This is a genomic window from Oceanithermus profundus DSM 14977, from assembly GCF_000183745.1.
Taxonomy (GTDB): Bacteria; Deinococcota; Deinococci; order Deinococcales; family Marinithermaceae; genus Oceanithermus; species Oceanithermus profundus.
The window spans coordinates 2,165,143-2,219,252 of sequence record NC_014761.1 but is presented as its reverse complement, the minus strand read 5'-3'; the positions used below and the strand labels follow the sequence as shown (position 1 = coordinate 2,219,252).

Below are 54,110 nucleotides of genomic sequence, written 5' to 3'. Positions count from 1 at the left end.
CTGCTCGAGACCCTGTTCACCGTCGGCACCCCGCTGCACGACGGCGGCGCGATCATGCGGGGCCGGCGGCTCGTCGCCGCGGGCTGCGTCTTCCCGCTCTCGGAACGCGACGACCTCAAGTACCTGGGCACCCGCCACCGCGCCGCGGTGGGGCTTTCCGAGGTCTCCGACGCCTTCGTGATCGTGGTCAGCGAGGAGCGGGGGACGATCCGCATCGCCGAGCGCGGCGAGCTCTCCCCCAACCTCACCCCCTCCGAGCTGAAGGACCGCCTGCGGGAGGTGCTCGATGAGGCCCTCTGAGCTGTTGCGCCGCACCCTCCACAACTGGCCCATCAAGCTGGCGGCGGTGCTGACGGCGCTGGTGCTGTGGTACCAGCTGCGCGAGGTGGAGCCGGTGGTCGAGCGCAGCCTGGAGCGGCCGCTCGAGGTGGTGGGCCTGGGCGAGGACCGTGCGGTGGTGGGCCTGCCCAAGACCGTGATCGTCCGTTTCCGAGGCACCGCGCGCATCGTCGAGAACCTCAACCCCGGCGCGGTGATCGTCTTCATCGACCTTTCCGGGGTCAACGAGGGGCCCTTCGCCGCGAACGTGCAGGTGCGCGCCCCCAGCGGGGTGCAGATCGCCGAGGTGGTGCCGGCCAAGGTGGAGGCCCGGGTCGAGCGCCTGGGCGCGGGGGTGCTGCCGGTCGAGGTCTACGCCCCCGGCAGCGTCGTGACCTTCGAGCCCGACAGCGTGGAGATGCGCGGCCCGGCCGGCCTGGTGGAGCGGGCGCGGGCGGCCGTGGGGGTGGACCTGACCGCCGAGGGCACGGTGCGCCTCGTCGCCTTCGACGAGGCCGGGACCCCGCTGCCCGAGCTCACCCTCGACCCCGACACCGCCCGCATCACCTTCCGCTCCCCCACCCTGGCGCGCAAGGAGGTGGACCTGGTGCTGCTGCCGGCCCCGCGCGACCTGCACCCCGTGCGGGTCGAGGCTCCGGCGAAGGTTACGCTGGTGGGCCCGCCGGGGGTGCTGGGGCAGATCACCGCGGTCCAGGCCGAGGCCGAGTGGCGCGTGGGCGAGTACACCGCCCCGCTCGAGCTGCTGCTGCCGCCCGACGTGGACGCCATCGGCGTGGTTCTGGCCAAGCTGAAGGTGGAACCCGCCAAGCCACTGGAGTAGCCCGCCCCTTCGCAAAACCGCCCGCAGGTGGCAGAATGTAAGGGATGGCGGAAGTGCTGCCCATTCGGCTCTACGGCGACCCGGTGCTGCGCAAGAAGGCGCGGCCGGTGCAGGATTTCTCGGACCTCGAGGAGCTGGCCGAGAACATGGTGGAGACGATGTTCGAGTACGGCGGGGTGGGCCTCGCCGCGCCCCAGGTGGGGCTTTCGCGCCGCCTCTTCGTGGCCGCCGAGTACGCGCTCGAAGAGGAGGAGGCCGAGGCCGACGAAGAGGAACGGCCGAAGAGCGCCCTGCGGAACCTCTACGTGATGGTCAACCCCCGCATCACCCACCGCGAGGGCACCCAGGTGGGCACCGAGGGCTGCCTCTCCATCCCCGGCGTCTACTCCGACGACGTGCCCCGCGACCTGCAGATCCGCGTCGAGTACCAGGACGTGACCGGAGCGCCGCGCACCCTCGAGGCCGAGGGCTACCTGGCGCGGGTGATCCAGCACGAGCTGGACCACCTCGAGGGGGTGCTCTTCCTCGACCGCATCCCCGCCGAGCTGCGCCGGGCCTTCCTGGAGGAGCACCGCGCCGAGCTGGCCGAGATGCAGCGCAAGGCCAAGGCCTTCCTGCGCGAGCTCCAGACCGAGCAGGGGTGAGCACGGTGCGCCGCCGCCTCGCCTTCTTCGGCTCGCCCGCCTGGGCCGTCCCGGTGCTCGAGGCGCTGGCGCGCGCGCACGACGTGGTGCTGGTGGTCACCCAGCCCGACAAACCCAAGGGCCGGGGCCTGAAGACCCAGCCCAGCCCGGTGGCGCAGGCCGCCGAGCGGCTGGGCCTGGAAGTGGTCAAGCCGCGCCGGCTGCGCAGGGACCCGGAGATCGCCGAGCGGCTGCGGGCGCTGGACCTCGACGCCGCGGTGGTGGCCGCCTACGGCCAGATCATCCCCGAGGCGCTGCTGCAGATCCCCAGGTACGGCTTCCTCAACATCCACCCCTCGCTCCTGCCCAAGTACCGCGGCGCGGCGCCGGTGAACTGGGCGCTGATCCACGGCGAACCCGAGACCGGCGTCAGCATCATGCGCCTCGACGCCGGGATGGACACGGGCCCGGTCTTCGTCCAGGAGCGCACCCCCATCGGGCCCGGCGAGACCGCCGTGGAGCTTTCGGAGCGGCTGCGCGACCGCGGCGTCGCGCTGCTGCTGGACGTGCTCGAGCGCCTGGAGACCGCCCGTCCCGAACCGCAGACGGGCGAGCCCAGCTACGCCCCGCTGCTAGGGAAAGAGGACGGGCGCATCCGCTGGAACGAGCCGGCCCGCAAGGTCTACGACCGCCACCGCGGGGTGCAGCCCTGGCCCGGGAGCTGGTTCGAGCACGGGGGCAAACGGGTCAAGGTTTTGGAAATGCGCCCCGTGGACGGTCGAGGCCGGCCCGGAGAGGTGCTGGAAGTCGGGCCCGAAGGCGTGCGCGTGGCCACCGGCGAGGGCGCGGTCGAACTGATCACCGTCCAGCCCGAAGGCAAGCGGCCCATGCCCGCCGCGGACTGGGCCCGGGGCCACGGGGTGGCCCCGGGCGTCCGCCTGGGCGGGGGTTAACGCGACCCCGAGCCGGCCGGGGGCGCCGGTTCGGGCGGGGGGCTCTTCGGCTTGGCGGGGGTGAGCCCGCAGGGGAGCGGCACCTTGTCGGGGTCGATCCCCTTGGCGTGGTACTGCAGGTACTTGGTGATCCAGGCGATCTGGGTCTTGTCGAGCGGCGTGCGCGAGGTCATCGACTTCAGCACCTGGGGCCACTGGTTGGCCGTGAACTGGGCGGGGTCGTGCAGCGCGTGGCAGGCCGAGCAGTTCTTCTTGTAGAGGGCCTCTGCGGTCGCCCAGGGCTTGCGCAGGTCCCGGGACAGCGCCTTTTCGGGGACCCAGAAGCCGGCGAGGCGGACCTTGTTCCACACCTGCCCGGTGTCCTCGTCGGTGACCGTCTTGAGCACCTGCAGCTTCGCCTGGGCGCAGGCGTCCAGGATCGCTTCGCGGATGCGCACCCCTTCGAGGGCATAGAGGACGGTGGGGGAGCCCTGCAGCTGCCAGCCCTCCAGCTGGACCCGGGCCCAGCCGTCGCTCGTTTCGAGCACCCGTAGGGGCACGGCCAGCTCCAGCCGACCGCAGCTCGAGGCCGTGGCCTGGGGCGCGGTGTAGAGGGGGTTGGTCTGCACGGTGCAGTAGCGGTCGGGGGCCGGCTGGGGGGCCGAGGCCAGCAGGGCCAGCGCCGCCAGCGCCAGCGCGGCGCCGGCCAGGACCCCCCCGAGTCGTTGCGTCGTGATCAATCGCTTCACCGCCTTTCCTTGGGGCGGCCCCGGGCGGATCCCGCCCGGGGCCGGGGGTTCAGCCCTGGGCCGGGGGTTCGAAGGCCGTGACCCGGGGGACGGGGCCGGCGTACTTCTCGATCTCCACCAGGACGGTGTTGGCCACGTTCCCCTGGGCCAGCTTCGAGGTTCCCTTGTCCATCGTCACGGTGTTGACGTTTCCGTGCTTGCACAGCGCTCCGGGCTTGCCCGGTTCGTCGGGGTCGTACCAGGCCCCCTCGTGCACCGCGATCACGCCCCGGCGGACGCGGTCGGTCACGTAGGCGCCGGCCAGGAGCGCGCCGCGGTCGTTGAAGATGCGCACCACGTCGCCGTGCGCGATCCCGCGGGCGCGGGCGTCGTCGGGGTGGATCCAGACGGGTTCGCGCTCGTGGACCTCGTACCAGTCGCGGATCCAGGTGTTGTCGAGCTGGGAGTGCAGCCGGTACTTGGGGTGCGGCGAGACGAGGTGCAGCGGGTAACGCTTCGCCGCCGCGCTGCCCAGCCACTCGGCGGGCTCGAGCCAGGTCGGGTGCGGCGGGCAGTCGTCGTAGCCGAACTTCTCGATCGTGCGCGAGTAGATCTCGATCTTGCCCGAGGGGGTGCCGAGCGGGTTGAGGTCGGGGTCCTTGCGGAAGTCGCCGTAGCGCACGTACTGCTTGGCGCTCTCGGGCACGGGGAAGGCCACGTAGCCCGTCTCCCAGAAGGTGTCGAAGTCGGGCATCGTGAGCTTCATCGCCTTGGCCTGCTTGCGCGTCTCCTCGTAGAACGAGCGGATCCAGCCCATCTCGTCCTTGCCCTCGGTGAACTTCTCGCCGAAGCCGAGGCGATCTGCGAGCTCGGCGAAGATCTCGAAGTCGCTGCGCGCCTCGAAGAGCGGGTCCACCGCCTTGTGCATGGCGAGGATGTACTGGTTGGTGTACTCGCTCATGTTGTCGATGTCGTTGCGCTCGAGCGTCGTGGTCACGGGCAGCACGATGTCGGCGAACTTGGCGCTCGAGGTCCAGAAGATGTCGTGGACGATCGTCACCTCGGGCCGCTGCCAGGCACGGATCAGGCGGTTCTTGTCCATCTGGTGGCTGAAGGGGTTGCCGCCCGCCCAGTAGACCAGCTTGATGTCGGGGTAGGTTACCTTCTCGCCGTTGTAGTCCACCGTCTTGCCGGGGTTGAGCAGCAGGTCGCTGACGCCGTGGGCGAAGGGGATCGCGGTCTTGACGGGGTTCTCGCCGGCGGAGATGCCGCTGAGCACCGGGGCGTTGGCCGCGGGCGCGCCGCCGCTGGCGTAGTGGTAGCTGAAGCCGAAGCCGCCGCCCGGCAGCCCGATCTGCCCCAGCATCGCCGCCAGGGTGACGAGCATCCAGGGCGCCTGCTCGCCGTGGTCCTGCCGCTGGATCGCCCAGCCGCCCATGAGCATGGTGCGGCCGCGGGCCATGCGGCGGGCGAGGTCGCGGATCGTGGCCGCGGGCACCTCGGTGATCTTCGCCGCCCACTCGGGCGTCTTGGGCTGGCCGTCGCGCTTGCCCAGCAGGTAGTCGAGGAACTTGTCGAAGCCGACGGTGTAGCGCTTCAGGAAGGCCTCGTCGTGCAGCTTCTCGGTGTAGAGGGTGTGGGCGATGGCGAGCATCAGGGCCACGTCGGTGTTGGGCCGGAGCGCCACCCAGTCGGCGTCGAGGTAGCGGGCCGTGTCGGTGAGGCGCGGGTCGATCGAGACCACCTCGATCCCCCGCTCCTTCACCGCCGCCAGCGCCGGGTAGGCGTAGTGGTCGGGCGGCGTCCAGCCGATCTGGTTGTTCTTCATCAGGTCGGCGCCGAAGAGCACGATCAGGTCGGTGTTCTCGATGATCGTCGGCCAGGCCGTCTGCTGGTCGTAGACCTCGATGTTGCCGGTCACGTGGGGGAGGATCGTCATCGCCGCCTGAACGCTGAAGTCGCCGGTGTTGTCGGTGTAACCCCCGAAGAGGCCCAGCATCCGCCGCAGCAGCGTGGGGGCGTTGTGCAGCTTGCCGACGCTGTGCCAGTCGAGGCTGCCGGCGAAGATGCTGGCGTTGCCGTAGCTCGCCTTGACGCGCTCCAGCTCACCGGCGACGAGGTCGAGGGCGTCGTCCCAGCTCACCCGCACGAACCGCTCCGCGCCGCGCATGCCGCGGTCGCTCCGGGCCCCCTTCTTGAGGAAGCCCTCGCGCACCATGGGGTACTGGATGCGCGAGCGGGCGTAGACGCGCCCCGGCAGCGCCTGGAGCATCGGCACCGGGGCGCGGTCGCCGCCGAACGGCTTGACGCCCACGAGCTTGCCGTCCTCGACCTGGGCCAGGAAGGCGCCCCAGTGCGAGGCGGTGAGTCGGGTGCTGGGGGTGAGCGGCCCCGCCCAGTCGAGGGCGCGGGCGTAGCGGGCCGCGGCGTTCGCGGCGGGGGCCGCCTGCGCCGACGCCCGCGAACCCAGCAGCGACGGGGCCACCAGACCCGCGGCCCCGGCTCCCAGCACGCTCTTGAGGAAGGTCCTGCGTTCCATACCCTTGCGATGCTTGCTTCCCATGGCCAACCTCCTAAATCTGGAACGCGACGCAGTGCAAAACGAAGCGCTTACGCCTTTATTGTGCTCCGGGTTCGCTACGCAGGAGACCTAAGAAATACGCTTTTCTTTACTTGGCCATAGCTACTGTTCCAGGCCCCTGCTACCTGCGTTTCGACAAAGGGCCAAAATGTGTTCCAGGGCACCCTCGCTTCCCCCGCGGCGGGCGGCGAAAGTAAAGCGCCCCGGTCGCGGTCGGGTAACCTGAGGCATGGCGGATCCCGAACGTTTGCTCGACGAGCTGCTCGACCTGCCGCAGCTGTTCGGCGCCCGGCTCGAGCCCTCCGGGCGGGCGCTCGCCTGGACCTGGTTCGGGCGCGACCCGGTGCCCCACGTCTGGGCGCGCACCCCGGACGGCGCGGTGCGGCGCCTGAGCGAGGGCGACGAGAAGAGCTACCTCGCGGGCTTTTTGCCGGGCGGCGCGGGCGTGCTCTACGAGACCGACCCCGGCGACGAGCGCACCGCCCTCTGGGCGCGCCCCTGGGACGGCGCCCCCCGCAGGCTCACCGAGGCGCACCCGCCCTACTTCCTGCGCGGCGGCGAACTGCACCCCGAGCGCCCCTGGCTCGTCTTCGGGGCCAACTACGACTTCGAGCGGGGCGCGCCGCTCGAGCCCACCTGGATCTGGCGCCGCGACCTGGAGACCGGCGAGCTGCGCGCGCTGGCGCGCCCCGAGCGGCCGGGCACCTGGGCGCCGCAGCTCTCCCCCGACGGCCGCTGGGTGCTCTACGACCGGGCCACCCGCCACCCCGCGGGCCAGGAGCTCTGGGTCGTGGGCTCGGACGGCTTGGGCGAGCGGGCGCTCGTGAGCGCGGGCGAGGAGCGCAAGGTCCACGGCCTCTGGGCGGGGGCGCGGGTGAACTACGTGGCCGAGGCCGACGGGACGCGGGTCTGGGCCTGGTGCGACCTGGAGGGCGGCGGGGGCGTGCTCCTCGAGGACGCCCACCTGGAGCACCCGCTGCGCCTGCCCGGCGCCCCCTTCCTGGCCGCCCAGGCCGTGCGCGCCGCCCGCGGGTACACCTTGCTGGCGGACCCCCAAAGCGGCGAGGTGCGCGAAGTGCGCCCCGCCCGCGGCGACCTGACGCTGCTGGGGCGGGACGCCGGGGGTTGGGTGGGGGCCTACGCCTCGAGCACCCGCCCCGCCGACCTGGTGCGGCTGGACCCCGCGGACCCCGACCCCGCGAGCTTCGAGAGCCTGACCGGCCTGGAGGCGCTTCTGCCTGCGGGCCTGCTCGCGGGCCTGGTGCCCGCGGAGGAGTTCGCGTGGACCTCCACGGACGGCCTGCCGGTCCACGGCTTCGTCTACCGCACCCCGCACCGGCCCAAGGGCACGGTCGTCCTGATCCACGGCGGCCCCACGGCCCACGCCGGCGAGCGCGTCAGCCCCGAGGTGCAGTACTACCTGGCGCGCGGCTTCCACGTCTTCCTGCCCAACTACCGCGGTTCGACCGGCTACGGCCTGGCGTTCCAAGAAAAGATCAAGGAGACCGGCTGGGGCGGGCTCGAGCAGGACGACATCCGCACCGGCATCGAGGCCCTGATGGCCGCGGGGCTGGCCGAGCCGGGCAAGGTGGGGGTGACCGGCACCTCCTACGGCGGCTACTCGAGCTGGTGGCAGATCACCCACGCCCCGCCCGAGCTGGTGGCCGCGGCCGCGCCCATCTGCGGCATGACCGACCTGGTGGTCGACTACTACAGCACCCGCCCCGACCTGCGCCCCTACTCGGAGGAGATGCTGGGCGGCAGCCCCGAAGAGGTGCCCGAGCGCTACCGCGAGCGTTCGCCGGTGCACTACGTGAACCGCATCCGCGGCCGGCTCCTGATCGTCCAGGGCGCGCTCGACCCCAACGTCACCCCCGAGAACCTGGCCGCGGTGCGCCGCGCCCTCGACGCCGCCGGGGTGCCCTACGAGGTGCTGGTCTTCGAAGACGAGGGGCACGGGATCGAGAAGAAGGCCAACCGACGGCTGCTCTACCGCCGCCTCGCCGACTTCTTCGAAGCGGCGTTCGCTTAGGGCGGGGCCGCCGGAGGGGCGGTACGTAGTACGTAGTGGACGGTACGTGGTGAGTTGGGCGAGAAACGGCGGTGGACGTCGGGTTCATGCAACGCCCACAACCCCCAGCGCTCTCCCAGGGGAAGGGGGCGTAGTTTTGCGGTGACCGGGCCGTGGATTCATGGCGCGGCATGGGTCCCGGATCAAGCCCGGGACAGATTCGGAATCGAGAAGTACGCTACACAAACCCGTCATTCCGGACGAGCGGGCCATGTGGCCCGCGAGAGCCGGAATCTTGCTGGGTGTGCGTTCGCGGAGCCGCTCGCCTGGAGCACGATTGGCAACGTCAGCGTACAGACTCACTCGTAACCCGCAGCCACAATAAGATCCCCGATCCCGGCGCTTCGCGCCTTGTCAGGGACGACGGGATGAGGGTGCGGGTGTAGGAGGCGGGGACACGTCCCGCTCTTTTTTCCCGACCCACCCCTCCCAACACACTGCCGAATCCCCGGACGAGGCGGCTCCGCCGCCGAGATCCGGGGTCCACGCCGCAAGCGAAGCCGGGGCTCGGTCGCCGAACGCTGGAACGTAGGGGAGGGTTTGAAACCCTCCCCTACGTTTGATCGTGAACTAAAAGCTAGTCCCAGCGTTTCTGCAACCCACAAGCCACATGCCTGCCCACCTCTTGTCACGGTTCGGGCGGACCCGCGGGTCCGCTCTACGGTGGAGGCGTTTGCAGGCCGGTGTTTCGTCATTCCAGCCAAGCGAGCACACGGCGCGCGCGGGCAGGAATCCAGACCGGCGTACTCTCCGGTGGCGCGGCCCTGGAGTCACGGGGGATCGGTGTGCAGGCGCCGCCGACGCAGAGCCCTCGCCACCGCTTTTGAAACGGCCCTGACCCGGCGTTCGCCGGGCTGGCGAGGAAAGATACCCGTAGCGGCGGAGTGGCGTGAACAACGTGGTGAGGCCGCACAGCTAGCGTAGGTGGTCCCGCTCACGACAGGCGGCCACCCCGATTGGGGTGGCCGCCTGTCCAGGTCGCGCCCTAAAGGATCCCCAGCTCCTTCAGCTTCTCCTCGGGCACCACGCCGTCCTTCCAGCCGCGCAGCTGGTAGTACTCGCTCAGCATCTCGTCCAGCTCGGTGACCTGGCCCTTGGAGCCGCCCGAGTCGGAGGGCTCCTTGAGGAAGCGCTCGGGCAGGTAGTCCGAGCCCTCGGCCCAGCCCGCCTGGTTGTTGAAGTAGCGCTCGAGGTTGTAGATGCGCTCGCCGATCTTCATGATGTCGTCGGGCGTGACCTTCATCCCGGTGTAGGCGGTGTACTGGTCGGCGTACTCCTCGGGCCCCTCGGCGAACTGGCTGAACTTGCAGAGGTCCATCGAGTCGGTGAAGGCCGAGAGGTCCTGGAAGGTCTTGGTCAGCTCCGCCTTGCCGCGCCACTCGATGGGGTCGGTCTTGAAGGGGACGCCCAGCAGCTCCGAGGCCGGGGTGTAGGCGCGCAGGTGGCAGGCGCCGCGGTTGGAGGTGGCGTAGGCGATGCCCATGCCCTTGAGGCCGCGGGGGTCGTAGGCGGGGATGGCCTGGCCCTTGACCTCCATGGCCAGCTCAGGGTGGCCGAGGGCCTTCATGAACTTGGCCGTGCCCTCGGCGGCCTTGTCGCCCAGGCCCTGCCGGTGGGCGATCATCTCCAGGAACTGGCACTCGCCCTGGACGTCGCCGAACTTGAGGCCCTCCTGCTCGGAGACGTAGCCCTTCTCGGTGGCCTCCATCAGGGCGGCGATCACGTTGCCCGCCTCGATGGTGTCCATCCCGAAGGCATTGCACAGGTAGATGGCGTAGCTGACCCAGGTGCGGTCGGCCGAACCCGAGTCGGGGCCCAGGCTCCAGGCCGACTCGTACTCGACGGACTCGAAGCGGATCGGCTTGCCGTTGAGGTGGATCTCGACCATCTTCTTGCAGGCCACCGGGCAGGCGTGGCAGGTGTTGTCCTTGACCAGGATGTGCTCGCGGATGGCCTCGCCCGAGACCTCGCCCGCGGGCTCCCAGCTGGTGTGCTGGGCGTTGAAGGTGGGCAGCGCCCCGATCGAGTTGGTGATGTTCATCAGCACGTTGGTGCCGTAGACGCTGAGCCCGCCCTTGCGCGGTGCGGTGACGTTGTTCTCGTCCATGATCGTCGCCAGCGCCCGCTGGTCGGCCTCGTGCCAGGCCTCCTTGTCGGCCGGCTGGAAGACGCTCTTGTCGCCGGGGACGACGACGATCGCCTTGAGCTTCTTGGAGCCGCCCACGGCGCCGGTGCCGCCGCGGCCCGAGGCGCGCTCGTCGTTGTTGAGCCAGGCGGCGAACTTGACCAGGTTCTCGCCCGCGGGGCCGATGGCCATCACGTCGGCGTCCTCGCCGTGGCGCTTGCGCAGAATCTCGTGGGTTTCGTGGGTGGTCTTGCCCCAGAGGTCGGCGGCGTCCTTGATCTCGACCTGGCCGTCCTGCACCAGCAGGTAGACGGGCTTCTCGGCCGCGCCCTTGATGAGCAGGCCGTCAAAGCCGGCCCACTTGAGCTTGGCCGCGGTCCAGCCGCCCATGTGGCTGTCGGTCACCGTGCCCGTGAGCGGGCTCTTGGTCACCACCGCCAGGCGGCCGCTCATCTTGGCCTGGGTGCCGGTGAGCGGACCGGTCATCACCGCGAGCAGGTTGTCGGGGCTGAGCGGGTCCACCCCCGGCCCGTTCTCGAAGACGTACTTGACGCCGAGTCCGCGCCCGCCGATGTACTTCTTCAGGTCCTCTTCCTTCGGGGCCTCGTACGCGACCGTACCCGCGGTCAGGTCGATCTTGGCCAAGCGATGCGCATACCCTTTGAGCATGGCTCCCTCCTTCCGGCAAATGCCGCGTTTGTTGTGTCTAACGTTTATGCTACCGCCGGTGGTTTTTGAAAGCAATCCCGTATTGCAACAGCATGCAACACGCAGGGCTCACCGTTCTCGTCGGCGTTCCGAAGTAATCTGGAGGGGTGAGCGCGAAGATCCCCGACGTCATCGAGCTCGAGCCCCAGTTCAAGCCGCGCGTCTGGGGCGGGCGGCGCCTGGCCGAGTGGTTCGGGCTCGCCACCGACGAGCCCATCGGCGAGGCCTGGATGGTCGCAGGCGAAAACCGCATCGCCTCGGGCCCCTACGCCGGGCGGGTGCTCGCCGAAGTGCTGCCCGAGCTGGGCGAGGCCTTCCTGGGGCGGGCGGTGGTGGAGCGGCACGGCTACCGGCTGCCGCTGATGGTCAAGTTCCTGGACACCGCCCAGTGGCTCAGCGTGCAGGTGCACCCCGACGACGCCTACGCCCGCGCCCACGAGGCGGAAAGCGGCTGGCTGGGCAAGGCCGAGGCCTGGGTGGTGCTCGAGGCCGAGCCGGGCGCCCAGGTGATCTACGGCGTGAAGCGGCCGGTGACCCGCGCGGAGCTGCGCGCCGCGGCGCTGGACGGCTCGATCCTCGAGCTGCTCAACTTCGTGCCGGTCCAGAAGGGCGACGTGATCTACGTGCCCCCGGGCACGATCCATGCCCTGGGCCCGGGCCTTCTGGTCTACGAGGTCTCCCAGCGCTCCGACCTGACCTACCGGCTCTACGACTACGGCCGGGGGCGGGAGCTGCATTTGGAGAAGGCGCTGGACGTAGCCAGGCTGGAACCCATGGAAGCGCCGCATCGCAAACTATCGCCGGGAAAACTACTGGACGAATCAGAGTTCGAACTCGTGGCCGTCTTAGGGACCTTCCGCGGGCCCAAGAGCGCGTGCTTTCTCGAACAGGTGCTAGAGCTGCCTGCCCGTGGTCGGGTATTGGCTGCGGGAAAGGCGAGTGGAGCAGTCCAGAGCCTGCGTTTGTGTGCTTTTCCGAAATGTACGAATCACGTTCCTGTGTCATGATACGAAGGCAAGAGGGCGCCTGAGCGGCACCGAGATGGAGGAATCAGCGTGAACCACTTGGACGGGAAGACGGTACTGGTCACCGGAGGAACGGGCTCGTTCGGAAAGAAGTTTATCCAAACGATTCTTAGCGAAACCAAGGTCAAGAAGGTCATCGTCTTCAGCCGCGATGAGTTCAAGCAGTACCAGTTCCAGCAGCAGTACCCCAACGAGCCTCGTCTGCGTTTCTTCATTGGCGATGTGCGCGACCTGGCGCGGCTGCACCGCGCCCTCGACGGCGTGGACGTCGTCGTTCACGCGGCTGCGCTCAAGCAGGTGCCCGCTGCCGAATACAACCCTTTCGAAGCGGTCAAGACCAACATCATGGGCGCCCAGAACATTATCGAGGCGGCCATCGATCGGGGGGTCGAGCGCGTAGTGGCGCTGAGCACGGACAAGGCCTCGAGCCCCATCAACCTGTATGGCGCCACTAAGCTCGTGAGCGATAAGCTCTTCGTGGCGGGCAACGCCTATGCCGGGGGCAAGAAAACCCGCTTCGCGGTCGTTCGCTACGGTAACGTGGTGGGAAGCCGCGGCAGCGTGGTGCAGCTTTTCAAGCAGCTTGCGGACACGGGCGTCCTGCCGATCACCGACAAGCGCATGACCCGTTTCTGGATCACCCTGGAGCAAGGCGTGCGCTTCGTCATCGACAGCCTCGCGCGCATGCACGGCGGCGAGATCTTCGTTCCCAAGATCCCTAGCATGCGCGTCGTGGACCTCGCGAAAGCGATCGCACCTAACGCCCGGCTCGAAGTAGTGGGCATCCGGCCAGGAGAGAAGCTGCACGAAGAACTGATCAGTGTCCACGACGCCCGCCGTACCGTGGACATGAACACCCACTACGTGATCCAACCCGAGATGGACTGGTGGCCCAGGGAAAATCTCAGCGACGGCCAGCCGGTGCCCGAAGACTTCTCCTACGTCAGCGATACGAACACCGAGTGGCTGACCGTGGAGCAGCTTTGGGAGCTGATCAAGGATGTCTGAGTTCGTCCCCTACGGACGACAGTGGATCGACGAAGACGACATCCAGAGCGTGGTCGAGGTGTTGCGTAGCGACTTCCTCACCACGGGTCCAATGGTGCGCCGCTTCGAGGAGGCGCTTGAGCGCTACACGGGCTCCCGTCACGCCGTTGCGCTCAACTCCGGCACTTCAGCATTGCACGCCGCGTATTTCGCTGCCGGGTTGCGTCCGGGTGACGAGATCGTCACCACTCCACTCACCTTCGCCGCTACCGCTAACGCGGCGCTCTATCTGGGCGCGCAGGTTCGGTTCGTGGATGTGGAGCCCGACACCGGGAACCTGGATCCAGCAGCCCTGCCCCAGGCCGTGGGCGAGCGTACTCGCCTGATCGTCCCGGTAGATTACACCGGGCATCCCGCCGATTACGACGCCATCACGAGGGTTGCGCGCACGCACGGCCTGCGCGTGGTCGCCGATGCGGCCCACTCGCTAGGTGCGTACTACAAGGGTCGTCCGGTGGGCACACTGGCCGACGCGACCGAGCTGAGCTTCCACCCCGTGAAGCCCGTGACCACGGCCGAGGGGGGCGCAGTCCTGACCGATGACCCCGTCTTGGCCGAGCGGGCGGCCACTTTCCGGAGCCATGGCATCGTGCGTGATCCCGCGCGCATGCAACAGGCAGAGGGACCCTGGTACTACGAGGTGCAGCAGCTGGGTTACAACTACCGTCTCACCGACGTACAATCGGCGTTGGGCCTTAGCCAGCTGCGCAAACTCGACGCCTTCATCGCCCGTCGCCGCGCGATCGCCGAACGCTACTTCGAGAATCTGCGCGACCTCCCACAGCTGCAGCTCCCTGCAGTACGCCCCGACGTCAAACCGGGGTGGCATCTGTTCGTCGTGCGCGTTGTCGAGCCAAAGCGGAGGCGGGCGTTCTTCGAGCGATTGCGCGATCTGGGCTTGGGTGTGCAGGTCCACTACATCCCGGTCCACTGGCACCCGATTTACCAGGAACTAGGGTTCAAGCGCGGACAGTTCCCGCGAGCGGAAGACTACTACGCCCGCGCGGTTTCGTTGCCCATCTTTCCAAAGATGTCCGACGCCGACGTGGATTCGGTCATCGAGCGCGTTCGGCGGGCGGTACGCGAGGTGCTATGAGCGATTCGAAGCCGCGGGTGGTGGCCATCGTACAGGCGAGGATGGGATCGACCAGGCTGCCGGGAAAGGTGATGCTGCCTCTGGCCGGAAGGCCGATGATCCACCACGTGGTGGAGCGGCTGGGGCGCGTTCCGGAAATCGACGAGGTGATCGTCGCCACCTCGACCCTCGAGCGGGAGCGGCCGCTGGTGGAGTACTTGGAGGGGATCGGTATCCCCGTCTTTCGCGGGTCCGAGCAGGACGTCCTCGAGCGTTACTATATTGCCGCACAGAACTACAACGCAGACATCGTAGTACGTATCACAGCAGATTGTCCCCTGTTATCGCCTGCGATAACCTCAAGAACAATCAGAGTATTCTTACGCGAATACCCCAAATACGAATATGCAAGCAATGCCCGTATACGCTCTTTCCCCAGAGGTACCGATACCGAAGTGTTTTCGTTTTCGGTTCTTAAGAAGGCGCATATTGAAGCCGCTAGGCCATATGAGCGCGAACATGTGACACCGTATATTTGGATGAACCCAGAGCAATTCGCAATAAAGGATATAATATCTCCAGTAGATTTACAATCCTTACGTCTTACTGTTGATGAAAAAGAAGACTATTTACTAGCTCGCGCAGTATACGACTCCCTATATCCTGATGATCCGTATTTCGATATCGGTGAGATACTTCAATTATTTTTGCTGAACCCAGACATGATAAAAATAAACCAGAATATTGATCAAAAGGAGATTGGTCAATGAGGCTCGTATTGCGTGCTGACGCTTCACATTTGCGCGGTACAGGTCATGTAATGCGCTCTCTTGCGTTTGCTCAAGCCTGGATGGCACGTGGTGGCACAGCCACCTTTGTGCTGGCCGAAACAACGGACAGCATTACTCGGCGGTTGGAGTTAGAAGGAATTGATGCGGTTACGATCGACGCGCCACCGGCTAGTTATAAAGATGCCTATGCAACGCTAGGAGTCGCGAAAGATGTTGGCGCTGAATGGATAATGGTAGATGGTTACCATTTCCAGGAAGAGTATTTTTGCACATTATCGCATTCAGGTCTAAAAGTGGTGGTAATTGATGATCATAATGATAGAAGATATAAGTGTACCTCTATATTGCTGAATTATAATATCTATGCTAGTGAGATAAAGTATACACCTATACGTAGCGGTGTAATGCTTCTAGGGCCCAAATATACACCACTTAGGCGCGAATATTGGCGCTGGAGAGGATGGTCTAGAGCAATCGAGCCAGTAGCGAGAAGGGTGCTGGTTACGTTTGGAGGCTCCGATCCGCATAATATGACACAAAAGGCGCTAGAGTCGATGTTGGAACTAGACTTCCCGACATCTATTGCCGTAGTGCTCGGGCCAAACTATCAATATGAAGCATCAATACAGAATATTGTCGAAAAGTTGCGCGCTCAAGTTATTCGCAATACCACTGACTTTCCAAAACTGATATCGTGGGCTGACATTGGTATTTCTGCATCGGGTACAACTACATTCGAATTGATGTTCATGGGGTTGCCAAGCGTGATCTTGCCAATAGCAGAAAATCAAGTGCAAGCTGCTAGAATATACAAGCAACAAAGTATATTTGAGGTTCTTGAATATGCCGGAGGCCTGTCCTACAATGAACTGTCGAATCGTGTAATTTCGCTTATGAAGTCTACAGACCAACGAAGAGCAATGTCATTGCGAATGAGGAAATATGTAGACGGGCTAGGAGCCTTTCGTGTAATCGATGCTATGGACAAGTGGAGGAGCGTATGACGGTTCGCTTAAGGCCGGTACAACAACAAGATAGCGAGTTGCTTAGGGCGTGGCGAAACCAACCAGAGGTTTCAAAATATATGTATTCTGACCACTATATTTCCAAGCAAGAGCACGATGCTTGGTTTCAGCGGGCAATAAGTGACCCATCTAGGCGAATGTGGATAATCCTGTTTTCTGAGGTACCAGTTGGCCTCGCAAGCATGTATGGAATTTCTGAGGCTCACCGCCATGCAGAATGGGCATTTTATTTAGCTGATCCAGGTGTAAGAGGGAAAGGTGTTGGGGGATTCGTCGAGTACTACATTCTGAAGCACGCTTTCGAGGAGCTTAATTTACATAAACTGAGCTGCGAAGTTTTGTCTACCAACCAGCCGGTTATTAACATGCACATAAAATATGGGTTCAAGATTGAAGGCGTATTTCGTGAGCACATACGCAAAGGCGATAATTATATCGATGTAGTGAGGCTCGCGATATTGGAGCAAGAGTGGCGAGAAATAGAACGCGAAATCCAAGAAAAGTTGCGGAAGCGGGGTATGCTGTAAACATGCTAAAGATTGGGGACGTTGCTTCTCGCACAGCTGTCGCTACTGAGGAAGTAGTGGCGACATTTGCCAGAATATCAGGAGATCTAAACCCTGTTCACTTAGACGAGTCCTATGCAAAGGATACCATATTCGGCTCGAGGATAGCGCACGGTTTATGGACGGCTTCACTAATTTCCGCGGTTATTGGTATGGAACTACCAGGACCGGGCAGTATCTACCTCAGTCAAAACATGAAGTTCTTGTCCCCTGTGTACATTGGAGATAGTGTTACTGCTATCGTTAGAGTGACTGCAATAAGAGATGACAAGCCAATCGTTACTCTTGAGACGCTATGTGTAAACCAAGATAAAAAGCACGTTCTTGAGGGTGAGGCTGTTGTCTTATTTCCCGAGTTGCGCCGATAGAGACAAGTGGGGTGCTTGGTGTGAGTAAGCTTGACTTGGAGATAGTTGCACAGCGCACCTATGTTATTGCTGAACTTTCAGCAAACCACAACCGCGATTTCGACGCCGCAATCGAGCTCGTGCACGCCGCCAGAGATGCGGGGGCCGACGCCGTCAAGGTTCAGACCTACACGCCCGACACCATCACGCTCAAATCCGACCGCGGCCCGTTCCGGATCGCTGGGGGGACCTTGTGGGACGGCAAGGTGTTGTGGGATTTGTATAAAGAAGCTTACATGCCCTGGGAGTGGCAACCAAGGCTCAAGGAAGAGGCAGAGCGTTTGGGTTTGCACTTTTTCTCGACCCCATTCGATTTCACCGCGGTGGACTTTCTAGAGGAGTTGGAAGTTCCTGCCTACAAGATCGCCTCGTTCGAGCTCATCGATCTGCCGCTCATCCGCAGGGTTGCCCGTACCGGCAAGCCGCTCATTCTTTCCACGGGGATGGCCACGGTCTCGGAGATCGAAGAAGCGGTTTCTGCGGCCCGCGAGGCCGGGGCGGAACAGATCGCACTTCTGCGCACCAACAGCGCCTATCCGGCACCGCCTGACGAGATGGACCTGCGCACCATTCCGCATATGGCCGAGATGTTCGGTGTCCCTGTGGGCCTGTCGGACCACACCCTGGGCATCGCGGTTCCTGTGGCCGCCGTGGCCATGGGCGCCGCACTGATCGAAAAGCACCTTACCCTGTCGCGCTCCGTGCCCGGCCCGGACAGCGCGTTCTCGCTCGAGCCCCAAGAATTCAAGGAATTGGTCCAGGCCGTACGTATTGCGGAAAGGGCCCTGGGGGGTGTTCGCTACGGACCCACCCCAAAAGAACGGGCCAGCCGGGTGTTCCGTCGCTCGTTGTTCGTCGTGAAAGATGTACGGGCGGGTGAGCCGCTAACCCCCGAAAACGTTCGTAGTATTCGACCTGCTCATGGCCTGCACCCCCGCCACTACGAGGAGATCCTGGGCCGAAGGGCCAAGGTGGACATTGAAGCCGGAACCCCGCTCGGGTGGGACTTGATCGAGTGAGTAACCGTGCCGTCAACGACACAGGGAGCGCCTTTTGAGTCGCGCCAAGTCGCTCGCACTCTTCGTCGCGCAAACCCCCTTCCAGCTTTTCGTAGTACACGAGCTAGCTGCCCGCCCCAACTACGCGGACCATGAAAAAGTCCTCCTCACTGATGTCATGAGCGCCGAGTGCGGACTTAATGTCGGCATATGGGACGAGCTTGTGCATCTCGAACCCCCACTGGCCGCACGAGATCTTCTAAAGCGCTTCCAGGACGCGCACCGCGTAGTCCGCAGCCTCTTAAAGGGCCGCTACAAGCGTGAACCCACGCTTCTAGTAGCGAACCTCGAGCATCCATTGAGTAACGCTTCTTATGCACATCTGCGGCGTTATCCAGGATTCCAGCTGCACGTCTATCCCGAAGGGCTGGCCAACCTCGTACCCACGCGTTGGACTACGAAGCGCGTCATTTACCAAGCCGGAAAGTGGGTGCTGACGCGGCTGGTTGGTGCTCCATTCATCGCTGTTGGCTCAGACCTGACAGGCTCTCGCTTTGCTGAGAGGATCTACACTTATGCGCCGCAGCTGCTGCCGGCTCCCTTTCGTGACCGCGCCGTCGCCCTGTCTCGCACTGCGGAGCTTTCCCCGGTTGAGCCGGGCGTACTGGTCCTGGGCCAAGACCTCGACCGCTTCTTGCCGAACGAGCGGGCCGAACACGAGCTGGGTTCACTCCTGCTGTTCGCCCGCGAGCACTTTGCGGGGCGCAGGCTGTACAAGCCACACCACCACGAAGCACCCTGGGGCTGGAAACTTGCTCGTAGCCTGGGTTTTGAAATCGTAGAAAGCCCATGCCCGGTAGAACTATGGTTACGTTCGCAGCCCGTTTCGCACCTCGTTTCCTTTGGCAGCTCGGCCCTCGTTCATGCCCGGCTGATGTATGGGGATCGTATTGAGGCGCTGGCGTTCAAACCGGACGTTTTACAAGCCGTTCCAGGTACTTCCCCTGCGAGAATGAAGGAGATAATGACCGTGTTCGAGCGGGTGGGTGTGCGCGTTGTCGAGGGGATACCCGGGGGCATCAGCTACAATGAAGCGCCTGGGGGTTGAGGTGGACACGAGTCGACGCAAGATCGATCTCCTAGGGGTGTACGTGGATGCCATCACCCAGGACGAACTCTTTGATTACGTCTCCGAAGTCATCCGGCGGTCGGAAAAAGCCATCGTAGCCAACCACAATCTGCACAGCATCTACCTTTATCACAAGCGTCCCCGTATGCGCGAGTTCTATGCCCGTGCTGGACTGGTCCATATCGACGGCATGCCGATCGTGTACTGGGGGCGACTGCGCGGTTTACCCTTGAAGCTAGAACACCGTCTCGCGTACATCGATTTCGTGCCCCCGCTCCTGTCGCTTGCGGCAACAAAAGGTTGGCGGGTTTACTACTTAGGTGGAAAGCCCGGTGTGGCGGAGCGTGCAGCTGACGGGTTCAGAGGGCGCTTTCCGGATTTGATCATTCGAACCCATGACGGTTACTTCGACAACGACTCCGATGTGATCGCAGATATTCGAGCGTTCGGGCCCGACCTGCTGTTCGTAGGTATGGGCATGCCTCGCCAAGAGGAATGGATCGTTGACAACCTCGGTAGACTCCAGGCGCACGTGATCATGAATTGTGGAGCAGCATTCGACTACTTTGCCGGTGAAAAACCCACCCCGCCCCGATGGCTATCGGGCATGGGGCTTGAATGGGCCTTCAGGCTGTTGACCGAGCCAAGGCGTCTTGCGCGAAGGTATCTAGTCGAGCCGTGGCTGATGCTTCCTATTTTCCTTCGTGATCTGCGTTCGCGTAGGCGGGGAGGCTGAGCGTGCGAACGCACGTTTCTTCGCTGCTATGGCTGGCTGGGCTCCTTGCCCCGCTTTGGTGGTTGCTCGGATGGATTCAGTTCGTTTGGTTTCCTCTGATCGTGTTGGTGCTTCTCTTGCACTTTGCACGAGGGGGCAAGGTCCGATTTTCTCTCGAGGCAAAGGCTCTGCTAGTTTTTTTGATGGTGCAAATCATAGCGGTAGGCTCCATACAAGAAAACTATCGTTACGTCACGTTTGCAAAATCGTTCTGGGGCTACCTCACCATGCTGCTGTTGTTCCTATACGCTTCCGGCTACCCAAACCCTCGCCGCCTGATGGCCGTTGTTCTCAAGAGTTTGATCGTCGTAGTACTCGCATCGGTACTCGTTTCAACGGTAACCCAGCTTATTTGGTCGCTGGACGGTAGGATATTGCGGTTCGACACACCGTTCATCGGTTTCGTACCACCCTGGATACAGGCCACCGCCTTGGGGCAGGCTGTCTTTTCTCCTTCTGCAGGGCGTGTCGATTGGTTCATGGGCGTCCCCTACCTGCGCCACACCGCCATGAACCTATTTGCTACGACTTATTCGATGGCGCTAGCCGCAGCCCTGCCGCTATTACTCTGGGTAGCCCGTTCGGGCAAACTTGGTTTCGGCAGGATGTGGCAAAGAATGGCTTTAGCGGCTTTTATTGGCGGTGCGGTAGCGCTTTTGCTCACGACGGGCCGCATGTCCATGCTGGGATTGTCGTTAGGTGCCGTATGGTTCGGTCTCGTACGTTGGCCAAGGTTACGCCTGGTGCTTACCGTGGCGCTCGGAACCCTCATAACCGTAGTGGCCCTGACCGGTCCGGAGTACGCAGGCGGCTTGTTGTACGCACGGGGCGAGGGGTCGGTCGTTACCCGCTATCTGATCTATGCGCAAACGTGGCTCCACTTTCTCGAGAGACCTGTTTTCGGATGGGGCGCCGAGCTGGACGTTGCGGGCATTGGCTACCCGCTTGGATCCCACAGCCAGTACCTTTCCATATTGTTTCGCTACGGCCTCGTGGGAATGGCGGTATGGGTGACGTGGATGATGGCAATTTGGGCTCGGATCCAGCGGGTCACGTCTCGGGAGGCGCGTTCATACCTGGGCTGGTCAATGATCGCCGTATTCGTGAACGGATTAACCGATGTATGGGATCTGGATCTCTTTACGCTCTACGTGCTGTCGCTCGTTTTCGTCGCGGTCCTACTGGCCGCTCGGTCTAGAATGGACAAAGGCACGTTACGTCCGCCGGGGTCAAATGAAACGGTTAGCGCAGGAACTCGAGGGAATTAACTATCTGAGGCTGGCAAAGCGAGCCGCGGTGACACCAGGCGCCGTTACCGCCGTATACATGACGGCGGATGTGTTGGCCATCGCGTTGTCCATAGCCGCTGCGGTTCTCGCGCGGGGCAGCCTTGGTGGCCTGGATATCGCGCTTTATCTTCCACTATGGCCGGTAGTGTGGCTCTTCGTCATGGTTTATACGATCGTGGGATTGTACCCCGGCATAGGGCAGGCGCCCGCGGAAGAGCTTAGGCGCCTGACGCTGGCGAGTACGTTGGTGTATTTGGTGCTTGGTGTAGGCACGTTTTTGTTCAAAGAGGGCGAGGCTTACTCCCGCGCCGTCTTCTTGGGCGCTTGGGCGTTAACGATTTTGTTCGTGCCGCTCAGCCGCGCCCTCGTTCGTAATCTGTTTGCTCGGCGTTCATGGTGGGGAAAGCCCGTTGTGGTGCTAGGGGCTGGCGATACGGGAAAAATGGTCGTCAGGGCTCTGAACCGCAACCCTGGTTTGGGGCTCAAGCCAATCGCGGCTTTGGACGATGATCCCGGTAAGCGTTCGGCCATCGACGACGTTCCAGTGCTTGGTGGCGTGGACTTGGCCCCGCTTCTTGCTCGGGAGCTCAAGGTGCGTCACGCCATCGTGGCCATGCCCGGTGTCGAGCGAAAGAAGCTGCTAAACATCCTCGAAGGCTATGCGGGCGTCTTCCCCCATCTGGTTCTTATTCCAGATCTTTTTGGCTTTTCAAGCCTGTGGGTTTCGGCGCAAGATTTGGGGGGCGTGCTGGGCCTGGAGATCCGACAGCGGCTTTTGCTTACTGGCCCAAGGCTTACCAAGCGCATGGTTGATCTTGTCTTAACATTGGTTGGCGGCCTTCTTGTTCTCCCCCTGATTGTACTTATCGCGATCCTGATCAAGCTCGATTCCCGGGGGCCCGTATTTTACTTTCAGGACCGCCTAGGGAAAGACGGCCGGGTTTTCAAAGCCGTGAAGTTCCGATCAATGTACGGTGATGGCGAGACTCGCTTGGCCAGGCTTCTTGAAGAAAACCCCCACCTCAAAGAGGAGTACGAGATATACCACAAGCTTCGTGATGATCCAAGAGTCACGCGCATAGGCAGGATTCTGCGCAAGCTGAGCCTGGACGAGCTGCCGCAGCTTTGGAATGTCCTGAGGGGCGAAATGAGCCTCGTGGGCCCGCGGGCCTATCTCCCCCGTGAACTGCCCAAAATGAACGGATCGGAGCGAATCATCCTCAAGGTTTTACCAGGCATCACCGGGCTCTGGCAGGTGAGTGGGCGCAGCGAAATCCCCTTTCCTCAGCGCCTGGAAATCGACGCCTACTACGTACGTAACTGGTCGGTTTGGCTGGACCTCTATATCCTTGCCAGAACCGTTTGGGTCGTTTTGTTTAGCAGGGGCGCATACTGATGCCGACTGGTAGCCTTTCCGATATGAAAGTCATGGTCACCGGCGGTGCGGGCTTCATCGGCAGCCACATCGTGGACGCCCTGCGGGAAAAGGGCGCGGAGGTGGCGGTGCTGGACGACTTCTCCTCGGGTAGGCGGGAGAACCTGCCGGAGGGGGTGCGGGTCTACGAGGTGGACGTGCGCGACCTGCCGGGGGTGCAGGCGGCCTTCGCGGACTTCGCCCCCACCCACGTCAGCCACCAGGCGGCGCAGATCTCGGTGGCCGCCTCGGTGAAGGACCCTTTGTTCGACGCGAGCGTGAACGTGCTGGGCGGCCTGAACGTGCTCGAGGCCGCCCGCCGGGTCGGCGTGCGGCACGTCGTCTTCGCTTCCACCGGCGGCGCCATCTACGGCGAGGTGCCCGAGGGAAAGCGCGCGGACGAGTCGTGGCCCGCCCGCCCCGCCAGCCCCTACGCGGCCGCCAAGGCGGCGTTCGAGCACTACCTGGAGGTCTACCGCGCCCAGTTCGGCCTGCGCTACGCCGCACTGCGCTACGGCAACGTCTACGGACCGCGCCAGGACCCCCACGGCGAGGCCGGCGTGGTGGCCATCTTCGCCCGGCGCCTGCTCGCCGGGGAGCCCGTGCGGGTCTACGCGCGCAGGGAGAAGGGCGACGACGGCGGCGTGCGCGACTACGTCTACGTCGGGGACGTGGTGGCGGCGAACCTGCTGGCGCTCGAGCAGGGCCTGGAGGGGGTCTACAACGTGGCCGCGGGCGCGGGGCGTTCCACCCGCGAGGTGCTGAGCGCCGTGGCCCGGGCGCTGGAGGCCGAGCCCGAGGTCGAGTGGGCGGAGGTGCGCCCCGGCGACCTGGAGCGCAGCGTGCTCGAGCCCGCGCGCCTGCGCGCTTTGGGCTGGGAGCCGGCGACCCCCTTCGACCAGGGCATCCGGCGCACCGTGGAGTGGTTCAAGGAAAACGATTTCTAACCCGCTGCCGTTGTATCTTGGCCTCATGAAAGGCCTCATCCTCGCCGCAGGCCGGGGCACGCGGCTGCGCCCCCTCACCCACACCCGCCCCAAGCCGGTGATCCGGGTGGCGGGCCGGCCCATCATCCACTACGCCCTCGAGAACCTGAAGGGCGCAGGGGTGCACGAGATCGGCGTCGTCGTCTCCCCCGACACCCACGACGACGTGCGGGCCGCGCTGAACGGCATGACCGGGGTCGAGGTCGCCTACATCCTCCAGGAGCGGCCCCAGGGGCTGGCCCACGCGGTCAGCGTCGCCCGGGAGTGGCTGGAGGACGACCCCTTCGTCCTCTACCTGGGGGACAACCTCTTCGAGCGCGGCATCGCCCCCTTCGTGCGCGCCCACGCCCAGGGCGGCCCTGCGGCGGTGGTGGCGCTGGCGCGGGTAGAGGACCCGCGCCAGTTCGGCGTCGCCGAGGTGGCGGGGCGGCGCATCCTGCGCCTCGTCGAGAAGCCCGAGCGCCCGCCCTCGGACCTGGCGGTGGCCGGCGTCTACGTCTTCGACGCCCGCATCCACGGCCTGATCGAGGGGCTCGAGCCCTCCGCCCGCGGCGAGTACGAGATCACCGACGCCATCCAGCGCCTCATCGACGGCGGCCACGAGGTCCAGGGGTTGCCCATCGAGGGCTGGTGGAAGGACACCGGCCGCGCCGAGGACCTGCTGGACGCCAACCGCCTGCTGCTCGCGGGCATTGAACCGAAAAACGAAGGCCGGGTTGAGGAGAGCCGCCTCATCGGCCGCGTGGTCATCGAAGAAGGGGCGACGGTGCTGCGCTCCACGGTCATGGGCCCCGCCCTGATCGCCGCCGGCAGCCGGGTGGAGGACGCCTTCGTGGGGCCGTTCACGGCGGTGGGGCCGGGGGCGGAGGTGCGCGGCTCCGAGGTGGAGTACTCCATCGTCGCCGATCGCGCGGTGATCGAGAACGTGCCCACGCGCCTGCAGGAGTGCGTGATCGGCGTGGGGGCGCGCGTGACCTCGCGCCAGGGCCTGCCGCGCGCCCACCGGCTGGTGCTGGGGGACGAGTCGCGGGTCGAGATCGGTTAGAATCCGGGCGCCGGGGGAACCGGAACGGGTACAATCAAGGCATGCGCACCCCCGCGCTCGTCTTGGGAGCCTTGCTGGTCTGGGCGGGCTGGGCCGGGGCGGAGCCGGTGACCACGCACGACTTCTTCCGCCTCACCCAGACGGTCTCGCGCTCGGCCAGCACCCCCGGCGCCTGGCGGTACACCGTGGCCCCGCGCACCAAGGAGGCGCGGGCCTACTGGGAGGCGGCGCTCGCGAGCTGGCGGCGCTCGCTGAAGATCGGCCTGCGCGTCAAGCTGGGCGCTTTCGAGCTGGTGCGCACCGAGAAGGGCCTGCGGCTCCTGCCGCTCTGCGCCGAGGTGCACCCCGGCTGCTTCTCGCGCCCCGAGCTGCCGGCGGGGCTGCAGGGCTGGAAGATGGACCTCGTCCTCCTCGACCTGCACAACAACCTGGACCTGGCCCTGGCGGACGCCAGGAAGCACGCCAAGCCCTACCCGGCCACGGTCACGCTCTCCAAGTTCCTGCGCCTGACGGTGCACCCGGACGGCCGCATCGAGCCCGCCCCCTACGGCTGGAAGCCCTAGGGTGGCCGGTTCGGTGTACCCAACGGTCCGCCCGGGCCGTGCATCCCCGACAACCCCCTCCCCGACCCTCCCCAGGGGGAGGGCTTCTTAGTGCGCCGTAACCTGGCTGAGGGCCTTGCCGCGCGATAAAATCAAACCACAAGCTACAGGCCACCGGCCACAGGCTTCTTTTTCACCACGAACCACGTACCACGCACTGCGCACCACGCGCGTCGCCCTGCTTTCCCTTCGGGAGAGGCAGCCACAGGCCGGAAGGGGGTTGTTCCCCCAATTCCGTATCCCCGGACGAGGCGGCATCTTGCCGCCGAGATCCGGGGTCCATGCTGGGTACGAAGCCAAAATTTGGTTGCAGTAACTCGGGCCGTTCGTTTACAAGTCCGGTCGGACGACGACGTCGCAGACTCACCGTGGATTATTGACGCGGCATGGGCCCTGAATCAAGTTCAGGGCATGCCCCGGCTCGCGGTCGCTACGCTCCCTTGGCCGGGGATACAATCAACTTTCCTGAACAACAACGTTACCTCGGACGGAACAGTGGGGGGCAGGTTTTGCACGATGTGGAAGCTGAACCTTCGGCTAAAGCAACGCCTACAACCCCCACCCCGGCCCTCCCCCAGGGGAGGGCTTCTTGTCACGCCGCGAACGGACCAAAGGATTTTTTATCGCCGCGCAATCAAAACACCGCAGGCTACAGGCCACGGGCTTCTTTTATCACATGCCGCGCACCACGCACTACGCACTATGTTCCACGCACCGCATTCTCTTCCTCCCTCGGGAGAGGCAGCCACAGGCCGCTGTTCAGGAGGTGGGGTGTGGGAGGTAGGTTTCTTATGGAGCGGAAGGTAAAACGCTCGGTTTCATCGGCGCCTACAACCCCCACCCCGGCCCTCCCCCAGGGGAGGGTGCCTGACTGCGCTGCGACCGGAGCAAAAGCTTTTGTCGCAACAAAACAAGGAGCACCACGGGCCGCAAGCCACGGGCTGCAGGCTTCTTTTTCGCCGCGCACCGCGCATCAGGTACCTCCTTTCCTGCCTCCCCCTTGGGGGAGGTGGTTGCGAAGCAACCGGAGGGGGGTTCGCCGTTCGGAAGGCGGGGGGTGGGGAGTGGGGGGAGGGCGTAGGTTTGTTGCGACGCAGAAGGTGAACGCTTGGCTTCATCAACGCCAACCACCCCCCCCACCCCGTCCTTCCCCCAGGGGGCTTCTTATTGCGCGGCAACCCGACCGAAGCCCTGATCGCCTGGATAAAAACAAAAAAATGCAGGTCACGAGCTACGCGCCGATTCCCACAGGCCACGAGCCGCAGGCCGCAAGCGGATTTCCACGGGCCCTTGCCGCAGGCTTTCTCGCGTCGCGCACTGCAAAGCGCGCTTCGCCGTCTCGGCTGGGGCGTTAGAATGCGCGCATGCCCGGTAGTCTGCGCGTCTTCGTGTTGTTTACCCTCGCCTACTTCCTCTCCTACTTCTTCCGTTCCGCCAACGCCGTCATCGCCCCCGACCTGACCCGCGAGCTGGGCCTCGACGCGGCCACGCTGGGGCTGATGACCAGCCTCTTCTACCTGGCCTTCGCCGCGGTGCAGCTGCCGCTCGGCGGGGCGCTGGACCGCTGGGGTCCGCGCTGGGTCACGCCGGGGCTGATGCTCGTGGGGGCGGCGGGGAGCTGGGTCTTCGCGGCCTCGCACACGGTGACGGGGTTGATGCTGGGCCGGCTGCTGCTGGGGGTGGGGATGGCCGGCATCCTCATGGGGGCCTACAAGGCCTTCAGCCGCTGGTTCCCCGCCGGGCGCTTCGCCACCGTGGCGGGCTGGCTGGTGGGGTTCGGGAGCGCCGGGGCGCTGGCCTCGGGCACGCCGCTGGCGTGGCTGGCCGAGGTGCTGGGGTGGCGCAACGTCTTCTTATGGGGCGGCTGGGTCATCTTCGCGGTGGCGCTGGCCATCGCCCTGGGTGTGCGCAACACCCCGCAGGGCGACCGCCTCGAGCCCGGACCGCGCGCGGGCGGCCTGCTGGCGGTGCTCTCGAGCCCCGTCTTCTGGAGCATGGCGGGGATGAACCTCTTCGTGGTGGGCGCCTTCCTGGGCATCCAGACGCTCTGGGCCGGGCCCTACCTCTACCAGGTGCACGGCTTTGACCCCATCACCGTGGGCAACCTGCTCTTCGTGCTCAGCTTCGGCGCCCTCGTGGGCTTTCTCAGCACCGGCTGGATCGCCGACCGCGTGGGCGTGCCGCCGACGATCCTGGCGCTGGGGGCGGGCTTCGTGACCCTCGTGGGGGTGCTCGCCTGGGGGGCGGGAGGCCTGGGACCGGCGGCGCTGGGAGTGCTGCTCTTCGCGCTCGGCTACACCGGGACGGTGGGGGTGATCCTGCTGGCCTACGCGCGGCTCGTCTTTCCCATCGAGCTGACCGGGCGGGCCACGACCGCGGTCAACCTCTTCGGCATCGGCGGCACCTTCCTGGTGCAGTGGGGGATGGGCGCGGTGATCCAGCGCTTTCCGCGCACGGACGGCGCCTACCCGCCCGAGGCCTTCAGCGCCGCCTTCGGGACCGCGGCGGTGCTGGGGGCGCTGGCGCTCGCGGCGTTCGCCCTGGGGCGGCGCGCGGGCCGAAAGGAGGAAGCATGATCGTACGAATGTGGCACGGACGGGTTCCGCACGAAAAGGCCGCGGCCTACCGCGACTTCCTGAACGAGCGGGCGGTGCCCGACTACCGCGGAACCCCGGGGAACCTGGGGGTGTTCGTCCTCGAGCGCCCCGCCGACGACGCGGTGCACTTCGTCACCCTCACCTACTGGACCGACCTGGAGGCCATCCGCGCCTTCGCCGGCGAACCGATCGAGCGGGCCAAGTACTACCCCGAGGACCAGGACTTCCTGCTCGAGTTCGAGCCCGAGGTGGTGCACTACGAGGTGGTGGGCGGCGCCGGGGGCGTGCGGCTCGAGCCCTAGCCAAGCGCATGGGGCCGCGCTGGGCGGCCCCGGTTCTGGTGGCGGTGGGCGGACTTGAACCGCCGACTCCACGATTATGAGTCGTGTGCTCTAACCAGCTGAGCTACACCGCCAGGCTGCGGTCCACAGGCAAGTTTAGCCCAGCGAAAGGGCGCGGTCAAGCGCGGACGCGCCGCTTCCGCTTCCCGTTTCCGTAGCCGTAACCGTAGCCCCCGACGAAGACGGTGCTGGGGTTGCGGACGCGGTTCATGACCAGCCCGGTGGGCCGCACCCCGATGTTCTGGAGGATCCCTACGGCGGTGGTCAGGTTCTTCTTGGAGGTCTTGCCCTCGGAGGCGACGAGCAGCAGCGCGGTGGCGTGGGGGGCGAGCGCCAGGGTGTCGACGACGGGGAGCAGCGGCGCGCTGTCGATGACGATGTAGCGGTAGGCGCGGCGCTCGGAGTGGAAGCGGATCCAGCCCTTGAAGTGCTGCCCCAGGATCTCGGCGGGGTCGTGGGGCGGCGCGGAGCAGGTGATCGCGTAGAGGTTGGGGGCGATCTGGCGGGCGGTGTCCTCCAGGGTGGAGAGCGCCTGCAGCAGCCCCGGCCCCTGGGGCAGGCGCAGCCGCTCCTGGAGCGCGGGCACGCGCAGGTCCGCGTCCACGAGCAGGGTGGGCTTGCCCTCCTGGGCCAGCGCGTGCGCCAGCGCCAGGGCCACCGAGGTCTTGCCCTCGCCCTCCACGGTGCTGGTCACCAGGACGATGGAGGGATCGTCGGCCAGCAGCGAGGGCTTGAGCCCGGTCTTGAGGAAGAGCGCGGTCTCGTGGGGGAGCTCCACCCCCGGCCGCGGCGGCATCCGCGGGAACTCGGCGAGGACCGGCAGGCCGCTCAGGCGGGCGGCCTCCTCGGGGTCGCGCAGGTAGGGGGAGACGGCCTCCTTGAAGAAGGCCAGGAAGACGGCCAGGAAGGCGGTCAGCGTTCCCGCGAGCGCGGCGTTGAGCAGCGGCCGCGGGCGGACGCTCTCGGCGGGCGGCCGCGCCGGCTCGAGCAGGTGCAGGCGCGGCTGGGTCCCCGCCTCGAGCACCTCGAGCTGGTCGTACTTTTGCTGGATCTGCGCCTTGAGCAGGGCGAGCGAGAGGTAGCGTTCGCTCTTCGGGTCCAGGTTGGCGAGCTCGCCCTCCAGCGCGGCGAGCTGGGCGCTGAGCGCTTTCTTCTGGCGCTGGATCGTGCCCAGGGCGCGTTCCTGCTCCCAGGCCAGCAGGGCCTCGGCCCAGCGGTTGGCGGCCGCGGCGGCGCGGTCGGGCGCCTCGGCCTCGACCCGCAGCAGCAGCACCCCCGAGCGCCGGCCCTCCATGGTGTCGATGCGGTAGCGCTGGGTCACCCGTGCGAGCGTCTCGGGGTCGAGCGGGCGGCCCAGCGCCTGCTCCAGCACCTCGGGCGAACGGGCGACCTCCTGGTAGGTGCTCAGGTCGAGCGGCGGCGGCTCGATCACCACCTCGGAGGCCGCCCGGGCGGTGCTCTCGAAGCTGACGATCACCTTGGCGGTGGCGCGGTAGACCTTGGGCTCGCGGGCGCTGACGACGAAGGCCAGGGCGGTGGCGAAGACGGCGGCGAGCAGGACGAGGAGCGCGTATTTGCGAAGAAGTTCGAACAGATCCGACAGGCTGATTTCGTCTTCGAATTCTCGGGAAACCGTTTCGTTCATGGACCCCCTTGCGTAGTTTCCCAAAAAATATCCACCCCGTGGGGTGGATATGAACATTTTTTCGCCCCGGGCTCAGCGCAGCTCGGCCAGCCAGGCGGCGAAGGCGTTGACCGCGTCCTGCTCCAGCAGCAGCTGCGGCTGTTCGAGCGCCGCGGTCAGGAAGCGCCGCACCAGCCCGGCGTCGGCGGTGGCCATCAGCTGGGCCACGCTCTTGCCCTGGAAGGGGCCGGCGGGCAGCGGCTTCGCGAAACGCTCGACGCGTTCGGCGTTCGGCGCGGCCGCGCGCACGGCCTCGAGCACGGCGGCGACCAGACGGTCCGTGCCGTCCGGGGCGGCCAGCTCCTCGGGGGCGAGCAGCGGCGTGCCCCCGAGCCCCAGGGGGACGACCTCCTGCCCCAGAAGCCGCCGCGCCAGGTGGCCGGGGCGGACGCGCAGCTCCGCCTCGACGCGCTGGCCGGCGTAGCGGACGGTGACGCGGTAGCGGCCCGGCTCGGACACCGTCAGCGGGGCGAGCTCGCGGGTCCAGTCGGAGGTGAGCGGGGGCAGGGTCACCTCGTCGCGGCCGTGGGCGACCACGCCTGCGTCCGAGCGCACCTCGACCTCCACGGGGGCGCTCGGCAGGTAGCCGTCGGTTTCGGCGCGCAAGAGCGGGCGCACCGCCTCGCCGGTGCCGATCTCGAAGCCGACGTCCAGCGGCCCCAGGCGGAAGCCCAGCAGCTCGAGCCGGGTCCGGACGCGCTCCAGCGCCGCCAGCGCCTCGCGCGCCAGCGGGGCCAGCGGGTGGTCGGGGTGCTCGGCCAGGAAGCCGGTGTAGGCCTGCCGGGCCTCGTCCGCGCGGCCGGTGCGCTCGAGCAGGAAGCCCTGCCAGTAGAGCAGGTCGGTGCGGTGGGTCTTGGCCAGGTCCTCGAGCGCCATCGGGGTGACGCCCTCGTCGTCGATTCGCAGCGCCTCCAGGTAGCGGTCGAAGGCGCGCTCGTGGTCGCGCGCGAGCGCGTAGAAGAGGCCCAGGTTGTAGGCGGCCGTGGGGTTGGGCGCGAGCCGCATGGCCCGCAGCGAGGCGGCGATGGCGCCGGGCAGGTCGCCTTGCAGGTAACGCGCCCAGCCCAGGTTGGTCCAGTAGAGGTCGTTTTCGGGGTCGAGGGCCAGGGCGCGTTCGAGGGCGTAGGCGGCCTCGTCGGCGTCGCCGGCGTCGAAGGCGGCGAAGCTGAGCTCCTCCCAGCCCAGGGTCAGCTCCGGGGCCGCGGCGGTGAGCCGCCGCGCCGCCTGGACCCAGGCCGGGTCGTCGAGCGCCCGCAGCAGCAGCAACGCCCCCGCCAGGTCGAGGGCGCGGTCGGAGCCGAGAAGCGCCAGGGCGCGCTCGCGGGCGGCGGGGCGGTCGTCGCGGGTGATGGGGAAGAAGGCCTTCCAGACGGGCCCCATTCCGGCGTCCGCCATGGCCTCGGGGTCCTTGTGGTGGGCCCAGTAGTCCACCACGCCCGGGGGCAGCCCCAGCGCGGCCAGGTCGGGTCCGTGGGCGAACAGGCCCTTGACCGCGGCGATCTCGGCCTCGAGCCGGGCCCGCGCCCGCGGCGTCAGCTCCGCGAGCGCGCGCGCCGCGCCTTCCACGTCGCCGTCGAGCAGCCGGCTCAGCGGACCGTCGAGCTGCGGTTCCAGGATCAGCGGCCGGCGCTCGGCCCCCACCTTGAGCGCGAGCCAGTCGGCGAGCAGCTGCGGCTCGCTGAAGCGCGCGCGCTCCGGTCCCGCGGGGCCGTAGAGGTGGGCGTCGAGCCAGCCGTCCGCGGTCACGCGCCCCACCAGCACCCAGTCGGCGGCGCTGGCCTCGTAGGCCAGCCGCGCCCCCGCGGGTCCGTGGGGGTCGTCGAGGACGTAGCCCCAGCCCTGGGGCCAGGGGGTATCGGGCAGGGTCAGCTGGGCGATCGTCGGAGAGGGGGCGCCCACGCGGTCGGCCAGGGCCAGCGCGAGGGCGCGGCCGCCGGGGCCGTCGAAGGGCAGCACCAGGCCCGCGGCCAGGCCGAGGCCCCAAAACGCCCCGAGGGCGATGAGCAGTCGTCGCATAGCCCGAGTCTACCGGCTGGCGGTTAAGGGGGCATGGGAGTTGAGGGGTTAACCCGGGGATGCGATACTGGTTAACGATGCGACCCGACGCGTTGCTGCTCGAACTCGACGAGGCCTTCACCAGCGGCGAGGCGCTGGCCCGCCGCCTGGGGGTGAGCCGTGTGGCCGTGCACAAGCGCGTGCAGCGGTTGCAGCGGGCGGGGTACCCGATCGAGTCGGGGCCGCGCGGCTACCGCCTCCGGCCGGGGACGCCGGCGCCGCGGCCGTTGCTGCGGCGCTACGCGGGTCCGCTCTTGGACGAGGTCGTCTACCTGGCCGAGACGACCTCCACCCAGGACGCCGGCCGCGCCCTCGCCGAGGCGGGCGCCGGCGAGGGCGCGCTGGCCGTCGCCGAGCGCCAGACCGCCGGCCGCGGCCGGCGCGGCCGCACCTGGCTGAGCCCCACGGGCGGCCTCTACTTCTCGCTCGTCCTCCGGCCCGAGCTGCCCCTGGTCGCGCTGCCGCTTGTCTCGCTGGCCGCGGGGGTGGCGCTGGCCGAGGCCGCCGGCGTGGGCGGCCTCAAGTGGCCCAACGACCTGCTCGCCCCCGACGGGCGCAAGCTCGCGGGGGTGCTCGTCGAGGCCGACCTGCGCGGCGAGGAGGTGCGCTACCTGGTGCTGGGGGTGGGGCTGAACCTCGAGCCCCCAGGGCTCGAAGACGCGGCCGGGCTTGCCGAGTTCGCTCCGGCGGAGCGCGCCGACGTGCTGGCGCGTTTTCTGGCGGCGCTCGAGCCCCTGTACCTGGCCCTGCCCGACCCCGAACCGGTGCGCGCGGCCTGGCGGGCGCGCACGGTCACCCTGGGGCGCACGGTGCGGGTGCACACCCCGGCGGGCCCCAAGGAGGGCACGGCCGTGGACCTGGAGACGGACGGTTCCCTGGTGCTCAAGACGCCCCGGGGCAAGCGGACCCGCGTGAGCGCGGGCGACGTGGAATGGATAGGAGGTTTCGTATGAACCCATCGACGGCGCTGGTTCCTTCGTTGATCGACCTGAGCGGCACCCGCAGCAGAGTCCTGGCGGTCCTCGCCGGCGCGGGCTTCGTGGCCCTGCTGGCGCAGGTGGCCCTGCCCCTGCCCTTCACCCCGGTGCCCGTCACCCTGCAGACGCTGGGCGTGCTGCTCGTGGGCGCGGCGCTGGGAAGCCGCCTGGGGGCGCAGGCCCTGGGGCTCTACCTGGCCGCGGGCGCGGCCGGGCTGCCCGTCTTCGCCGGCGGGGGCGCGGGGGTGGCCTGGCTCTTGGGGCCGACGGGCGGCTACCTGCTGGGCTTCGCCTTCGCCGCCTGGCTCGCGGGGGCGCTGGTCGAGCGCTTCGACTCGGGCCGCCGGCCGATCGCGGCCTTCCTGGCCATGCTGACGGCCAGCGCGGCGATCTACGCCTTCGGCCTCGCGGGCCTCGCCGGCTGGACGCTGCTCGCGGGCAAGCCGGTGAGCCTGCCGGGCCTGCTGGCGCTGGGCTTCTACCCCTTCGCGCTCGGCGACCTGCTCAAGGCGGGGCTGGCCGCGGCGCTGCTGCCCGCGGCCTGGAAGGGGCTCGGCCGGTCGGGCAGAATCTAGGGTGAGGAGGTGAACGTGCCATGACCGTGGACGTTCCCGAGATTCCCCGCGAACCCGAGGTGCGGCTGCCGGCTGCGGAGACGGCGCTCGTCGTGGTGGACATGCAGAACGACTTCGCCCACCCCGACGGGGCGCTTTTCGTGGAAGGCGCCGCGGAGTCGATTCCCCGAATCAAGGCGCTGCTGGAAAAGGCGCGCGCCGCGGGGGTGCGCGTCGTCTTCACCCAGGACTGGCACGCGGAGGACGACCCCGAGTTCCGGATCTGGCCGCGGCACGCGGTGGCCGGGACCTGGGGGGCCGAGATCGTCGATGAGCTCGCGCCCCTACCCGGGGAGACGCGCATCCAGAAGCTGCGCTACGACGCCTTCTACGGCACCCCGCTCGAGCACCTGCTCCGGCTCTGGGGCATCCGCCACGTCGTCGTGGTCGGCACCGTGGCCAACATCTGCGTGCTGCACACCGCCGGCTCGGCGGCGCTGCGCTGGTTCGAGGTCGTCCTGCCCGAGGACGGCACCAGCGCGCTCACGCCCTTCGACCTGGCCGCGGCGCTGCGGCAGGTGAGCTTCCTCTACCAGGGCAAGGTGACGACGGTGGAGGGGGTGAAGTTCGAAAGCTAGTACGTGGTATCGGGTACGTGGTGCGTGGTTTCGTCCTCCACCTGCGACCACGAACCACGCACCACGAACCACGCACCGCTTATGCACCTCTCCGAAGTCTCCGCCCACCCCGAAGCGCTCGCCCACCTGGCCCGGGACCCGGTGATGGCCCGGCTGATCGAGCGCCACGGCCCCTACCGCTGGGGGCTGCACCCCGTCTTTCCCTCGCTGGTGCGGGCGGTGGTGGGGCAGCAGCTTTCGAATGCGGTGGCGCGGACGATGTTCCGGAGGGTGCAGCAGGCGACGGGGCTCGAGCCCGAACGGCTGCTGGCGCTGGGCGAGGAGGGGCTGCGGGAACTGGGGCTGGCGCGCGCCAAGGGCCGGGCGCTGGTGGGGCTGGCCGAGGCCCAACGCGAAGGCTACTTCGAGGGCCTGGAGGGCCTGCCCGACGACGTGGCGGCCGCGCGGCTGGTCAGGCTCCGCGGCGTCGGCCCCTGGACCGCGCAGATGGTGCTGATCTTCAGTCTGGGGCGGATGGACGTCTGGCCCACCGGCGACCTGGGGATGGTGCGCCAGGCCGAGCGCCTCTACGGGCTGGCCACCCGCGCCGAGGTCGAGGCGCTGGGCGAGCGCTTCCGCCCCTGGCGTTCGGCGGCGGCCCACTACCTCTGGGCCGAGACCGACGCCTAGCTGCTAGGCTGGGGCCATGGGCGAACCCCTCGACGTGCTGGCCCTGGGCGACTTCGCCTGGGACGTGCTCATCCACACCGACGCCCCCCTCGCCCCCGGCGGCGACACCTTCGGTCAGGTGGAGCTGCAACCCGGCGGCAGCGCCGCCAACGTGGCCGTCTGGGCGCGCCGCTGCGGCGCCCGCGCGGGCTTCGTGGGCAAGATCGGGCGCGACCGCTTCGGCGAGCTGGCCCGTGAGAACCTGGACGAGGAAGGGGTGGAACACCGCCTCAGCGAGACCTCGAGCCGCCCCACCGGGGTGGTGGCCGTCTGGGTGGACCACACCGGCCAGCGCTCCATGGTCTCGGGGCAGGGGGCCGACTTCTTGCTCACCCCCGCGGACCTGCCGCCCGAGCTGGAGGCCGCGCGCCACCTGCACCTCACCGGCTGGTCGCTCTTCACCGACCCGCCGCGCCGCGCCGCCCTGGCCGCCGCCCGCCGCGCCAAGGGTGCGGGGCGCACGCTCTCGCTCGACCCCGCCTCCTTCCAGCTCATCGAGGAGACCGGCCCCGCCGCCTTCGTGCGCATGACCGCGGGGCTGGGGCTCGACGTCGTCTTTCCCAACTACGACGAAGGGCGCGTCCTCACCGGCGAGCGCGAGCCCGAGGCCATGGCCCGGCGGCTGAGCGCGCTCTACCCCGGCGCGGTCGTCGCCCTCAAGCTCGACGCCAAGGGGGCGCTCGTGGGCGCGGGCGACCGCTTCACCTACCTGCCGCCCACCCCCGACCAGGCCACCGACGCCACCGGCGCGGGCGACGCCTTCGCCGGCGCCTTCCTGGCCCGCTGGACGCGTGGGCAGGGCCCCGAGGAGGCGGCCCGATTCGCCGTGGTCGTCTCGGGTTGGGTGGTGGCGCGGCGCGGCGCCCGCCCGCCGCTGGACGCGCGGATGAAGGAGCACTGCGGTGTTTCGTGACGATGACCTCCGCTTGCGGCCGCTCGTCCCCCTGGCCGAGTGGGAGGGCGGGCTGGACGCGCTCGAGGGCGCGGCGGTCTGGGTGGTGCCCGCGTGGGTGGAGGAGGAGTTCTACCGCCTGAACAACCTGCGCTTCCAGATCGAGCGCCTCTTCGCCGGGGTGTGGGGGGTGCGGGTGGACGAGGAGGCGCTGGCCCGGGCGGCCGAGGCGGCCCGGGTGCTGGTGCGCGGCTCCTACCTGGTGGCCGAGCGCGCCGAGGCCTTCACCGCGGCGCTGCCGCCCGCGGGGCGGTTCGTGCTGCGCCGGCCCGGGGGCGGCGGGGAAGAAGAGGCCGAAGGGCCGCTCGAGGCGCTGTGGGCGCTCAAGCGGCTGTGGGCGGCGCGCTGGAGCCTGGACGAGGTGATCGCGCGCGGGCCCGGAGGCTGGCCCGAGCCCGCGCCGGCGATCGTGGTTCGTCGGGTGTGAGCCCCTTTCCGCAGGCGCGGCGCGCGGCCATTTGACCTAGAGCGCGAAGAGCGGGGCGACCATCGAGGTCTGCGCGCCGTTAACTCGCGGCCGCCTAGAGTAACGGCACCCCCGGCGCATTCCCACGCGCACGATGGCCAGGTAGCGGGCCACGAACGCAACGCGACCTCGTGCAGAGGGGCCGTCAAAGGGTACCGGAAAAGAACCGGAACGCGCTTGTTCCTCCTCACAGCGCGCCGAAAGCGAGCCCGGCCCCTGGGTCCAGGGGCCGGGCGTGCGAACCCTGGCCTAGCGAACCGCGAGCAGGGAGAAGCTGGAATCGGCGGCGGTGCCGCCGGTGTTGAAGCAGTACACCTTCACCTTCGTGTCCGACCCGATGGTACCCCAGCTCCCCACATTGCAGAAGAGGGGCAAGCTACCATAGCCCGTGACCTGCACGTTCCCGCCAGGATTCAGCGCGATGTTGGGGATCGTCACCTCGTACTGGCCCGTGGCCAGCTTCGTCCCCGTGATCGCGCCGCCGGCGGAGTTGAACTGGTAGTCGCTGTCCGCCGTTCCATCAGAATATATCCAGGCGTAGGCAAGTTTCCCCTGCTGGCTGGGCAGGGTAAGCTGGCCTGGCGGCACCGCGGCCAGCTTGGCCTCCAGCGCGTCCACCGCGTCCTTAAGGGCCTGGAAGTTCTGGTTCATCTTCGCGGCGCTCACGACCTCGCCGCTCGAGAAGCTGTTGGGGATCGTCACGGCCAGGCCCCACAGGCCCAGGGCCGCGATGAAGATGCCGAGGAAGACGTACTTGGTTTTTTGCAGCATACGAATCACCTCACGGTCTTATCGAGGGCTTGGGGTCTAGGGTCCGAACTTGGTCCCGGCGCCGTCGAAGGTGCAGGCCGCGTTATCGAAGACGGCGGGGTCGGGGCAGGCGTTCCCGCCGGGCGGGGTTCCCGAGCCGCCGCAGGCGGCCAGGAAGAGCGCCAGCGCGAAGAGCCAGGCGAACTTGCGCATCCTTTCACCTCCCGGATCCAGGCTAGGCCGGGGGGCGTTTCACGGGCGTTACACCCGTTCGGACGCGGTTGCGTTTGGGTGGGGTCAGGGCGCGGCCAGGAGCTGCTGCAGCAGTTCGGCCGCGCGGTCGTGGTGCAGCCGGTCGGGGACGCTGCGCACCGGCAGCGCGAGGGCGCGCTCGAGCTGGGCGCGCGCGGCCTCGCGCCGGCCCAGCTGCATCAGCGCGAAGCCGTAGTTCTTGCGGATCTCGATGCTCGCGGGCTCGAGCGTCACCGCCCACTCGAAGAGCGGCACCACCTCGCCCAGCGAGGCGCCGTAGAGCCAGCCGAAGCCCCGCTTAGCCAGCTGCAGGTGCCACAGCGCCAGGCCCATGACCGCGCGGGCGTGCCCCGCGTCGAGCTCGAGGGCGCGCTCGAGGTTGCGCTTGATCTCGCTGGCGAGGCCGAGCTTGGCGAGCACGCCCACGAAACGGATCACCTCGGCCTGGGCGTGGGCCAGCTGGTAGTAGCCCTCGGCGGCGTCGGGGAAGAGCCGGACGGCGCGGCGCGCGGTTTCCTGCGCGCGCTCGAGCCAGGCCCGCCGCTCCGCGTCGGTCTCCGCCCGGTACTGGGCGATCAGGTTGGCCGCCTCGGCGGCGGCGGCGAGGTCGTCCAACCGGTCCGCCTCGCGTCCCCGGGTCCAGGCGGCCTCGAACTCGCCGAGCTGGAGCAGCACCCGCGGACCGGGCGCCTGGGCCAGGGCCGCGGCGAGGAGCAGGATCAGCAGCGCGAACGGGCGGATACGCATCGGGGGTATTCTAGCAAGTCCGCAGGCGCGGCGGCCGTTCCCCGGAGCCGGCCCCGCCCGGCGGGACGCCAGGAAACGGCCTGCCCGGTTGGCGGCCGGCGCCGCCCCGACCGCGCTTTCGACGGTCGCACCGGCACCGCACCGCCGCTTTGCCGGCACCCAAGGCCACGCCGCACCGCCACCGCGTCGGCCCGGCCCGTAGACTGGGGGCGGGAGGGAAACATGTTCGTCACCATCAACCGGATTCCGGTTCACCCCGAGTACGCCGCGGCCTTCGAGGCCCGCTTCCAAGACCGCGCCCGCGCCGTGGACGCCGCCCCCGGCTTCGTGCGCAACCTGGTGCTCCGGCCCGCCGACCCCGCCACCCAGCCCTACCTGGTGCAGACCTTCTGGGAGAGCCGCGAGGCCTTCGAAGCCTGGGTGGAAAGCGACGCCTTCAAGAAGGGGCACGCCCGCGCCGGTTCGCTGCCCCGCGAGGCGTTCCGCGGTCCGAACGAGCTCGAGACCTTCGAGGTGCTTTCCGACAGCGCCCGGCCGTGAGGAGCGGTACGATGCGGGTACCGTGAAGCGCCGACTCCTCGCCGGGCTGTTCTTGCTCACGCTCGTACTGGCGGCCGTCGTCAACGCGCCGTCGTGGTTGCAGTACGCCTACGCCTGGTGGGGCCGGGCGCACGTCGAGCGGCTGCCGCAGGCCGCCGCGCCCGGTTCGGGCGAGCGGGTGCTGGTGCTGGCCCCCCACCCCGACGACGAGGTGCTCTGCTGCGGAGGGCTGATCCGCCAGGCGCTGGACGCCGGCGCCGAGGTCTACGTTGCCTGGATGACGAGCGGCGACGGCTTCGAGATGGACGAGCTGGTGCTCCGGCGCGGCCGGCGCGTGCGCCCGGAGGACCTGCGCGCCCTCGGCGAGCGGCGCATGCGGGAGGCGCGCGCCGCGGCGGCGGAGCTGGGGGTGCCGCAGGCGAACCTCTTCTTCCTGGGCTACCCCGACCGCGGCCTGCGCCCCCTCTTCCTCGAGAACTTCTACGTCCCCTACCGCTCGCCCTTCACCCACCTGGAGGCGGTGGCCTATCCGGGCACGCTGCGCCGGGGGGCGCCCTACACCGGGGAGGCGCTCGAGCGCGACCTGACCGCCGTCTTCGCCCGGGTCGACCCCACCCGCGTCTACCTGCCCTCACCGCGCGACGCCCACCCCGACCACCAGGCCACCTCCTACTTCGCCCAGCGGGTGGCGGGCCGGCGGGGCCAGGTCGGGCGGCTGCGCTACTGGATCGTCCACGGAGGGCTGGAGTGGCCGCTGCCCAAGGGGTACCATCCGCAGCTGGCGCTCGAGCCTGCGCCGCGCGGCCGCGGCTTGGACTGGAGGCGGCTGCCCCTCGACGCCGGGGCCCGAAACGCCAAGCACGCCGCGGTGCTCGCCCACAAGAGCCAGCTCGACGTGCTCTCGCGCTTCATGCTCGCCTTCGTGCGCACTAACGAGCTCTTCTCGTCCACCCCCTTCCCCGAGCCGGGCCGCTACCCCGTCCCCTGAGGCGCGGCGGGGCGCCGACCCCCCAAAAGGGCGTAGCCAAGCGGGCGCGGCTGCGGTATCCTACCCGGGGTTTCGGGCGCGGGCGCCCTTTCCCAAATTCCGGGCCGGATGCGTTAGGGTAGTAGAAACAGCGATGACCGAGAAGAACCCCCCCACCTGGCTGCAGCGCCTGGGGCGCTGGCTGCTCCGTGTTACCGGCTGGAAGCCGGTAATGAACCTCCCCGACGCGCCTAAGTTCGTGGCCGTCGGTTACCCCCACACCTCGAACTGGGACTTCTTCCCCGCCCTCTTCTGGGGCTGGGCCTCCGGGCTGCCCTTCAAGTGGATCGGCAAGAAGGAGCTCTTTCCCCCCGTGATCGGGCGGGTGATGGTTTGGCTGGGGGGCATCCCGGTGGACCGCAAGAACACCCGCGGCTTCGTGGGGCAGATGGCCGACTACCTGAAGGCGCCGGGGTCGGGCGTGGTGGTGATCGCCCCCGACGGCACCCGCAAGCGCGCCCCGTACTGGCGCACCGGCTTCTACTACATGGCGCTCGAGGCCGGCGTCCCGATCGCGCTCGGCTACATCAACTACGAACGGCGCGAGGTGGGCATCGGCGGCTGGTTCGTGCCGACGGGCGACCTCGAGGCCGACTTCGAGAAGATGCGCGCCTTCTACGAGGAGCACGGCCGTGGCCTCTACCCCGAGGCCCACACCCCGATCGTGCCGCGGCCGCGGCCGGAGCCGCGGCCGCGCGAGGAAGCGGAGGTGGGTGCATGAACCCCGACGCCCGCGAAGACCTGCTGGGGCTCACCGGCCGGGTGGTGATGATCACCGGTGCCGGCCGCGGCTACGGCCGCGCCATCGCCCACGCCTACGGGCGCAACCGCGCGACGGTCGTCGCGGTCGACCCCGACGTGGAGCTGGCCACCGCGGTGGCCTCGGAGGTGGAAGCGCTGGGGGCGACGGCGATCCCCATCCGCGGCGACATGTCCGTGGGTCTCGACGTGGCCACCACCTTCGGCAAGATCGAGGAGCTCTACGGGATGCTCGACGGCATCGTCCACGTCGCCCAGACGGTCAGCCAGACCCCCTTCGTCGAGCTGCTCGAAAGCGAGTGGTACGACCTGCTCAACGCCGACGTCAAGTCGAGCCTCTACACCCTGCAGCACGGGCTGAAGTACCTGGCCGGGGGCGGCTTCGTCGTCGTCGTCATGCCCCCGGCGGACAACCAGGAACCCCACGTGGCCTCCATCCGCGGCGCGATGCGGGGTTTGATCGAGGGCTCGACCCGGGTCTTCCCCAAGACGGTGCGGGTCAACGGCGTGGTGCCCAGCCGCGAGGCCGCCGGCGAGGAGTACGACCTGCCGCTGGCGCGGGCGGTGGTGGCGCTGGGCTCCACCGTCTCCGAAGGCATCCACGGCGAGGTCATCGGCGTGGAGCTGCCCCAGCCGCCGCAGCCGCCCGAGCTCTACGACATCCTCAGCGAGCTGCCCTAGCCATGAACTGCCCCTACTGCGGCTCCGAAGGCACGCGGGTCGTCGACTCGCGGCCCTCCGACCAGGGGCTGGCCATCCGCCGCCGCCGCGAGTGCGCCGCCTGCGGCCGCCGCTTCACCACCTACGAGCGCCCCCAGCTCGAGCCCCTGATGGTGCGCAAGCGCTCCGGGGTGCAGGAGGCCTTCAACCCCGACAAGCTGCTGCGGGGGCTGCTGCTCGCCTGCGAGAAGCGCCCCGTCGACCCCGAACGGCTCAAGCGCTTCGCCTACCGTTTCGAGGACCAGATCGACGCCCCCGAGATCAGCACCGAGGCGATCGGCAAGCGGGCCATGGCCTTCCTGCGCGAGCTCGACGAGGTGGCCTACATCCGTTTCGCCAGCGTCTACCGCGAGTTCGACAGCGTGGAGCGCTTCATCGAGGAGATCCAGCGGTTGGGGGGCGAGGGCGAGCCCTAGAGCGGCCCCGGCAAGATGAGGAAGCTCTCACGCGCGCCGCGGCGCGCGTTTTTCCGTTCGTCAAAAGATTCTTCGGACATATGTCCCTCCACCTAGGTCATGGACGCCCGGCTTCTTTTCACCGGATACTCAGACCGTGACGCAGTGCCCATAGTGGAAAGGAGGTCAGCATGGACTACAGCTGGATTCAGATCGCGGTCGCGGCCGTGTTCCTTTCGGTCGTGATCACCCTGGTGCTGAGCCGGGGCTACGGCTGGCTCTCGCCCACCTTCTGGCGCAACGCCGCGGTGGTGAGCAGCCTGATCATGCTCTTCATCTTGATGTGGCTCACCTTCGACACCACCGAAAAGGTGCGCCCCGGGGCGAGCCAGGTGCCCACCTGGACCGTGATCAACCACGAGATCGGCCTCGTCTGGAACGAGGAGAAGCGCCGCCAGGTCCCGGTGATCGGCGAGCAGACCGGCTTCTTCGGCAAGGTCTACTCCCCCGAGGAGGCCTTCGCCCTAGTCAACAAGGGCAAGATGACGCTGCAGAGCCGCAACTGCATGGAGTGCCACCAGATCCTGGGCAACGGCGCCTACTACGCGCCCGACCTGACCCGGGCCTGGCTCGACCCCTGGTGGGAAGAGCGGGTGATGCCCATGGTGGGGGCGACCACCCACGAAGAGGCCATGAAGACCTGGCTGATGAACCCCGAGAAGTACCCCCAGGGCCAGCGGCGCATGCCCAACCTGCACTTCACCGACGAAGAAGCGACCGCCCTGGTGGCCTTCCTCAAGTGGATGTCCGCCATCGACACCAACGGCTTTCCCCCGCGCTTCGGGGTGGCTCAGTAAGGGAGGGATGCTGTGAGCACGTTTGCACACCGCCAACCCGGCGAGCTCTACGAGTCGCAGAAGCTGGCCATCTGGTACTTCGTGGTGGCCATTGCGCTCTTCGGGGCTCAGATTATCTTCGGGCTGATCCTGGCCTATCAGTACATCGATCCCAACTTCCTTTATCAGAAGCTGTCGTTCATGACCAACCGCACGGTCCACCTCAACGCCATGATCGTCTGGCTGCTGGTGGGCATGATGGGCGGGGTCTACTGGTTCCTGCCCATCGAGACCGGGCGTGAGGTCGTCGGCATCAAGCTGGCGAAGTTCATCTGGTGGGTGATCGTCGCCGGCGTCACCGTCGTCGTCCTCGTCTACCTGATCGTCCAGATCGGCCCCGGCACCGCCTTCACCCTCTGGTTCATCAATGAGGGGCGCGAGTACATCGAAGCGCCAAGATGGGCCGACTTCGCCATCGTGGCCTGGGTGGCCGTCTTCCTCTTCAACGTGGTCGCCACCACCCTCGCCGCGCGCCGCATCACCGGCCTGCTGGGCGTGCTGATCTTCGACCTGGTGGCGCTGGGCGCGCTCTACACCGCGGGCATGCACTACACCGTCAACGTCACCATGGACCAGTACCTCTGGTGGTGGGTGGTGCACCTGTGGGTGGAGGCCACCTGGGAGGTGCTCGTCGGCGTGGTCATGGGCTGGAGCCTGATGTACCTGCTGGGCACCCCGCGCAAGCTGATCGAGACCTGGCTCTTCCTCGAGGTGGCCCTCGTCTTCGGCACCGGCATCCTCGGCCTCGGGCACCACTACTTCTGGATCGGCACCCCCGAGTACTGGATCGGGCTGGGCGGTTTCTTCTCGGCGCTCGAGCCCCTGCCGCTCGTGGCCATGGTGGTCCACGCCGTCTACGACGCCGGCGCCCACCGGCTGCACACCATCAACAAGCCCGCGATGATGTGGGCCGTCACCCAGGCCTTCGGCAACTTCATCGGCGCCGGCGTCTGGGGCTTCATGCAGACCCTGCCGCAGGTCAACATGTACTCCCACGGCACCCAGCTGGCGGCGGCGCACGGCCACTTCGCCTTCTTCGGGGCCTACGTGGGCACGGTGATGACGCTCGTCTACATCGCCGTGCAGAACATCGGCAAGCGGGTGCAGATCCCGCTCAACTCCAAGCTCTGGCCGTGGGCCTGGGGGCTGCTGGTCTTCGGCATCATCGGCATCGTCGCCTCCTTCACCATCTCCGGCTTCGCGCAGACGATGATCGAGCGCGCCGAGCTGGGCAGCACCTGGAACGCCTTCATCAAGTCCTACACCCACCCCTGGTACACCAACACCCACTGGTGGCGGTTCTGGATGGGGATGCTCTTCCTGCTCGGCTACGTGCTGCTCGTCTGGGACCTGCTGACCATCGGCCGCAAGCGGACGGCGAACACCGCGGAGGGCGCGCATGATTAGCAGCCACGAGATCGCGCAGATGGTCGGGGCGATCATCATCTACGGCTTCTTCTTCGTCCTCACGGCCGGTTTGTACGCGATGTTCTACGCCATGGGCCGCCTCTTCGAGCGCCCCTGGCTGGTGAAGCTGTCCTACCTCTTCGCCGCCGCCGAGGTGCTCTCCGCGGTCGGCATGGTGGCGACGGGGTACCTGGACCGCTTCTGGGTCAACCTGATCCTCTTCTCGGCCGTGACCTACCTCTTCATCCCCCAGGGGATGTGGTGGGTCGTGGTCAACTTCCATGCCGAGTACGAACCCGAGGAACACGTCCACTAGGAGGTGACCATGGATATTGTTCGCGTTGAAGTTTACCTGGACGACGCCAGCGAGCCGCTGGTCGTCGTGACCGAGCCGCCGTTCAACGTCCGGCTCGACCCGGCGGAGATGGGCGAGGGCGAGCACGTCCTCACCGTCGTCACCCACTACCAGGGCGGCGCCAAGGACCACCACCAGTACGTCTTCGACGTCAGCCACAAGAACAACGTCTTCGCCGGCCACATCAGCCAGGCGCCGCTGCGGGCGCCCGTCGAGGTCGAGCTCGTCGACGAGGTCGAGCGCGAGAACCCCAAGCCCCCCAGCCCGGTGCTCTACGGGCTGCTGCCGGTGCTGCTCTTCCTGCTCGTCGTCGTGGTCTCGTGGTACATCGCGGTGCGCGCCGAGAGCGCGGCCGTGGACCAGCCGACGAACGTGCAGAAGATCGCCCGCTCGGTGGCGGCCGCGGCGCCGACGGCCAAGGCGGGCGCGGTCGACGGGGCGGGCCTATACGGCGCGAACTGCGCGAGCTGCCACGGCGCGAACGGCGAGGGCATGGGGGCGGTCTTCCCGGCCCTCGCCGGCAACGACGCCCTGGCCGACGCCGACTTCGTGATCCGTGCGGTGCTGAACGGCGTCCCGGGTACGGCCATGCCGGCCTTCGGCGGCCGCTTCTCCGACGAGGAGGTGGCGGCGGTGGTCAGCTACGTGCGCACGAGCTGGGGCAACGCCTACGGGGCGGTCGACGCGGCGCAGGTGGCCGCGCTGCGATAGTGCGGTGGGTTACAATAGGTTGACGACCGCAACCGCGCCGTGCGTTCCTGCAGGCCTAGGTTCCGACGCTTCGGAGGAAGCGAGAAGGAGGTAGGTATGCGATGGAGTAAGGCGTTAACGGTAGGTTTGGCGGCGCTGGCCCTGGGGGCCCTGGCCGTGGCGCAGGGGCTCACCCCCGAGCAGATGGAAGAGGGCAAGAAGATCTACTTCCAGCAATGCGCGGGGTGCCACGGGGTGCTGCGCAAAGGCGCGACGGGCAAGAACCTCGAACCCGACAAGCTCAAAGCGGCCGGCAAGAACGTGGACTACCTGAAGGCGATCATCACCAACGGCTTCGGGGGCATGCCCGCCTGGGGCAAGCTCGGCATCCTCACCCCGGAGCAGATCGACCTGATGGCCAAGTTCCTGCTCTCGCCGGTCCCCGAGCCCCCGCCCTGGACCTTCGAGGACATCAAGAACAACTGGGTGGTCTACGTCCCGGTGAGCAAGCGGCCCACCCAGCCGGAGACGACGCGCAACTGGCAGAACTTCTTCGGCGTGATCCTGCGTGACATGGGGCAGGTGGCCATCGTCGACGGCGACACCAAGGAGCTGGTCAAGATCCTGCCCACCGGCTACGCCACCCACATCCTGCGCTCGTCCAAGGACGGCCGCTACTTCTACGTGATCGGCCGCGACGGCAAGGCCGAGATCATCGACCTTTGGAGCAAGGAGCCGACGCTGGTGGCCGAGGCCAAGGTCTGCCTCGACGCCCGCAGCATCGACACCAGCAAGTACGAGGGGTACGAGGGCAAGTACGCCGTCGTGGGCTGCTACTGGCCCAGCAACTTCGTGATCCTCGACGGGCAGACGCTCGAGCCCCTGAAGATGGTCTCCACCCAGGGCTACGTCAAGAGCACCGGCGAGTTCCTGCGCGAGAACCGCGTGGCCTCGATCGTGAGCTCGCACTTCAGCCCCGAGTGGATCCTCAACATCAAGGAGGGCGGCCAGACCTGGCTCGTCGACTACGCCAACATCGGCCTCAAGGGCAAGCCGATCAACGTGCGCATGATCGACACCGAGCGCTTCCTCCACGACGGCGGCTGGGCGATGGACAAGCGCTACTTCCTGGTGGCGGCGAACGCGGCCAAGAAGATCGTGGTCATCGACGCCAAGACGGGCGAGTTCGTGGCCAGCATCCCCGTGGGCGACAAGCCCCACCCCGGCCGCGGCGCCAACTGGGTGCACCCCAAGTACGGCCCCGTCTGGGCGACCGGCCACATCAAGGACAACAAGATCGCGGTCATCGGCACCGACCCCAAGGGGCACCCCGACTACGCCTGGAAGGTCGTGAAGATGATCGAGACGCCCTACCCGGGCAACCTCTTCATCAAGACCCACCCGAAGAGCCCCTGGCTGATCGTCGACTTCACCGTCGCCCCCACCCCCGAGGCCAACGCCACGCTCTGCGCCTGGAAGAAGGAAGACCTCGAGAAGGACCCGATCTGCTGGGAGGTGCCGGGCGCCAAGAAGCTGAAGGCGCGCATGGTGCACATCGAGTTCAACAAGGACGGCAGCGAGTTCTGGGTCTCGGCCTGGGGCAACAAGGACACGCCGACCTTCATCGTCGTCTACGACAGCGTGACCCTGCAGGAGAAGACGCGCATCACCGGCGACTGGGTGCGCACCCCGACGGGTAAGTTCAACGTCTGGAACACGGCCAACGACATCTACTGAACCCCGGAGTCGGAACCGGAGCCCCCGCGCGGTGCGGGGGCTCCAGGCGTTCCCGGGGCCGCGGGCGACGGCCGCGCCTCAAAACGCCGGCGGCGCGCCCAGCATGGCCCGGGCGATCCGCTCGAAGTCTTCCCGGCCGATTTCCAGGTGGCCGAAGCGGAAGGCGTAGCCCCAGCGGCGCGCGTCGTGGATGAAGTCAAGCGCCTCCAGTAGCGGGCGGATGGGCACCTCGCGGGCCTCCGCGAAGAAGGCCACGTCGCTGCGGTACGGCCGGAAACCGCCGCCGGCGTCGACCCGGTAGACCTCGCCGACCACCCGCCCGATGGCCGTGAAGCGCTGGCAGGGTTCGCGTTCTCCGAAGCGCTCCACCGGCGAGTAGTAGATCAGGCCGTCGCCTGCGCGCATGCGCTCGAGCGCCCGGGCCTTGCCGTGGTTCAGCTGGGCGAAGCCCTCCCCGACGCCCCGCCGCACGTGGTCGCGCGAGGCGACCCCGATCCAGAAGCGAGGCTCCGGCACCCTAGCCCTTGGCCACCGCGATCAGGGTGACCTCGTTCTCGAGCCAGACCCGGCGGTCCTCGAGCCGGATCCAGCCCTGCTTGTAGAAGCGGCTCAGGGTGCGGCTCACGATCTCGGGCACGGTGCCCAGGAGGGCCGCCAGCTCGGGGTTGGTGGGCAGCGGGAAGCCCGGGCCCAGGGTGGCGTGCTGTTCGAGCAGGTACTGGGCCAGCCGGGACTGCACCTCGAAGAAGGCCACCCGGCGCAAGAGCAGCAGCAGCTCGAACTGCCGCTCGGCCACCGAGCGCAACAGCGCCCGGGTGAAGCGGGGGCGCTCCTCCATCAGCTGCAGGATGCCCTCGCGCGGCACCCGCACCACCCGGCTGGGCAGCGCCGCCTCGGCGGTGACGGGGTAGTGCTGGCGTTCGCTCAAGACCGCGATCTCCCCGATGCTCTCGGGGGGGCCGGCCATGTGCAGCACCAGCTGGCGGCTGCCCTTGGGCCCCACCTGGTAGACCCGCAAAAGCCCGTCCGCGACCACGTGGGTGTGTTCCACCAGGTCGCCCTCGTGGAAGAGGGCCTCGCCCTCGGCGAGCTCGCGCACGCTCGCCATCTGCACCACGCGCTCCAGGTCCGCGGCGTCCAGGCGCGCGAAGAGCGAGTTTTCCCGCAGGGCCTGATGCACGAGCTGCATCGTATCGCCTGTTGCCATCCGGCCTCCTTGCCTACGCTCCGTTCCTTTTTCTACCACAGCGAACGCCCCCGGACGGGGGCGTGGTGGTGGGCGGTAGAGGACTCGAACCTCCGACCCCCTGCTTGTAAGGCAGGTGCTCTAGCCATCTGAGCTAACCGCCCTCGCGCCCTCTAGCCTACCGGCCCCGCGGGAGCGCCGCAAGCGCTAGGACGAAGCGGGTTCGGCCTGCTCCTGCTCCATCAGCCACTTCTCGGCGGTCATGGCCGCGCGCGTGCCCGCGCCCACGCTGGTGGCGAGCTGCTTGTAGATGGGGTCGGCCACGTCGCCGGCGGCGAAGACGCCCGGCACCGAGGTGAGGATCTCGTCGGTGACGGCCACGTAGCCGTCAGGGCGCAGCTCCACGACGCCCTTCAGGAAGTCGGTGTTGGGCACGCTGCCCACGAAGACGAAGACGCCGTCGGTGGGGTAGACGTACTCCTCGTTCGTCTTGAGGTTCTTCACCCGGACGCCGGTCACGTGGTCCTCGCCCAGCACCTCGGTGACGACGTGGCTCCAGAGGAACTCGATCTTGGGGTTTTGGAAGGCGCGCTCCTGGGCCACCTTGTTGGCGCGCAGCTCGTCGCGGCGGTGGATGATCGTCACCTTGCGGGCGAACTTGGTGAGGAAGATCCCCTCCTCCACCGCGGCGTCGCCGCCGCCCACCACGACCACGTCCTTGTCGCGGTAGAAGAAGCCGTCGCAGGTGGCGCAGGTCGAGACCCCGCGGCCGTAGAACTTGTCCTCGCCGGGTACGCCCAGCTTGCGCGGGTTGGCGCCGGTGGCGATGATGACGCTCCGCGCCCTGTAGTTGCGCTCGAAGGCCTTGACCAGGAAGCCTTCGTCGGTCTTCTCGAGCGCCTGGACCTCGTCCATGACCACCTCGGCGCCGAACTTGCGCGCCTGTTCGGCCATGCGGTTGGCCAGCTCCGGCCCCGAGATCCCCTCGGGGAAGCCGGGGTAGTTCTCCACCTCTTCGGTCTGGGCGATCTGGCCGCCGGGTAGCCCCTTTTCGAGGATCACGGTCTTCAGGCCGCCGCGGCCCGCGTAGATGCCCGCGGTCAGGCCGGCGGGCCCGCCGCCGATGATGACCACGTCGTAGGTCTGGTCCTGCTGGGCCGAACCGCCGAGTTCGCCAATCTTGAAGTCCATGCTCGCCTCCCGCGGCCCGCTCGGGGCCCTAGCGCAGTATATACCCCACGGGGGGTATGGGGGTAGCGCGCGCGACGCAAAAGAAGACGCGCTCGAGCCGTCTGGTGACCCCAGGGGGATTCGAACCCCCGTTACCGCCGTGAGAGGGCGGCGTCCTAGGCCTCTAGACGATGGGGCCGCGTTCGGCTCGAGCGCGCTTTGGTGACCCCTACGGGACTCGAACCCGTGCCGCCGCCTTGAAAGGGCGGTGACCTAACCGCTAGTCGAAGGGGCCTTCTGGCTGGGGCACGTGGATTCGAACCACGACCAACGGATCCAGAGTCCGCCGTCCTGCCGTTAGACGATGCCCCAGCAGGCCGCCCGGCTGCTCGCCAGGCACGCAATATAGTACAACCCGTCGGCGGTTTTGACAAGTCATCGGGGCCCGGTCGCACCCGCGCCGCCGGCCCGCGCAAACTTGATAGCTAGAAGCGCAGATAATATAATACAAGCGCCAGGGAAAGGAGGTGAGCGGTATGGCAGCCACCGGACTCGCGGTCTTCGACACCACACTGCAGAAGACGCACGCCTGGCTGGGCGAGGTCATGCAGGAGCTCGGGACCGACGACCGGCACAAGGCCTACCTGGCCTTGCGCGCCGTGCTGCACGCCTTGCGCGACCGCCTGACCGTCGAGGAAGTGGCGCAGCTGGGCGCCCAGCTCCCGATGCTGATCCGCGGCTTCTACTACGAGGGCTGGGACCCCACGGGCAAGCCCCTGAAGGAGCGCCACAAGGAAGAGTTCCTGCGCCACATCTACAACTACTTCAAGACCACCCGTTACGGCGAGCCGGACGTCGACCCCGAGGAGGTCGCCCGCGCCGTCTTCCGCGTGCTGGCCCGGCGCGTGAGCGAGGGGGAGATCGAGGACGTGGTGCGCATCCTGCCGCGCGAGCTGCGGGAGCTGTGGCCCAAGGCCACGGCCGTGTGAGCTCCGGCGCGGCGGGGGCGGCCCCGGCGGGGCCGCCTTTTTCGTGGGCGCATGTAAAATGTTAGCCAGGTGACGAACAAGGAGGACGCCATGCAAGGAACGATGATGAACTTTCCCCTGACGCTGCCCCACATGCTCGAGCGCGCCGGCAAGCTCTTCCCCAAGGTGGAAGTGGTCAGCCGCATGCCCGACAAGTCGCTGCACCGCTACACCTACGCCGACTTCTACAAGCGCAGCAAGGCGCTGGCCGAGGCGCTCGGGAAGCTGGGCCTCAAGAAGGGCGACCGCGTGGGCACGCTGATGTGGAACCACTACGCCCACCTGGAGGCCTACTTCGGCGTGCCCATCGCCGGCGGGGTGCTGCACACCCTCAACCTGCGCCTCCACCCCAGCGACATCGCCTACATCATCAACCACGCCGGCGACCGCTTCCTGATCGTCGACGACGTGCTCCTCAAGCTGGTGCTGGCCATCCGCGAGCACATCCCGGGCGTCGAGGAGATCATCGTGGTGCCGCTCACCGGCCAGCCGGTGCCCGAGGGGTTCATGGACTACGAGCAGTTCCTCGACACCGCCGAGGGGAACTTCCGCTACCCCGAGCTCGACGAGAACGACCCGTTGGGGATGTGCTACACCTCGGGGACGACGGGCCGGCCCAAGGGCGTGGTCTACACCCACCGCTCGACGATCCTGCACTCCTTCGGCATCGCCCTGCCCGACGCCCTCTCGCTCTCGATGCACGACGTCTTCACCCCGGTGGTGCCGATGTTCCACGTCAACGCCTGGGGGCTGCCCTACGCGGCGGTGATGACGGGCACCAAGCAGGTCCACCCCGGCCCCTACCTGGACGCCGAGAACCTGCTCGACCTCTACGAGCGCGAGCGCGTGACCGCGACCGCGGGCGTGCCCACGATCTGGCTGGGCATCCTGCAGGCGCTGGAGAAGGAGCCCGACCGCTGGAAGCTGGTGCCCGGGATGCGCATGGTCGTGGGCGGCTCGGCCGCGCCCGAGAGCATGATCCGCGCCTTCGACAAGTTCAACCTGCGGGTCATCCACGCCTGGGGCATGACCGAGACCAGCCCGCTGGGCACGGTGAGCCTGCTCAAGCCGCACCTGCTCGAGCTCGACGAAGACGCCCAGTACGCCTACCGCGCCAAGCAGGGGCTGCCGGTGCCGCTCGTCGAGGTGCGCGCCATGACCGACGACGGCGAGGCCCCCTGGGACGGCAAGACGATGGGCGAGCTGCAGGTGCGCGGCGCCTGGGTGGCCTCGAGCTACTACAACCTTCCCTCCGAGACCGACAAATGGACCCCCGACGGCTGGTTCCGCACCGGCGACGTGGTGACGATCGACGCCGAGGGCTACGTCAAGATCACCGACCGCACCAAGGACCTGATCAAGTCGGGCGGCGAGTGGATCAGCTCGCAGGACCTCGAGAACGCCCTGATGAGCCACCCGGCGGTGGCCGAGGCGGCGGTGATCGCCGTCCCCCACCCCAAGTGGGCCGAGCGCCCGCTGGCGGCGGTGGTGCTGCGCGAGGGCGAGGAGCTGACCGCGGAGGAGCTGCGCGAATTCCTGGCCCCCAAGTTCGCCAAGTGGTGGCTGCCCGACGCCATCGTCTTCGTCGACGAGATCCCGCGCACCAGTACCGGCAAGTTCATGAAGGCGAAGCTGCGCGAGCGGTTCAAGGATTGGAAGTGGGAAGAATAGGAAGTAGGGGGTAGGAGGTAGGGGGTGGGCTGCGCAGCACTTTCCCACCTCCTACATCCCACATCCCACCCACCGTTAACACCCCTGTTCGTGACACCGGCTCGGCAGGTAGTAGTCGGTGTAGAGCACCTTGGCGAAGGCGACCGTGGGCACGGCGAGCATCGCCCCCCAGAGCCCGAAGAGGCCGGCGCCGGCGAGGATCGAGAGGACGACGGTGATCGGGTGCAGCGCCGTGGCCCGGCCCAGGATGTAGGGCGAGAAGAGGTGGGACTCGAGCTGGTTGGCGATCAGGAAGACGACGAGCACCCCCACCACCTTCCAGGCGGCCACGGTGAGCGCCAGCAGCAGCGCCGGCACGATCGAGACGACGACGCCCAGGTAGGGCACCAGGTTGAAGACCCCGGCGATGAAGCCGAGCGCCGCGGCCATGGGCACGCCGATGAGGGCCAGCCCCAGGCCCACGGCCAGGCCCACCAGCGCGGCCACGAGCAGCTGGCCGCGGATGTAGCCGCCCACGGCGCGGTCGAGCCGGCCCGCGAGCTCGACCGCCAGCGGCTGCCAGGGCCGCGGCAGCGCCTCCAGCAGCGCCGCGTTGACGCGCGGGAAGTCGACCATCAGGTAGCCCGTCACCACGAAGACCGCCAGCAGCTGCACCAGCCCGCCCGCCAGTGCGGCCAGCCCGGCGACGAGGTTGCCCCCCTGACCCAGCAGCGCCCCCAGCCCCTTCACCAGTGTGGCCGAGAAGCCCTGCAAGAGCGCCTTGAGGGCGTCGGCGGTGTGCACCAGCACGGCCTGCACCTCGGGGGTCTCGGCCCAGCGCCGCACCAGCGCGGGCAGCCCCTCGATCCAGCCGTTGATCGGGCGCAGCACCTCGGGGATGCGCTCGGAGAGCTGCGAGAGCTGCACCACCACCTCGGCGAGCAGCACGCTCGCGAGCCCCAGGAAGACGAAGAAGAGGGCGTAGACGAGCAGCACCCCGAAGGCGCGCCGCACCCTGCGGCGCTCGAGCCCGCTCACCAGCGGATCGGCCAGGTAGGCCAGGGTGTAGGCGATCAGGAACCCTACCCACACCGCGGCCGTGCGCAGCAGCAGCCAGCCCAGGGCCCAAAGGCCCAAGAGCAGCACGGCCACCCGCACGTAGGGGTTGGCCCAGACCTGCCGCAGCGCGTCCCGCATGGACCTAGGGTACCGCAAACAGGGCGCGCGCCAGGGTGAGCAGCTTGTCCTTGTTCTCGCGCGGGTCGAGGCCCTTGCCCAGGTAGGTGCCGGTGTCCACGTTGCCCTGCCAGACCTCGAGCAAAAGCCGCGCCCCCTCCCGGCTCCCGCGCGAGGCCGCCTGGGTGCCGCTGTTGCCCACGTAGCCGATCCATTCGCCCCGCTCGACCAGCTGGCCCACGGCCAGGTCGGGGCGCAGCCCCGAGAGGTGGGCGTAGACGGTGATGCGGCCGTCGGGGTGTTCGATCCAGACCTCCCGACCGCGCAGCCGGTCCATCTGCTCGGGGGTGGCGCCGCCGGCCACCGCCTCGATGAGGGCGTCGAACTCGGCCGCGCTCAGCTCCTGGAAGTCCTGCTCGGCCTTGAGCACCCGGCCCCGCTGGACGGCGACGACCCCGGTGCCGTAGACGACGGGGACGCAGGCGTCGCCGCTCACGAAGATGAACCCCTGGTTCGCCCCCTTGCGGTAGTCGCGGGGGTAGCCCGGCAGGTGTTCGGGCTTCTCGGGCAGGCAGGCCCCGGGCAGGGGCAGCGCGTAACGCTCGGGGCCGCCGCCGCTGGCCTCGGGGGCGGGGGCGCCCGCCAGGGCGGCGCGCAACCGGTGCAGCTCCGCCCGGTCGTGCCGCCAGGCGAGGGTGACGACCAGCGCGTAGAGCACCAGCGCGATCAGCACGTACCAGCCCGGTTTGAGCCCCGTCTTCACGCCTCCATTCTTGCACAGCGAAACCGCCCGGGCGGGCCCGGGCGGCGGGGGTGCGGGTTGCTTACTTGTCGAGCAGCGCGAGCAGGCGCGCCTTGATCTGCTTCTCGGAAAGCCCCTCGAGCTTCATGCCCTTGGCGCGCTCGGCCAGCTCGTAGACCTTGTGCACGTGGGACATGGCCACGCGGAAGGTGACGGGCTTGCCGCCGACGCGGATCGTGACCTTGCGCAGGTTGGGGGCCTGCCAGTGCTTGTGGATGCCGGTGGTCTTGCGGCCGACGCCGCCCAGCCGCTTGGCCTTACCGCGCTGGGTGATTTTACGGGCCACGGTGGGCCGTTTTCCGCTGATTTCGCACACTCTCGACATAGGGTCCTCCGGGGGTGCTTCGGCCGCGGGCCAAAGCCAGCAAACGCGAGTATACCACAGCCGCCAGCGGCCGTGCTAGACTCACCCCATGCCCACCGTCCTGATCCCGCTCCTGCTGGCGGCCGACCAGATCAGCAAGCTGCTGGCGCTGCGCTTTTTGGATCCCATTCCCGACCGCCTGCTGCCCGGCCTCTACCTGACGCTGGTGCAGAACACCGGGGTGGCCTTCGGGCTCTTCAAGGGCAACCCCACGCTGCTGGGCGGGTTCAGCCTGCTCGTCGGCTTCGTGCTGCTCGTCTACCTGGCGCGCGCCCGCAGCGCGCCGCTCTTCGTCTTCGCGCTTTCGCTGGTCGCCGCCGGCGCGCTGGGCAACGCCGTCGACCGGCTGGGTCGCGGTTGGGTGGTGGACTTCCTCGACATCGGAC

Annotated in this window: 55 protein-coding genes and 5 tRNA genes (2 of these 60 only partly in view); 41 read left to right on the top strand and 19 right to left on the bottom strand. The window is 67.7% G+C overall.

The annotated features are described in order from the left end of the window. The 4 genes in view from cdaA to fmt are tightly spaced (at most 44 nt apart) and all read left to right on the top strand, a layout consistent with a single transcriptional unit that may run on beyond the window. Positions 1-300: the end of a diadenylate cyclase CdaA gene (gene cdaA, locus OCEPR_RS10970; protein WP_013458797.1), read on the top strand. It extends 432 nt beyond the left edge of the window; only the last 300 of its 732 coding nucleotides appear in the window; the start codon falls outside the window, past its left edge; the stop codon is at positions 298-300. Next, positions 287-1,159, top strand: a complete 873-nt coding sequence (locus OCEPR_RS13070) for a CdaR family protein (RefSeq protein WP_013458796.1) — start codon at positions 287-289, stop codon at positions 1,157-1,159. The genes cdaA and OCEPR_RS13070 overlap by 14 nt, the downstream gene beginning before the upstream one ends. Before the next feature lie 44 nt (positions 1,160-1,203). Continuing rightward, the gene (def, locus tag OCEPR_RS10960; RefSeq protein ID WP_013458795.1) at positions 1,204-1,803 is read left to right on the top strand and encodes a peptide deformylase; all 600 of its coding nucleotides are present in this window, start codon (positions 1,204-1,206) and stop codon (positions 1,801-1,803) included. Positions 1,804-1,808: 5 nt separating this feature from the next. Next, positions 1,809-2,735, top strand: coding sequence for a methionyl-tRNA formyltransferase (gene fmt / locus OCEPR_RS10955; RefSeq protein WP_013458794.1), 927 nt, complete (start codon positions 1,809-1,811; stop codon positions 2,733-2,735). Here fmt and OCEPR_RS12370 read toward each other — a convergent pair. After that, positions 2,732-3,463 carry a cytochrome c-type protein torc gene (locus OCEPR_RS12370; protein ID WP_013458793.1) on the bottom strand — a complete coding sequence of 244 codons (732 nt, stop codon included), beginning with the start codon at positions 3,461-3,463 and terminating at the stop codon, positions 2,732-2,734. The genes fmt and OCEPR_RS12370 overlap by 4 nt on opposite strands. 49 nt (positions 3,464-3,512) lie before the next feature. After that, entirely contained in the window at positions 3,513-6,005 is a 2,493-nt protein-coding gene (gene torA, locus OCEPR_RS10945) for a trimethylamine-N-oxide reductase TorA (RefSeq protein WP_013458792.1), read from the bottom strand. A 247-nt stretch (positions 6,006-6,252) separates the two neighbouring features. On the opposite strand from torA, the gene OCEPR_RS12365 reads away from it, so the two are divergent. Continuing rightward, positions 6,253-8,055 (top strand): S9 family peptidase, encoded by a 1,803-nt coding sequence (locus OCEPR_RS12365; RefSeq protein ID WP_013458791.1) that lies wholly within the window; start codon positions 6,253-6,255, stop codon positions 8,053-8,055. Between the two features lie 1,024 nt (positions 8,056-9,079). On the opposite strand, the gene OCEPR_RS10935 is transcribed toward OCEPR_RS12365, so the two are convergent. Beyond that, positions 9,080-10,888, bottom strand: a complete 1,809-nt coding sequence (locus OCEPR_RS10935) for an aldehyde ferredoxin oxidoreductase family protein (protein WP_013458790.1) — start codon at positions 10,886-10,888, stop codon at positions 9,080-9,082. A 146-nt stretch (positions 10,889-11,034) separates the two neighbouring features. Here OCEPR_RS10935 and OCEPR_RS10930 point away from each other — a divergent pair, with 146 nt between their 5' ends. The 17 genes from OCEPR_RS10930 to OCEPR_RS10885 all read left to right on the top strand — a co-directional run bounded on the left by OCEPR_RS10930 (position 11,035) and on the right by OCEPR_RS10885 (position 28,000). Beyond that, positions 11,035-11,934, top strand: a complete 900-nt coding sequence (locus OCEPR_RS10930; protein WP_013458789.1) for a type I phosphomannose isomerase catalytic subunit — start codon at positions 11,035-11,037, stop codon at positions 11,932-11,934. Positions 11,935-11,982: 48 nt separating this feature from the next. Next, positions 11,983-12,960, top strand: coding sequence for a UDP-N-acetylglucosamine 4,6-dehydratase (inverting) (gene pseB, locus OCEPR_RS10925; RefSeq protein ID WP_013458788.1), 978 nt, complete (start codon positions 11,983-11,985; stop codon positions 12,958-12,960). After that, complete coding sequence (gene pseC / locus OCEPR_RS10920; protein ID WP_013458787.1) at positions 12,953-14,095, top strand: UDP-4-amino-4,6-dideoxy-N-acetyl-beta-L-altrosamine transaminase; 1,143 nt, start codon at positions 12,953-12,955, stop codon at positions 14,093-14,095. The genes pseB and pseC overlap by 8 nt, the downstream gene beginning before the upstream one ends. Then, the gene (locus OCEPR_RS12640; protein ID WP_013458786.1) at positions 14,092-14,844 is read left to right on the top strand and encodes a cytidylyltransferase domain-containing protein; all 753 of its coding nucleotides are present in this window, start codon (positions 14,092-14,094) and stop codon (positions 14,842-14,844) included. Before pseC ends, OCEPR_RS12640 begins: the two co-directional genes overlap by 4 nt. Beyond that, positions 14,841-15,869: a UDP-2,4-diacetamido-2,4,6-trideoxy-beta-L-altropyranose hydrolase gene (pseG, locus tag OCEPR_RS12635; RefSeq protein ID WP_083804337.1), complete on the top strand. Its 1,029-nt coding sequence runs from the start codon at positions 14,841-14,843 to the stop codon at positions 15,867-15,869. The genes OCEPR_RS12640 and pseG overlap by 4 nt, the downstream gene beginning before the upstream one ends. Continuing rightward, positions 15,866-16,417, top strand: a complete 552-nt coding sequence (gene pseH, locus OCEPR_RS12630) for a UDP-4-amino-4,6-dideoxy-N-acetyl-beta-L-altrosamine N-acetyltransferase (RefSeq protein ID WP_148229296.1) — start codon at positions 15,866-15,868, stop codon at positions 16,415-16,417. Before pseG ends, pseH begins: the two co-directional genes overlap by 4 nt. Positions 16,418-16,419: 2 nt before the next feature. Next, complete coding sequence (locus OCEPR_RS12625) at positions 16,420-16,824, top strand: MaoC family dehydratase (RefSeq protein ID WP_083804332.1); 405 nt, start codon at positions 16,420-16,422, stop codon at positions 16,822-16,824. A 20-nt stretch (positions 16,825-16,844) separates the two neighbouring features. After that, positions 16,845-17,882: a pseudaminic acid synthase gene (gene pseI / locus OCEPR_RS10915; protein ID WP_222829118.1), complete on the top strand. Its 1,038-nt coding sequence runs from the start codon at positions 16,845-16,847 to the stop codon at positions 17,880-17,882. Between the two features lie 34 nt (positions 17,883-17,916). After that, entirely contained in the window at positions 17,917-18,969 is a 1,053-nt protein-coding gene (locus OCEPR_RS12895; RefSeq protein ID WP_013458784.1) for a polysialyltransferase family glycosyltransferase, read from the top strand. A gap of 43 nt (positions 18,970-19,012) precedes the next feature. Beyond that, entirely contained in the window at positions 19,013-19,726 is a 714-nt protein-coding gene (locus tag OCEPR_RS12620; protein WP_245544460.1) for a WecB/TagA/CpsF family glycosyltransferase, read from the top strand. Between the two features lie 2 nt (positions 19,727-19,728). Further along, positions 19,729-21,033 (top strand): O-antigen ligase family protein, encoded by a 1,305-nt coding sequence (locus tag OCEPR_RS12615; RefSeq protein ID WP_013458782.1) that lies wholly within the window; start codon positions 19,729-19,731, stop codon positions 21,031-21,033. Beyond that, entirely contained in the window at positions 20,999-22,450 is a 1,452-nt protein-coding gene (gene wbaP / locus OCEPR_RS10910) for an undecaprenyl-phosphate galactose phosphotransferase WbaP (RefSeq protein WP_013458781.1), read from the top strand. The genes OCEPR_RS12615 and wbaP overlap by 35 nt, the downstream gene beginning before the upstream one ends. Before the next feature lie 23 nt (positions 22,451-22,473). Then, on the top strand, positions 22,474-23,415 hold the full coding sequence (locus OCEPR_RS10905; protein WP_013458780.1) for an NAD-dependent epimerase/dehydratase family protein: 942 nt from the start codon (positions 22,474-22,476) through the stop codon (positions 23,413-23,415). Positions 23,416-23,440: 25 nt separating this feature from the next. Further along, positions 23,441-24,499: a glucose-1-phosphate thymidylyltransferase gene (locus OCEPR_RS10900; protein ID WP_013458779.1), complete on the top strand. Its 1,059-nt coding sequence runs from the start codon at positions 23,441-23,443 to the stop codon at positions 24,497-24,499. A 41-nt stretch (positions 24,500-24,540) separates the two neighbouring features. Continuing rightward, the gene (locus OCEPR_RS10895) at positions 24,541-25,062 is read left to right on the top strand and encodes a hypothetical protein (protein ID WP_013458778.1); all 522 of its coding nucleotides are present in this window, start codon (positions 24,541-24,543) and stop codon (positions 25,060-25,062) included. A 1,403-nt stretch (positions 25,063-26,465) separates the two neighbouring features. After that, positions 26,466-27,677 carry an MFS transporter gene (locus OCEPR_RS10890; protein ID WP_013458776.1) on the top strand — a complete coding sequence of 404 codons (1,212 nt, stop codon included), beginning with the start codon at positions 26,466-26,468 and terminating at the stop codon, positions 27,675-27,677. Next, positions 27,674-28,000, top strand: coding sequence for an antibiotic biosynthesis monooxygenase family protein (locus tag OCEPR_RS10885; RefSeq protein ID WP_013458775.1), 327 nt, complete (start codon positions 27,674-27,676; stop codon positions 27,998-28,000). Before OCEPR_RS10890 ends, OCEPR_RS10885 begins: the two co-directional genes overlap by 4 nt. A gap of 36 nt (positions 28,001-28,036) precedes the next feature. Here the strand turns inward: OCEPR_RS10885 and OCEPR_RS10880 are convergent. The 3 genes from OCEPR_RS10880 to OCEPR_RS10870 form a co-directional block, all read right to left on the bottom strand. Then, positions 28,037-28,113 (bottom strand) — tRNA-Met (locus tag OCEPR_RS10880). Positions 28,114-28,157: 44 nt separating this feature from the next. Continuing rightward, positions 28,158-29,684 (bottom strand): tyrosine-protein kinase domain-containing protein, encoded by a 1,527-nt coding sequence (locus tag OCEPR_RS10875; protein WP_013458774.1) that lies wholly within the window; start codon positions 29,682-29,684, stop codon positions 28,158-28,160. Between the two features lie 72 nt (positions 29,685-29,756). Then, the gene (locus OCEPR_RS10870) at positions 29,757-31,739 is read right to left on the bottom strand and encodes a tetratricopeptide repeat protein (RefSeq protein WP_013458773.1); all 1,983 of its coding nucleotides are present in this window, start codon (positions 31,737-31,739) and stop codon (positions 29,757-29,759) included. A gap of 77 nt (positions 31,740-31,816) precedes the next feature. Here OCEPR_RS10870 and OCEPR_RS10865 point away from each other — a divergent pair, with 77 nt between their 5' ends. The 6 genes from OCEPR_RS10865 to OCEPR_RS10840 all read left to right on the top strand — a co-directional run bounded on the left by OCEPR_RS10865 (position 31,817) and on the right by OCEPR_RS10840 (position 36,034). Further along, positions 31,817-32,731, top strand: coding sequence for a biotin--[acetyl-CoA-carboxylase] ligase (locus OCEPR_RS10865; protein ID WP_041554248.1), 915 nt, complete (start codon positions 31,817-31,819; stop codon positions 32,729-32,731). Next, the gene (locus OCEPR_RS10860) at positions 32,728-33,330 is read left to right on the top strand and encodes a biotin transporter BioY (protein WP_013458771.1); all 603 of its coding nucleotides are present in this window, start codon (positions 32,728-32,730) and stop codon (positions 33,328-33,330) included. The genes OCEPR_RS10865 and OCEPR_RS10860 overlap by 4 nt, the downstream gene beginning before the upstream one ends. A 20-nt stretch (positions 33,331-33,350) precedes the next feature. Further along, positions 33,351-33,947: a cysteine hydrolase family protein gene (locus OCEPR_RS10855; RefSeq protein ID WP_013458770.1), complete on the top strand. Its 597-nt coding sequence runs from the start codon at positions 33,351-33,353 to the stop codon at positions 33,945-33,947. Between the two features lie 81 nt (positions 33,948-34,028). Next, entirely contained in the window at positions 34,029-34,616 is a 588-nt protein-coding gene (locus tag OCEPR_RS10850) for a DNA-3-methyladenine glycosylase family protein (RefSeq protein WP_013458769.1), read from the top strand. A gap of 16 nt (positions 34,617-34,632) precedes the next feature. Continuing rightward, complete coding sequence (locus OCEPR_RS10845) at positions 34,633-35,568, top strand: carbohydrate kinase family protein (RefSeq protein WP_013458768.1); 936 nt, start codon at positions 34,633-34,635, stop codon at positions 35,566-35,568. After that, positions 35,558-36,034 (top strand): hypothetical protein, encoded by a 477-nt coding sequence (locus OCEPR_RS10840; protein WP_013458767.1) that lies wholly within the window; start codon positions 35,558-35,560, stop codon positions 36,032-36,034. Before OCEPR_RS10845 ends, OCEPR_RS10840 begins: the two co-directional genes overlap by 11 nt. Positions 36,035-36,322: 288 nt before the next feature. On the opposite strand, the gene OCEPR_RS10835 is transcribed toward OCEPR_RS10840, so the two are convergent. The 3 genes from OCEPR_RS10835 to OCEPR_RS10830 form a co-directional block, all read right to left on the bottom strand. Continuing rightward, on the bottom strand, positions 36,323-36,844 hold the full coding sequence (locus tag OCEPR_RS10835) for a hypothetical protein (RefSeq protein ID WP_013458766.1): 522 nt from the start codon (positions 36,842-36,844) through the stop codon (positions 36,323-36,325). A 36-nt stretch (positions 36,845-36,880) separates the two neighbouring features. Then, positions 36,881-37,036 carry a hypothetical protein gene (locus OCEPR_RS12610; protein WP_013458765.1) on the bottom strand — a complete coding sequence of 52 codons (156 nt, stop codon included), beginning with the start codon at positions 37,034-37,036 and terminating at the stop codon, positions 36,881-36,883. Positions 37,037-37,120: 84 nt separating this feature from the next. Beyond that, positions 37,121-37,822, bottom strand: coding sequence for a tetratricopeptide repeat protein (locus tag OCEPR_RS10830; RefSeq protein ID WP_013458764.1), 702 nt, complete (start codon positions 37,820-37,822; stop codon positions 37,121-37,123). Positions 37,823-38,044: 222 nt separating this feature from the next. On the opposite strand from OCEPR_RS10830, the gene OCEPR_RS10825 reads away from it, so the two are divergent. The 10 genes from OCEPR_RS10825 (at position 38,045) to OCEPR_RS10780 (ending at position 46,348) form a co-directional block, all read left to right on the top strand. After that, positions 38,045-38,362 carry an antibiotic biosynthesis monooxygenase family protein gene (locus OCEPR_RS10825; protein WP_013458763.1) on the top strand — a complete coding sequence of 106 codons (318 nt, stop codon included), beginning with the start codon at positions 38,045-38,047 and terminating at the stop codon, positions 38,360-38,362. A 22-nt stretch (positions 38,363-38,384) separates the two neighbouring features. Beyond that, positions 38,385-39,350, top strand: a complete 966-nt coding sequence (locus OCEPR_RS10820; RefSeq protein ID WP_013458762.1) for a PIG-L deacetylase family protein — start codon at positions 38,385-38,387, stop codon at positions 39,348-39,350. Positions 39,351-39,483: 133 nt separating this feature from the next. Then, complete coding sequence (locus OCEPR_RS10815) at positions 39,484-40,110, top strand: 1-acyl-sn-glycerol-3-phosphate acyltransferase (RefSeq protein ID WP_013458761.1); 627 nt, start codon at positions 39,484-39,486, stop codon at positions 40,108-40,110. Next, positions 40,107-40,829 carry an SDR family NAD(P)-dependent oxidoreductase gene (locus tag OCEPR_RS10810; RefSeq protein ID WP_013458760.1) on the top strand — a complete coding sequence of 241 codons (723 nt, stop codon included), beginning with the start codon at positions 40,107-40,109 and terminating at the stop codon, positions 40,827-40,829. The genes OCEPR_RS10815 and OCEPR_RS10810 overlap by 4 nt, the downstream gene beginning before the upstream one ends. Positions 40,830-40,831: 2 nt before the next feature. Further along, entirely contained in the window at positions 40,832-41,284 is a 453-nt protein-coding gene (gene nrdR, locus OCEPR_RS10805) for a transcriptional regulator NrdR (RefSeq protein ID WP_013458759.1), read from the top strand. Positions 41,285-41,454: 170 nt separating this feature from the next. Next, the gene (locus tag OCEPR_RS10800; RefSeq protein ID WP_013458758.1) at positions 41,455-42,120 is read left to right on the top strand and encodes a c-type cytochrome; all 666 of its coding nucleotides are present in this window, start codon (positions 41,455-41,457) and stop codon (positions 42,118-42,120) included. Positions 42,121-42,132: 12 nt separating this feature from the next. Further along, positions 42,133-43,566: a cbb3-type cytochrome c oxidase subunit I gene (locus tag OCEPR_RS10795; RefSeq protein ID WP_013458757.1), complete on the top strand. Its 1,434-nt coding sequence runs from the start codon at positions 42,133-42,135 to the stop codon at positions 43,564-43,566. Then, a complete protein-coding gene (locus OCEPR_RS10790; protein WP_013458756.1) occupies positions 43,559-43,882 on the top strand; it encodes a hypothetical protein in 324 nt (107 codons plus the stop codon). Before OCEPR_RS10795 ends, OCEPR_RS10790 begins: the two co-directional genes overlap by 8 nt. A gap of 9 nt (positions 43,883-43,891) precedes the next feature. Then, positions 43,892-44,632 (top strand): c-type cytochrome, encoded by a 741-nt coding sequence (locus OCEPR_RS12360; RefSeq protein WP_013458755.1) that lies wholly within the window; start codon positions 43,892-43,894, stop codon positions 44,630-44,632. Positions 44,633-44,728: 96 nt separating this feature from the next. Beyond that, entirely contained in the window at positions 44,729-46,348 is a 1,620-nt protein-coding gene (locus tag OCEPR_RS10780; protein WP_013458754.1) for a nitrite reductase, read from the top strand. Positions 46,349-46,426: 78 nt separating this feature from the next. Here OCEPR_RS10780 and OCEPR_RS10775 read toward each other — a convergent pair whose 3' ends face one another. From OCEPR_RS10775 to OCEPR_RS10745, 7 genes are all read right to left on the bottom strand, one after another. Further along, positions 46,427-46,864 (bottom strand): EVE domain-containing protein, encoded by a 438-nt coding sequence (locus OCEPR_RS10775; RefSeq protein ID WP_013458753.1) that lies wholly within the window; start codon positions 46,862-46,864, stop codon positions 46,427-46,429. Between the two features lies 1 nt (position 46,865). After that, positions 46,866-47,555 carry a Crp/Fnr family transcriptional regulator gene (locus OCEPR_RS10770; protein ID WP_013458752.1) on the bottom strand — a complete coding sequence of 230 codons (690 nt, stop codon included), beginning with the start codon at positions 47,553-47,555 and terminating at the stop codon, positions 46,866-46,868. Between the two features lie 66 nt (positions 47,556-47,621). Then, positions 47,622-47,698 (bottom strand) — tRNA-Val (locus OCEPR_RS10765). A gap of 43 nt (positions 47,699-47,741) precedes the next feature. Further along, positions 47,742-48,725, bottom strand: coding sequence for a thioredoxin-disulfide reductase (gene trxB, locus OCEPR_RS10760; protein ID WP_013458751.1), 984 nt, complete (start codon positions 48,723-48,725; stop codon positions 47,742-47,744). Positions 48,726-48,827: 102 nt separating this feature from the next. Next, positions 48,828-48,903 (bottom strand) — tRNA-Glu (locus tag OCEPR_RS10755). 21 nt (positions 48,904-48,924) lie between these two features. Next, positions 48,925-48,999: transfer RNA gene (locus OCEPR_RS10750), tRNA-Glu, on the bottom strand. 3 nt (positions 49,000-49,002) lie between these two features. Further along, positions 49,003-49,076: transfer RNA gene (locus tag OCEPR_RS10745), tRNA-Gln, on the bottom strand. A 164-nt stretch (positions 49,077-49,240) separates the two neighbouring features. On the opposite strand from OCEPR_RS10745, the gene OCEPR_RS10740 reads away from it, so the two are divergent. Beyond that, positions 49,241-49,693 carry a DUF2267 domain-containing protein gene (locus tag OCEPR_RS10740; protein ID WP_013458750.1) on the top strand — a complete coding sequence of 151 codons (453 nt, stop codon included), beginning with the start codon at positions 49,241-49,243 and terminating at the stop codon, positions 49,691-49,693. A 90-nt stretch (positions 49,694-49,783) separates the two neighbouring features. Further along, on the top strand, positions 49,784-51,403 hold the full coding sequence (locus OCEPR_RS10735; RefSeq protein ID WP_013458749.1) for a long-chain fatty acid--CoA ligase: 1,620 nt from the start codon (positions 49,784-49,786) through the stop codon (positions 51,401-51,403). 75 nt (positions 51,404-51,478) lie between these two features. On the opposite strand, the gene OCEPR_RS10730 is transcribed toward OCEPR_RS10735, so the two are convergent. From OCEPR_RS10730 to OCEPR_RS10720, 3 genes are all read right to left on the bottom strand, one after another. Continuing rightward, positions 51,479-52,579, bottom strand: coding sequence for an AI-2E family transporter (locus tag OCEPR_RS10730; protein ID WP_013458748.1), 1,101 nt, complete (start codon positions 52,577-52,579; stop codon positions 51,479-51,481). Between the two features lie 4 nt (positions 52,580-52,583). Beyond that, positions 52,584-53,321, bottom strand: coding sequence for a M23 family metallopeptidase (locus OCEPR_RS10725; RefSeq protein ID WP_013458747.1), 738 nt, complete (start codon positions 53,319-53,321; stop codon positions 52,584-52,586). Positions 53,322-53,382: 61 nt separating this feature from the next. After that, on the bottom strand, positions 53,383-53,685 hold the full coding sequence (locus OCEPR_RS10720; RefSeq protein ID WP_013458746.1) for a large ribosomal subunit protein bL28: 303 nt from the start codon (positions 53,683-53,685) through the stop codon (positions 53,383-53,385). Between the two features lie 88 nt (positions 53,686-53,773). Here OCEPR_RS10720 and lspA point away from each other — a divergent pair, with 88 nt between their 5' ends. Further along, a protein-coding gene (gene lspA / locus OCEPR_RS10715; protein WP_013458745.1) for a signal peptidase II crosses the window boundary here: on the top strand, positions 53,774-54,110 show its 5' portion. It continues 92 nt past the right edge of the window; 337 of the gene's 429 nt are visible here — the first part of the coding sequence; the start codon lies at positions 53,774-53,776; its stop codon lies beyond the right edge, outside the window.

Excerpts from the sequence above, each read along its gene's own strand:
- OCEPR_RS13070 (WP_013458796.1), top strand. The coding sequence starts at position 287 with ATGAGGCCCTCTGAGCTGTTGCGCCGCACCCTCCACAACTGGCCCATC.
- def (WP_013458795.1), top strand. The coding sequence starts at position 1,204 with ATGGCGGAAGTGCTGCCCATTCGGCTCTACGGCGACCCGGTGCTGCGC.
- torA (WP_013458792.1), bottom strand. The coding sequence starts at position 6,005 with ATGGGAAGCAAGCATCGCAAGGGTATGGAACGCAGGACCTTCCTCAAG.
- OCEPR_RS12365 (WP_013458791.1), top strand. The coding sequence starts at position 6,253 with ATGGCGGATCCCGAACGTTTGCTCGACGAGCTGCTCGACCTGCCGCAG.
- OCEPR_RS10935 (WP_013458790.1), bottom strand. The coding sequence starts at position 10,888 with ATGCTCAAAGGGTATGCGCATCGCTTGGCCAAGATCGACCTGACCGCG.
- pseC (WP_013458787.1), top strand. The coding sequence starts at position 12,953 with ATGTCTGAGTTCGTCCCCTACGGACGACAGTGGATCGACGAAGACGAC.
- OCEPR_RS12640 (WP_013458786.1), top strand. The coding sequence starts at position 14,092 with ATGAGCGATTCGAAGCCGCGGGTGGTGGCCATCGTACAGGCGAGGATG.
- pseG (WP_083804337.1), top strand. The coding sequence starts at position 14,841 with ATGAGGCTCGTATTGCGTGCTGACGCTTCACATTTGCGCGGTACAGGT.
- pseH (WP_148229296.1), top strand. The coding sequence starts at position 15,866 with ATGACGGTTCGCTTAAGGCCGGTACAACAACAAGATAGCGAGTTGCTT.
- OCEPR_RS12625 (WP_083804332.1), top strand. The coding sequence starts at position 16,420 with ATGCTAAAGATTGGGGACGTTGCTTCTCGCACAGCTGTCGCTACTGAG.
- wbaP (WP_013458781.1), top strand. The coding sequence starts at position 20,999 with ATGAAACGGTTAGCGCAGGAACTCGAGGGAATTAACTATCTGAGGCTG.
- OCEPR_RS10905 (WP_013458780.1), top strand. The coding sequence starts at position 22,474 with ATGAAAGTCATGGTCACCGGCGGTGCGGGCTTCATCGGCAGCCACATC.
- OCEPR_RS10900 (WP_013458779.1), top strand. The coding sequence starts at position 23,441 with ATGAAAGGCCTCATCCTCGCCGCAGGCCGGGGCACGCGGCTGCGCCCC.
- OCEPR_RS10895 (WP_013458778.1), top strand. The coding sequence starts at position 24,541 with ATGCGCACCCCCGCGCTCGTCTTGGGAGCCTTGCTGGTCTGGGCGGGC.
- OCEPR_RS10890 (WP_013458776.1), top strand. The coding sequence starts at position 26,466 with ATGCCCGGTAGTCTGCGCGTCTTCGTGTTGTTTACCCTCGCCTACTTC.
- OCEPR_RS10885 (WP_013458775.1), top strand. The coding sequence starts at position 27,674 with ATGATCGTACGAATGTGGCACGGACGGGTTCCGCACGAAAAGGCCGCG.
- OCEPR_RS10875 (WP_013458774.1), bottom strand. The coding sequence starts at position 29,684 with ATGAACGAAACGGTTTCCCGAGAATTCGAAGACGAAATCAGCCTGTCG.
- OCEPR_RS10870 (WP_013458773.1), bottom strand. The coding sequence starts at position 31,739 with ATGCGACGACTGCTCATCGCCCTCGGGGCGTTTTGGGGCCTCGGCCTG.
- OCEPR_RS10865 (WP_041554248.1), top strand. The coding sequence starts at position 31,817 with ATGCGACCCGACGCGTTGCTGCTCGAACTCGACGAGGCCTTCACCAGC.
- OCEPR_RS10860 (WP_013458771.1), top strand. The coding sequence starts at position 32,728 with ATGAACCCATCGACGGCGCTGGTTCCTTCGTTGATCGACCTGAGCGGC.
- OCEPR_RS10855 (WP_013458770.1), top strand. The coding sequence starts at position 33,351 with ATGACCGTGGACGTTCCCGAGATTCCCCGCGAACCCGAGGTGCGGCTG.
- OCEPR_RS10850 (WP_013458769.1), top strand. The coding sequence starts at position 34,029 with ATGCACCTCTCCGAAGTCTCCGCCCACCCCGAAGCGCTCGCCCACCTG.
- OCEPR_RS10845 (WP_013458768.1), top strand. The coding sequence starts at position 34,633 with ATGGGCGAACCCCTCGACGTGCTGGCCCTGGGCGACTTCGCCTGGGAC.
- OCEPR_RS10835 (WP_013458766.1), bottom strand. The coding sequence starts at position 36,844 with ATGCTGCAAAAAACCAAGTACGTCTTCCTCGGCATCTTCATCGCGGCC.
- OCEPR_RS12610 (WP_013458765.1), bottom strand. The coding sequence starts at position 37,036 with ATGCGCAAGTTCGCCTGGCTCTTCGCGCTGGCGCTCTTCCTGGCCGCC.
- OCEPR_RS10830 (WP_013458764.1), bottom strand. The coding sequence starts at position 37,822 with ATGCGTATCCGCCCGTTCGCGCTGCTGATCCTGCTCCTCGCCGCGGCC.
- OCEPR_RS10825 (WP_013458763.1), top strand. The coding sequence starts at position 38,045 with ATGTTCGTCACCATCAACCGGATTCCGGTTCACCCCGAGTACGCCGCG.
- OCEPR_RS10815 (WP_013458761.1), top strand. The coding sequence starts at position 39,484 with ATGACCGAGAAGAACCCCCCCACCTGGCTGCAGCGCCTGGGGCGCTGG.
- OCEPR_RS10810 (WP_013458760.1), top strand. The coding sequence starts at position 40,107 with ATGAACCCCGACGCCCGCGAAGACCTGCTGGGGCTCACCGGCCGGGTG.
- nrdR (WP_013458759.1), top strand. The coding sequence starts at position 40,832 with ATGAACTGCCCCTACTGCGGCTCCGAAGGCACGCGGGTCGTCGACTCG.
- OCEPR_RS10800 (WP_013458758.1), top strand. The coding sequence starts at position 41,455 with ATGGACTACAGCTGGATTCAGATCGCGGTCGCGGCCGTGTTCCTTTCG.
- OCEPR_RS10790 (WP_013458756.1), top strand. The coding sequence starts at position 43,559 with ATGATTAGCAGCCACGAGATCGCGCAGATGGTCGGGGCGATCATCATC.
- OCEPR_RS12360 (WP_013458755.1), top strand. The coding sequence starts at position 43,892 with ATGGATATTGTTCGCGTTGAAGTTTACCTGGACGACGCCAGCGAGCCG.
- OCEPR_RS10780 (WP_013458754.1), top strand. The coding sequence starts at position 44,729 with ATGCGATGGAGTAAGGCGTTAACGGTAGGTTTGGCGGCGCTGGCCCTG.
- OCEPR_RS10770 (WP_013458752.1), bottom strand. The coding sequence starts at position 47,555 with ATGGCAACAGGCGATACGATGCAGCTCGTGCATCAGGCCCTGCGGGAA.
- trxB (WP_013458751.1), bottom strand. The coding sequence starts at position 48,725 with ATGGACTTCAAGATTGGCGAACTCGGCGGTTCGGCCCAGCAGGACCAG.
- OCEPR_RS10740 (WP_013458750.1), top strand. The coding sequence starts at position 49,241 with ATGGCAGCCACCGGACTCGCGGTCTTCGACACCACACTGCAGAAGACG.
- OCEPR_RS10735 (WP_013458749.1), top strand. The coding sequence starts at position 49,784 with ATGCAAGGAACGATGATGAACTTTCCCCTGACGCTGCCCCACATGCTC.
- OCEPR_RS10730 (WP_013458748.1), bottom strand. The coding sequence starts at position 52,579 with ATGCGGGACGCGCTGCGGCAGGTCTGGGCCAACCCCTACGTGCGGGTG.
- OCEPR_RS10720 (WP_013458746.1), bottom strand. The coding sequence starts at position 53,685 with ATGTCGAGAGTGTGCGAAATCAGCGGAAAACGGCCCACCGTGGCCCGT.